This is a genomic window from Ottowia cancrivicina (assembly GCF_029813755.1).
In the GTDB taxonomy this organism is placed as follows: domain Bacteria; phylum Pseudomonadota; class Gammaproteobacteria; order Burkholderiales; family Burkholderiaceae_C; genus Ottowia; species Ottowia massiliensis.
Genome location: NZ_JARVII010000005.1, coordinates 56704 through 114374 on the forward strand (window position 1 = coordinate 56704; position 57671 = coordinate 114374).

45 protein-coding genes, 2 tRNA genes, 1 pseudogene and 1 riboswitch (2 of these 49 only partly in view) are annotated in these 57671 nt (G+C 62.3%); of the genes and pseudogenes, 19 read left to right on the forward strand and 29 right to left on the reverse strand.

The window, feature by feature from the left end:
- Both QB898_RS04010 and QB898_RS04015 read left to right on the forward strand, forming a co-directional pair.
- Positions 1-2107: the 3' portion of an efflux RND transporter permease subunit gene (locus QB898_RS04010; protein WP_279523889.1), read on the forward strand. The gene continues 1133 nt to the left of window position 1, outside the view; only the last 2107 of its 3240 coding nucleotides appear in the window; its start codon lies off the left edge, out of view; the stop codon is at positions 2105-2107.
- 64 nt (positions 2108-2171) lie between these two features.
- Positions 2172-2258: transfer RNA gene (locus QB898_RS04015), tRNA-Leu, on the forward strand.
- 170 nt (positions 2259-2428) lie between these two features.
- Here the strand turns inward: QB898_RS04015 and QB898_RS04020 are convergent.
- The gene (locus QB898_RS04020; RefSeq protein WP_279523890.1) at positions 2429-4915 is read right to left on the reverse strand and encodes an adenosylcobalamin-dependent ribonucleoside-diphosphate reductase; all 2487 of its coding nucleotides are present in this window, start codon (positions 4913-4915) and stop codon (positions 2429-2431) included.
- A 258-nt stretch (positions 4916-5173) separates the two neighbouring features.
- On the opposite strand from QB898_RS04020, the gene QB898_RS04025 reads away from it, so the two are divergent.
- Positions 5174-5605 carry a hypothetical protein gene (locus QB898_RS04025; protein ID WP_279523891.1) on the forward strand — a complete coding sequence of 144 codons (432 nt, stop codon included), beginning with the start codon at positions 5174-5176 and terminating at the stop codon, positions 5603-5605.
- 147 nt (positions 5606-5752) lie between these two features.
- Here QB898_RS04025 and QB898_RS04030 read toward each other — a convergent pair whose 3' ends face one another.
- Positions 5753-6526, reverse strand: a complete 774-nt coding sequence (locus QB898_RS04030) for a ferredoxin--NADP reductase (RefSeq protein WP_279523892.1) — start codon at positions 6524-6526, stop codon at positions 5753-5755.
- Positions 6527-6773: 247 nt separating this feature from the next.
- Between QB898_RS04030 and QB898_RS04035 the strand changes: the two genes are divergently transcribed.
- Positions 6774-7205, forward strand: a complete 432-nt coding sequence (locus QB898_RS04035; protein WP_279523893.1) for a hypothetical protein — start codon at positions 6774-6776, stop codon at positions 7203-7205.
- Positions 7206-7291: 86 nt separating this feature from the next.
- On the opposite strand, the gene QB898_RS04040 is transcribed toward QB898_RS04035, so the two are convergent.
- The 4 genes from QB898_RS04040 to QB898_RS04055 all read right to left on the reverse strand — a co-directional run bounded on the left by QB898_RS04040 (position 7292) and on the right by QB898_RS04055 (position 9713).
- A tRNA-Lys gene (locus QB898_RS04040) sits at positions 7292-7367 on the reverse strand.
- An 87-nt stretch (positions 7368-7454) separates the two neighbouring features.
- The gene (locus QB898_RS04045) at positions 7455-8255 is read right to left on the reverse strand and encodes a DUF4198 domain-containing protein (protein WP_279523895.1); all 801 of its coding nucleotides are present in this window, start codon (positions 8253-8255) and stop codon (positions 7455-7457) included.
- Between the two features lie 150 nt (positions 8256-8405).
- The gene (locus tag QB898_RS04050) at positions 8406-8942 is read right to left on the reverse strand and encodes a DUF2271 domain-containing protein (RefSeq protein ID WP_428982723.1); all 537 of its coding nucleotides are present in this window, start codon (positions 8940-8942) and stop codon (positions 8406-8408) included.
- A gap of 114 nt (positions 8943-9056) precedes the next feature.
- Entirely contained in the window at positions 9057-9713 is a 657-nt protein-coding gene (locus tag QB898_RS04055; RefSeq protein WP_279523897.1) for a PepSY-associated TM helix domain-containing protein, read from the reverse strand.
- Between the two features lie 423 nt (positions 9714-10136).
- Between QB898_RS04055 and ppsR the strand changes: the two genes are divergently transcribed.
- Positions 10137-10958, forward strand: coding sequence for a posphoenolpyruvate synthetase regulatory kinase/phosphorylase PpsR (gene ppsR / locus QB898_RS04060; protein ID WP_279523898.1), 822 nt, complete (start codon positions 10137-10139; stop codon positions 10956-10958).
- 230 nt (positions 10959-11188) lie between these two features.
- Here ppsR and QB898_RS04065 read toward each other — a convergent pair whose 3' ends face one another.
- The 10 genes from QB898_RS04065 to QB898_RS04110 all read right to left on the reverse strand — a co-directional run bounded on the left by QB898_RS04065 (position 11189) and on the right by QB898_RS04110 (position 23379).
- Entirely contained in the window at positions 11189-12304 is a 1116-nt protein-coding gene (locus tag QB898_RS04065; RefSeq protein WP_279523899.1) for a ribonucleotide-diphosphate reductase subunit beta, read from the reverse strand.
- A 136-nt stretch (positions 12305-12440) separates the two neighbouring features.
- Positions 12441-14798, reverse strand: coding sequence for a ribonucleoside-diphosphate reductase subunit alpha (locus QB898_RS04070; protein ID WP_279523900.1), 2358 nt, complete (start codon positions 14796-14798; stop codon positions 12441-12443).
- 418 nt (positions 14799-15216) lie between these two features.
- Positions 15217-15410: riboswitch (cobalamin riboswitch) on the reverse strand.
- A gap of 65 nt (positions 15411-15475) precedes the next feature.
- Entirely contained in the window at positions 15476-16267 is a 792-nt protein-coding gene (gene lpxA / locus QB898_RS04075; protein WP_279523901.1) for an acyl-ACP--UDP-N-acetylglucosamine O-acyltransferase, read from the reverse strand.
- Between the two features lie 44 nt (positions 16268-16311).
- Positions 16312-16755 (reverse strand): 3-hydroxyacyl-ACP dehydratase FabZ, encoded by a 444-nt coding sequence (gene fabZ / locus QB898_RS04080; protein ID WP_050714481.1) that lies wholly within the window; start codon positions 16753-16755, stop codon positions 16312-16314.
- Positions 16756-16814: 59 nt separating this feature from the next.
- Positions 16815-17819 carry a UDP-3-O-(3-hydroxymyristoyl)glucosamine N-acyltransferase gene (lpxD, locus tag QB898_RS04085; protein WP_279523902.1) on the reverse strand — a complete coding sequence of 335 codons (1005 nt, stop codon included), beginning with the start codon at positions 17817-17819 and terminating at the stop codon, positions 16815-16817.
- A 35-nt stretch (positions 17820-17854) separates the two neighbouring features.
- A complete protein-coding gene (locus QB898_RS04090) occupies positions 17855-18382 on the reverse strand; it encodes an OmpH/Skp family outer membrane protein (protein WP_279523903.1) in 528 nt (175 codons plus the stop codon).
- 32 nt (positions 18383-18414) lie between these two features.
- Positions 18415-20712 carry an outer membrane protein assembly factor BamA gene (bamA, locus tag QB898_RS04095; protein WP_279523904.1) on the reverse strand — a complete coding sequence of 766 codons (2298 nt, stop codon included), beginning with the start codon at positions 20710-20712 and terminating at the stop codon, positions 18415-18417.
- A gap of 16 nt (positions 20713-20728) precedes the next feature.
- A complete protein-coding gene (rseP, locus tag QB898_RS04100) occupies positions 20729-22114 on the reverse strand; it encodes an RIP metalloprotease RseP (RefSeq protein ID WP_279523905.1) in 1386 nt (461 codons plus the stop codon).
- 33 nt (positions 22115-22147) lie between these two features.
- Complete coding sequence (locus QB898_RS04105; protein WP_279523906.1) at positions 22148-22432, reverse strand: hypothetical protein; 285 nt, start codon at positions 22430-22432, stop codon at positions 22148-22150.
- Between the two features lie 647 nt (positions 22433-23079).
- The gene (locus QB898_RS04110; RefSeq protein WP_279523907.1) at positions 23080-23379 is read right to left on the reverse strand and encodes a helix-turn-helix domain-containing protein; all 300 of its coding nucleotides are present in this window, start codon (positions 23377-23379) and stop codon (positions 23080-23082) included.
- A gap of 133 nt (positions 23380-23512) precedes the next feature.
- Here QB898_RS04110 and QB898_RS04115 point away from each other — a divergent pair, with 133 nt between their 5' ends.
- Genes QB898_RS04115 through QB898_RS04130 form a run of 4 tightly spaced genes read left to right on the forward strand, consistent with a single transcriptional unit; the run spans position 23513 to position 25699 of the window.
- Positions 23513-24631 (forward strand): helix-turn-helix transcriptional regulator, encoded by a 1119-nt coding sequence (locus tag QB898_RS04115; protein ID WP_279523908.1) that lies wholly within the window; start codon positions 23513-23515, stop codon positions 24629-24631.
- Positions 24628-24786, forward strand: coding sequence for a hypothetical protein (locus QB898_RS04120; protein WP_279523909.1), 159 nt, complete (start codon positions 24628-24630; stop codon positions 24784-24786). Before QB898_RS04115 ends, QB898_RS04120 begins: the two co-directional genes overlap by 4 nt.
- 16 nt (positions 24787-24802) lie before the next feature.
- Positions 24803-24994 (forward strand): hypothetical protein, encoded by a 192-nt coding sequence (locus tag QB898_RS04125; protein ID WP_050714474.1) that lies wholly within the window; start codon positions 24803-24805, stop codon positions 24992-24994.
- Between the two features lie 60 nt (positions 24995-25054).
- Positions 25055-25699, forward strand: coding sequence for a hypothetical protein (locus QB898_RS04130; protein ID WP_279523910.1), 645 nt, complete (start codon positions 25055-25057; stop codon positions 25697-25699).
- 165 nt (positions 25700-25864) lie between these two features.
- Here the strand turns inward: QB898_RS04130 and QB898_RS04135 are convergent, their stop codons facing one another.
- The 4 genes from QB898_RS04135 to QB898_RS04150 form a co-directional block, all read right to left on the reverse strand.
- Positions 25865-26581: a TIGR02117 family protein gene (locus QB898_RS04135; protein WP_279523911.1), complete on the reverse strand. Its 717-nt coding sequence runs from the start codon at positions 26579-26581 to the stop codon at positions 25865-25867.
- 187 nt (positions 26582-26768) lie between these two features.
- Entirely contained in the window at positions 26769-27950 is a 1182-nt protein-coding gene (dapE, locus tag QB898_RS04140; protein WP_279523912.1) for a succinyl-diaminopimelate desuccinylase, read from the reverse strand.
- A 362-nt stretch (positions 27951-28312) separates the two neighbouring features.
- Positions 28313-30949, reverse strand: a complete 2637-nt coding sequence (locus QB898_RS04145; protein ID WP_279523913.1) for a DNA translocase FtsK — start codon at positions 30947-30949, stop codon at positions 28313-28315.
- Between the two features lie 172 nt (positions 30950-31121).
- The gene (locus tag QB898_RS04150; RefSeq protein ID WP_050714470.1) at positions 31122-31586 is read right to left on the reverse strand and encodes a lysozyme inhibitor LprI family protein; all 465 of its coding nucleotides are present in this window, start codon (positions 31584-31586) and stop codon (positions 31122-31124) included.
- Between QB898_RS04150 and QB898_RS04155 the strand changes: the two genes are divergently transcribed.
- The 3 genes from QB898_RS04155 to QB898_RS04165 all read left to right on the forward strand — a co-directional run bounded on the left by QB898_RS04155 (position 31578) and on the right by QB898_RS04165 (position 37671).
- The gene (locus tag QB898_RS04155; RefSeq protein ID WP_279523914.1) at positions 31578-31958 is read left to right on the forward strand and encodes a hypothetical protein; all 381 of its coding nucleotides are present in this window, start codon (positions 31578-31580) and stop codon (positions 31956-31958) included. The two genes, QB898_RS04150 and QB898_RS04155, sit on opposite strands and share 9 nt — an antisense overlap.
- A gap of 233 nt (positions 31959-32191) precedes the next feature.
- Positions 32192-36247, forward strand: a complete 4056-nt coding sequence (gene purL, locus QB898_RS04160) for a phosphoribosylformylglycinamidine synthase (RefSeq protein ID WP_279523915.1) — start codon at positions 32192-32194, stop codon at positions 36245-36247.
- A 59-nt stretch (positions 36248-36306) separates the two neighbouring features.
- Complete coding sequence (locus tag QB898_RS04165; protein WP_279523916.1) at positions 36307-37671, forward strand: sodium-dependent transporter; 1365 nt, start codon at positions 36307-36309, stop codon at positions 37669-37671.
- Positions 37672-37873: 202 nt separating this feature from the next.
- On the opposite strand, the gene QB898_RS04170 is transcribed toward QB898_RS04165, so the two are convergent.
- Complete coding sequence (locus tag QB898_RS04170) at positions 37874-38149, reverse strand: hypothetical protein (protein ID WP_279523917.1); 276 nt, start codon at positions 38147-38149, stop codon at positions 37874-37876.
- 432 nt (positions 38150-38581) lie between these two features.
- On the opposite strand from QB898_RS04170, the gene poxB reads away from it, so the two are divergent.
- Positions 38582-40303: a ubiquinone-dependent pyruvate dehydrogenase gene (poxB, locus tag QB898_RS04175; RefSeq protein WP_279523918.1), complete on the forward strand. Its 1722-nt coding sequence runs from the start codon at positions 38582-38584 to the stop codon at positions 40301-40303.
- Between the two features lie 391 nt (positions 40304-40694).
- Here poxB and QB898_RS04180 read toward each other — a convergent pair whose 3' ends face one another.
- Genes QB898_RS04180 through QB898_RS04190 form a run of 3 tightly spaced genes read right to left on the reverse strand, consistent with a single transcriptional unit; the run spans position 40695 to position 42743 of the window.
- Complete coding sequence (locus QB898_RS04180; RefSeq protein ID WP_279523919.1) at positions 40695-41384, reverse strand: hypothetical protein; 690 nt, start codon at positions 41382-41384, stop codon at positions 40695-40697.
- Positions 41381-42598, reverse strand: a complete 1218-nt coding sequence (locus QB898_RS04185) for a pesticin C-terminus-like muramidase (protein WP_279523920.1) — start codon at positions 42596-42598, stop codon at positions 41381-41383. The genes QB898_RS04180 and QB898_RS04185 overlap by 4 nt, the downstream gene beginning before the upstream one ends.
- A gap of 1 nt (position 42599) precedes the next feature.
- A complete protein-coding gene (locus tag QB898_RS04190) occupies positions 42600-42743 on the reverse strand; it encodes a hypothetical protein (RefSeq protein ID WP_279523921.1) in 144 nt (47 codons plus the stop codon).
- Positions 42744-42970: 227 nt separating this feature from the next.
- Here QB898_RS04190 and ubiD point away from each other — a divergent pair, with 227 nt between their 5' ends.
- From ubiD to QB898_RS04205, 3 genes are all read left to right on the forward strand, one after another.
- Positions 42971-44467: a 4-hydroxy-3-polyprenylbenzoate decarboxylase gene (gene ubiD, locus QB898_RS04195; RefSeq protein ID WP_279523922.1), complete on the forward strand. Its 1497-nt coding sequence runs from the start codon at positions 42971-42973 to the stop codon at positions 44465-44467.
- 270 nt (positions 44468-44737) lie between these two features.
- Complete coding sequence (locus QB898_RS04200) at positions 44738-47848, forward strand: DUF2339 domain-containing protein (protein ID WP_279523923.1); 3111 nt, start codon at positions 44738-44740, stop codon at positions 47846-47848.
- 104 nt (positions 47849-47952) lie between these two features.
- Positions 47953-48828, forward strand: coding sequence for a helix-turn-helix transcriptional regulator (locus QB898_RS04205; protein ID WP_279523924.1), 876 nt, complete (start codon positions 47953-47955; stop codon positions 48826-48828).
- A 105-nt stretch (positions 48829-48933) separates the two neighbouring features.
- On the opposite strand, the pseudogene tnpA reads toward QB898_RS04205, so the two are convergent.
- From tnpA to QB898_RS04220, 3 genes and pseudogenes are all read right to left on the reverse strand, one after another.
- Positions 48934-49370 (reverse strand): annotated as a pseudogene (tnpA, locus tag QB898_RS13405) (IS200/IS605 family transposase).
- Between the two features lie 9 nt (positions 49371-49379).
- A complete protein-coding gene (locus QB898_RS04215) occupies positions 49380-50801 on the reverse strand; it encodes a hypothetical protein (RefSeq protein ID WP_279523925.1) in 1422 nt (473 codons plus the stop codon).
- The gene (locus tag QB898_RS04220; protein ID WP_279523926.1) at positions 50780-52327 is read right to left on the reverse strand and encodes a VPA1262 family N-terminal domain-containing protein; all 1548 of its coding nucleotides are present in this window, start codon (positions 52325-52327) and stop codon (positions 50780-50782) included. The genes QB898_RS04215 and QB898_RS04220 overlap by 22 nt, the downstream gene beginning before the upstream one ends.
- 336 nt (positions 52328-52663) lie before the next feature.
- On the opposite strand from QB898_RS04220, the gene QB898_RS04225 reads away from it, so the two are divergent.
- From QB898_RS04225 to QB898_RS04235, 3 genes are read left to right on the forward strand one after another with little or no spacing between them, the layout of a single operon-like run.
- Positions 52664-53263 carry a hypothetical protein gene (locus QB898_RS04225; RefSeq protein ID WP_279523927.1) on the forward strand — a complete coding sequence of 200 codons (600 nt, stop codon included), beginning with the start codon at positions 52664-52666 and terminating at the stop codon, positions 53261-53263.
- Positions 53148-55382 (forward strand): TonB-dependent siderophore receptor, encoded by a 2235-nt coding sequence (locus QB898_RS04230; RefSeq protein WP_279523928.1) that lies wholly within the window; start codon positions 53148-53150, stop codon positions 55380-55382. The genes QB898_RS04225 and QB898_RS04230 overlap by 116 nt, the downstream gene beginning before the upstream one ends.
- Positions 55383-55387: 5 nt before the next feature.
- On the forward strand, positions 55388-55864 hold the full coding sequence (locus tag QB898_RS04235) for a hypothetical protein (RefSeq protein WP_279523929.1): 477 nt from the start codon (positions 55388-55390) through the stop codon (positions 55862-55864).
- A 453-nt stretch (positions 55865-56317) separates the two neighbouring features.
- On the opposite strand, the gene QB898_RS04240 is transcribed toward QB898_RS04235, so the two are convergent.
- A complete protein-coding gene (locus QB898_RS04240) occupies positions 56318-57061 on the reverse strand; it encodes an ankyrin repeat domain-containing protein (protein WP_279523930.1) in 744 nt (247 codons plus the stop codon).
- 235 nt (positions 57062-57296) lie between these two features.
- Positions 57297-57671, reverse strand: partial view of a Tle-like phospholipase domain-containing protein gene (locus QB898_RS04245; protein ID WP_279523931.1) — the 3' portion only. Its footprint extends 1218 nt past the window's final position; the window shows 375 of its 1593 coding nt (coding positions 1219-1593); its start codon lies beyond the right edge, outside the window; its stop codon occupies positions 57297-57299.

The window sequence follows — 57671 nt, forward strand, 5'->3', positions numbered from 1 at the left end:
CTTGCGGCGGCGCTGGGTGCTGGATTCGCGCCCCGGCCTGGTGGTGGGCATCACCATTCCGGCGGTGCTGGCCATCACTTTTCTGCTCATGTATTACTGGGGCATCGGGCTGCACAAGGTGTCGCTGGGCTCGCTCATCATCGCGCTGGGGCTGCTGGTGGACGACGCCATCATTGCCGTTGAAATGATGGTGCGCAAAATGGAAGAAGGTTATGACCGCCTGCGCGCTGCCACATTTGCCTACGAATTGACAGCCATGCCCATGCTCACGGGCACGCTGATTACCGCCACGGGTTTTCTGCCCATCGGCATTGCCAAATCAACCGTGGGCGAATACACCTTTGCCATATTTGCCGTGACGGTGATTGCGCTATTGGCCAGCTGGGTGGCTTCGGTGATTTTCGTTCCGCTTTTGGGCACGTGGCTTTTGAAAATACCGCCGCACGTGGCGCATGCGCGGGAAAATGCCATTGAAAACCGCCGCGAAAACACTCTTGAACATAGCCATGAAAATGCGGCCGAAAATACCGGCGAGCTGCATGACAATTTCAACACGCCTTTTTACATGACCTTTCGCCGCCTGGTGGCCTGGTGCGTGCGGCGGCGCTGGCTGACCATTGGCGCCACGGCGCTGGTGTTTGCGCTGGGCATGGCGGGCATGGGGCGGGTGCAGCAGCAGTTTTTCCCCGACTCCACGCGCCCCGAAATCCTGGTGTCGCTCTGGCTGCCCGAAGGCGCCAGCTTCGCGGCCACTGAAGACGTGGCCACGCGCGTGGAAAAGCGCATCCGGCAAGCGCCGGGCGCTGCCAGCGTGAGCGTGTGGATTGGCTCGGGCGTGCCGCGCTTTTACCTGCCGCTGAACCAAATCATGCCGCAGAGCAACGTGGCGCAGCTCATCGTGCTGTCGCAGGACATGGCCGCGCGCAATCACCTGCTCGGCAGCCTGCCCGCCCTGCTGGCGCAGGAATTTCCGGAAGCGCGCGCGCGCGTCAAGCTCCTGTCCAGCGGGCCGCCCGTGGATTACCCGGTGCAGTTCCGCGTGATCGGGCCTGATCCGCAGCAGCTGCGCGCCTACGCCAACGAAGTCAAGGCCGCCCTGCGCGCCAACGTGTACATGCGCGACGTGAACGACAACTGGAACGAGTCCATCAAAACGCTGCGCCTGCAAATTGACCAGGCCAAGGCGCGCGCGCTGGGCGTATCCAGCCAGTCCATCGCGCAAGCGCTGCACGTCATGCAAAACGGCGCGGCCGTGGGCCAGTACCGCGAGGGCGACAAGCTCATCGACATCACCTTGCGCCAGCCCGCCAGCGAACGCGGCGCGCTCGACAGCCTGGCCGGCGCTTACGTGGCCACCGCCAGCGGCAAAGCCATTCCGCTGGCGCAAATCGCCACGCCCGTGCTGGCCTGGGAGCCGGGCGTGATGTGGCGCGACAAGCGCGAATACGCCATCACCGTGCAAGGCGACGTGGCCCAAGGCATGGAAGGCGCCACCGTCACGGCGCAACTGCTGCCCGCCTTGCGCAAGCTGGAAGCGCAGTGGGCCGAGCAGACACCCGGCTACCGCCTGGAAGTGGCCGGCGCCACCGAAGAAAGCAGCAAAGGCTCCGCCTCCATCGCCGCCGGCGTGCCTGTCATGCTGTTCATCACCTTCACGCTGCTCATGCTCCAGCTGCAATCGTTCAGCCGCGCCATGCTGGTCTTTCTGACCGGCCCGCTGGGCATCGCGGGCGTGGCCGCCGCCTTGCTGGCGCTGAACCGGCCATTCGGCTTCGTGGCCCTGCTGGGCGTCATCGCCCTCATGGGCATGATTCAGCGCAACTCGGTCATCCTCATCGACCAGATCGAACTCAACCGCCGCCACGGCATGAGCGCCAGCCACGCCATCGTGGAAGCCGCCGTGGGCCGCCTGCGCCCCATCGCGCTGACGGCCGCCGCTGCCGTGCTGGCCATGATTCCCCTCTCGCGCAGCGTGTTCTGGGGGCCGATGGCCGTGGCCATCATGGGCGGTCTCATCGTCGCCACGGCGCTGACCCTGCTGGCCCTGCCCGCCATGTACGCGGCGTGGTTCCGCGTGAAGGCTGAACCAGAAGGCGCAAGCCCGTAGAATCCGCCTCTTTCGCAGCGGGCTTCACGGCAATTCACGGCAAGCTTCGCGGCGGCCCCAAACCGCGCGGGTGGCGAAATTGGTAGACGCACCAGGTTTAGGTCCTGACGCCCGCAAGGGCGTGCCGGTTCGAGTCCGGCTCCGCGCACCACGGCAAAAAGCCCTTGGGCCAGTTTTGGCCCAAGGGCTTTTTCTTGCCCGCTCGCTTCAAAAAAGATAGCTGCCGATCCAGTCTGCGCCAGGACTTGCGGGCGATGGGAGCCATGCACAAAAAAGTCCGGCGCGGGCCGGACTTGGCTGCGGGAGCGGCGGGAGCGGGAGTCAGCCGCAGCTGCCGACGAAGCCGCACTGGGTGCAGTAGTCGCAGCCGTCTTTGCGGATCATGGCGCGGGCGCCGCATTCGGTGCATTTCTTGCCGGCCATCATGCCGGGGGTGATGGCGTGGGCGCCGTCGCTTTGCGGCGCGTCCTTGGCGGCCTGCAAGGTTTCTGCGGCGGGCAAATCGCCTTCGGCAAAGAGCGAGCCTTGGGCGCGGCGGGCGATGAGGTCTTCAATGGCGTAGCCGATGGCGGCCACTTCGCTGTCGTGCCAGCGGGGCACGCGGGTGCCGTCGGCCTTCTGGTAGGTGCCCAGGCGCACGGGGCCACGGTCCCACGTGACTTTGCGCAAATCTTCCAGCGCGCGGTCCAGAAAGCCGCCGCGCGCGGCCAGGCTGAGCGAGCGCATGGTGGCGGTGATCCATTGCTGCGATTCGCCGTTCTGGCCCACGGGCATGAAAAATTCGATGGCGCGCTCCACGGTGCCTTTGCCGTCGGCCGTGGGCATGGGCAGGAAGGTGACGATGAGGTAGAGGCGCTGCGGGCCTTCGCTGGTCCAGTAGTCGATTTTTTCGGCCACGGCGGGCAGCCCGCCGGTGGGGCGTTTTTCAATGACGGTGCGCATGGGATCGTCCGCATGGCCGTGGCGCGGGCTGGCGGGCGCGGCGTTTTCCTGTTTGGGCGCTTCGGCGGGGGCAGCCTCGAGCACGGAGCCGACAATGGCGTTGGGCCGGTAGGTGGCCAGGCCCTTCAGGCGGGCCTTCCAGGCTTTGGCGTAGAGGTCCTTGAAGTCGTCATACGGGTAGTCGGCCGGAACATTGACGGTTTTGGAGATGGAGGTGTCTATGAAAGGCTGCACGGCCTGCATCATGGCGATGTGCTCTTCGGCGGTCATGGCCAGGGCATTGACGAAGTAGTCGGGCAGGTGGCTGACGTCGCCGCCTTGCGCCTTGTAGAGGCGCCAGGCGTGGTCTTCCACCTGGTATTCGCTGCGGGAGCCGTCGGCTTCGCGTTTTTTGCGGGTGTAGGTCCAGGAAAAGGGCGGCTCGATGCCGTTGGAGGCGTTGTCGGCAAAGGCCAGGCTGACGGTGCCGGTGGGGGCGATGGACAGCAGGTGGCTGTTGCGGATGCCGTGCTTGCGGATGGCGTCCTGAATGTCCTGCGGCAGGCGGCTGGCGAAGGTGCCCTGGCCCAGGTACTGGGTGGCGTCAAAGCGGGGGAAAGCGCCTTTTTCCCTGGCCAATTCGATGGAGGCGCGGTAGGCGGCGTTTCGCATGGCTTCGGCGATGCGGGCGGCCATTTGGCGGCCTTCGTCGCGGTCATAGCGCAGGCGCAGCATGGCCAGCGTGTTGCCCAGGCCCGTGAAGCCCACGCCAATGCGGCGCTTGGCGGCGGCTTCGGCGCGCTGCTGCTCCAGCGGCCAGAAGGTGACATCCAGCACGTTGTCCAGCGCGCGCACCTGGATGGCGACGACTTTTTCAAAAGCGTCGAAGTCAAACATCGGCTCGCCGCCTTCGCCAAAGGCGTGGCGCACGAAGCGGGTGAGGATGATGGGGCCGAGATCGCAGCAGCCGTAGGGCGGCAGGGGCTGCTCGCCGCAGGGGTTGGTGGCCTCGATGGTTTCGCAGTAGTTGAGGTTGTTGTCGCGGCGGATGGCGTCAATGAACAAGATGCCCGGCTCGGCGAAGTCGTAGGCGGACTTCATGATGGTGTCCCACAGCTGGCGGGCGGGCAGGCGCTTGTAAACCCACAGGCCGTCTTGCCGCTGGTAGCTGCCGGATTCGCGCAGGGCGGCTCCGGGGCGCGCCTTGTGCACCAGCTCCCAGTCGGCGTTTTTCTCCAGCGCCTGCATGAAGGCGTCGGTCACGCCGACGGAAACGTTGAAATTGTTCCAGCGGCCGGGCGTGCGCTTGGCGGTGATGAAGTCGAGCACGTCCGGGTGGTCGATGCGCAGCACGCCCATTTGTGCGCCACGGCGGCTGCCCGCGCTCTCCACGGTGGCGCAGCTTTGGTCGAACACGTTGATGTAGCTGCACGGGCCGGAAGCGATGGAAGCGGTGCCCTTGACCTCGGCCCCGCTGGGGCGGATGCGCGAGAAGTCATAGCCCACGCCGCCGCCGCGCCGCATGGTTTCGGCCGCTTCGCGCAGGGCTTCGTAAATGCCGGGGTAGCCATCGTCGGCCACGCCCTGGATGGCGTCGCCCACGGGCTGCACGAAGCAGTTGATGAGCGTGGCCTGAATGTCGGTGCCCGCCGCACTCATGATGCGCCCCGCGCCAATGGCGCCCGCCTTGAGGTTGGCCAGGAATTTGGCTTCCCATTCGGCGCGCAGAGCGGGTTTTTCGGCGGAAGCCAAGGCGCGCGCCACGCGAGCGAAGAGCTGGTCTTCGGTTTTTTCCTCTTTCTTGAGGTATTTCTCGGCCAGCACGTCCTGGCTGATGGGCTGCACGGGCAATTCCAGCCGGCTGGCGGCGATGTCTTCATGTTTCATGGGCGGGCAAGGAGCGAAAGAAAAAAACAATCCTCTGCGCATGTGCCGCAGAGGGGAAAACCGGGGAGACGGCTGCACAGGCGTGAGACGCCGGAGGCTGGCGGAAATGGCGGAAAACAAGCCGGAAAACAGATGGCCAGCGCTGGAAAAAACGGGGCGGATTGTGGCATTCCCGGATGCGTTTCGGGGCGCATGAAAGCGGGCTAAATATTCCCCATCCACAGGTTTGCTGCGGTTTCTGTAGCAGCTTTTCCAGCATTGAAAAGGCCCGTGCGGCGGGCGATTTCAAAGATGGCAATGTGTATCCAACGGAAAGGCGGATACGGGCATCCGGCAGCGCTTCGCCAGCCGGGCGAGGGCGTGCGGACAGCGGGCGGCACTGAAGAAAAGAAGCTTGTATTCGCTCTTGCTTCAATAGCAAACCATCGCCGCCGAATAAGCGGGAAACCGCTTTTTGATGGGCTGGATTTGCTTCTGTTTCTGATATGGCTCCACGGCATCAGCCAAACAGGAATCCTGAAATTCGTGCCGGAGCATGGCCGCTCGATACCGTCCTTTGGTTTTCGCAGGCCAAGCCAGCTTACGGAAAGCCGATTTGGCCGCGAAAGGTTTCGGAACGGGGGCAAGATGCAGGCGGAGAAGCTGCACGGGCGGCGCCATCGCGCGGCAAGGCGCTATTTCGCTCCTTAATCCATAGCATCATGTCCTAGAGGGGATTGCGCGAAACGGTATTTTCAGCCGCTTGAATTCGCTCTCTTTTTCGATGCCGTCTGCCCGCGCGGTGCGGCGCACGGGCACAGACGCGCGGGCCATGAGCCGCAGTCTTTGGGTGGGCTTTTACTGCTCCACGAAAGCGCGCTCGACCACGTAGTCGCCCGGCTGGGTGGTGTTGCCCTCTTTGAAGCCGCGCTTTTCAAGCACGGCCTTGAGGGATTTGAGCATTTCCGGGCTGCCGCAAAGCATCACGCGGTCTTCGGCGGGGTTGAGTTCGGGCAGGCACAAGTCGCGCGCCATCTGGCCGCTTTCAATCAGATCGGGAATGCGCCCTTGCGTCTGGAACGGCTCGCGCGTGACGGTGGGGTAGTACTTGAGCTGGCCGCGCACCATCTCGCCCAGGATTTCATGCTGCGGCAGCTCGTGCGTGATGTAGTCGCGGTAGGCCAGCTCGGCCACCAGGCGGCAGCCGTGCACCAGCACGATTTGCTCGTAGCGCTCGTAGGCATCAGGGTCGCGGATGATGCTCATGAACGGCGCCAGCCCCGTGCCCGTGCCAAACAGATACAGGCGCTTGCCCGGCAGCAAATAGTCCGTCAGCAGCGTGCCGGTGGGCTTGTGGCCGACGATCACCGTATCGCCCGGCTGAATGTGCTGCAAGCGGCTGGTCAGCGGGCCATCGGGCACCTTGATGCTCAGAAACTCCAGCGTTTCCTCATAGTTGGGGCTGACGATGGAGTAGGCGCGCAAAAGCGGCTTGCCATCCACGCGCAGGCCAATCATCGTGAAATGGCCGTTGGAAAAGCGCAGGCCCGGGCTGCGCGTGGTGGTGAAGGAAAAGAGGCGGTCGGTCCAGTGGTGGACGGTGAGGACTTTTTCGTCGTTGAAAGCAGCCATTTCGTTGAGTCAGTCAGAAGGCGGACAAACAAAAAAGGCGGGCCAGAGAGGCTGGCCCGCTGCCGTCTGCTGCATCTCACAATCCATCCGCAGCAGTGGCGGGCATTTTCGCATGCGCCTCACAGCCGCCGCGCAGACCGGCGCGCCTGCCAGCCGCCAAACCGTCAATTGCTGACGCACCGCAAAAACCGCGCGGGCGGGCTGCGCACAATGGCGCGCTTTTCAATGGCCGAGAAAGGAATCGCGCATGCGCCGCCGCTCTTTTTGCCGCCTGCTGGCGGTCGCCCCGATCGCCTGCCTGCCCGCGCTAGCGGCCGCCCGGCAAGCGCAAGGTGAACTCATCGACATCGTCCTGGAAATCTCCGATGGCGGCCGGCTGCTTTTCGCGCCCCAGCTGCAAGCCCGCTCCGGCCGCAAGCTCAGCTTCAAGAAAGGAGCGGACGATCGCGTGGAACGCCTGGACCTGGTGGCCGAATGCGACGCCGCCCGCCCCGGCCGCGTCAGGCTGCAAGGCGAGCTGTCCTTCAGGGAGATCGACTCGCTGGACTGGCGCGCCAGGGGCCGCTTCGAGATGGACTTGCAGATGAACCAGCCCGCCACAACGGCCGTGCGCGATGCTCAAGCCGGGCGCGCCTTGCAAATCAAGGCCACGGTCCGCCCCGGCAAGCCGCCGGCCTGATGGCGGCTTTCATGCCGCGAAAGCGCGGGCAATAAAAAAACCCGCTGTTCAAACGAATCAGCGGGCTGCTTCAAAAACGGGCCAGATGGTGGGTCGTGTAGGGTTCGAACCTACGACCGACGGATTAAGAGTCCGCTGCTCTACCAGCTGAGCTAACGACCCTGGCCGTTTTTCCTTGCCGGGGCAAGAAAGCTGTGGATTGTAGCACAGCCTATTTCATAGGCTCACCGGCTGGCGCCGCCCGTGCGCTCAAGGCAGCACTTCCACCGTGGCCACGTAGGCCAGGCGTCGCTTTTTGGCTTTGGGGAAGGTGGTTTTGGCGTCGTCGGCGTCCACGTCGATCCAGTACATGCCCGCTTGCGGGAAGGTGAGGGTGAACTGGCCCTTGGCGTCGGTGGCGGTTTTGATTTCTTCCAGCTTGTCGCGGTAGCGGGTGCCGCCGCGCACGGCCTTGATTTCAAGCCCGGCGGCGGGCTGGCCGTCCAGGTGCATGGCAAAGGTGGCCGGCTCGCCCGGGGCCAGGTCGTTGGGGTGGGTCACGGGCGCCAGCTCCAGGCCCTTGCCGCTGGGCGTGATGGCGCTGGGCTTGCCGACGGTGACGAAGGTTTCCACGCGCAGGCTGGATTCAAAGACTTCCAGGTCTTTGGCGTCGGCGGGCACTTCGGCGGCAAATTTTTCGGGCGTGCCGCGCCAGCGCTTGGGCTTGCCTTCGCCGTCTTTGTAGATGGCCGTGAGGCCGCCTGCATTGACGATGGCCACGCGATACGTGCCGCGCTGGGCGGGCTTGAAGTCGAAAACGCTGCGCAAATTGCCGGTGAAGGGCTTGTCCGGCTCCACGCGGCTGCCATCGGGGGCGGTGATGGCAAGGTGGTCGAGCTTGAGCGGGAAGTGGTTGAAATAAAACAGGTCGTTGGCCACGGCGGCATCCACCGTGACCCATTCGGGCTTGGAAAGGCTGGTGGCAGAAGGCAGCAGCCAGACGTTGTGCGCCTGCGCGGCGGTCAGGCCCAGGGCGAGCAGGGCGGCGGCAATGCGGGGAGCGAGTTTCATGACGCAAGTCCTTTGCGGAGGTTGAGAGAAGATGAATGGGTTCAAAAAGAGAAGCAAATCCAGAAGCCTGAAAACGGCCTTCGCGCAGATTCCACTAGGACATCATGCTATGGATTCAGGAGCGAATTCAGGCTTTTCGCAAGCCTGCGGTCAGGGCTTGAGCGTGACGCGCACCGCGCCCAGCTCGCTGCTGCCTTGCGCCTGCGCCTGGGCGGCGGCTTTCGGGGGCCAGTCAAACGGCACGCTGAGCACTTCGCGGCCGCCGACTTCGCGGGCCGCTTCCACCATCAGCTTGTAGCTGCCGGTGGGCAGATTGGGCAGGGGGCCGCTGCCGGCGGTGAAGGAAAGCGTTTGCACGCCAGAGGGGCGCGTGGCGCCGCTGACGCCATCGACGGGCATGTCCAGATTGCGGCCCGCGCGGCGCCACCACTGGCGCATGTCCTTGAGCCATTTCGTGCCCTTGCTGTCGCCGTCGGCCACGCGCACGTCGTACCAGACGGCCAGCGTGGCGGGCGTGCCGGGCACATCGGCCTTGGCGTCGGCAGGCTCCACCCAGATGGCCACGTAAGGGCGGTGGTATTCGGCCACGTTCAGGCGCGGAATTTCCACGCTCACGTCCAGCCCGGCGGCCAGCGCGGGCGCGGCCAGCGCGCTGCCCAGGGCCAGGGCGCAGAGGGGTTTTTTCATGTGCATTGCTCCTTTTCTTCAGGTTCAGGGGGGAGTGGATGAAAAGCGGAGGGCGGCGGCCTTCAGGGGCCATCGGGCCAAAGCGGTCAATCCAAGGCGCTCCATCAAAAACGCTCAATGCGCCATCCAGATGGCCAGCAGCGCGGGAATGAGCACACCCAGCGCGGTGATGGGCCAGGTCATGGGCCGGCTGGCCGCGTGCATCTTCATGATGAGCAGGCCCGTGGCTGAAAACACCAGCGCCGCAATGGCGAACAAGTCGATGAACCAGCGCCAGGCCGCGCCCGTGTGGCGGCCCTTGTGCAGATCGTTCAGCCAGGCAATCCAGCCCCGGTCGGTCTGCTCGTATTCCAGATCGCCCGTTTCCAGGTCGATGCGCAGCCAGGCGTCGCCGCCGGGGCGCGGCAGGGAAACGTAGGCCTCGCCCGCGTCCCACTCCGCTTTGCGGCCTTGCACGCTCACGCCCAGCTCGCGGCGTATCCAGGCCTGCACATCGGCGGGCAGGGGCGCGGGCGTTTTGGCGTCTTGCGGATCGGCGGCCCGCGCGGCTTGCAGCAAGGCGGCAGGCACGCTGGCGTGGCGCGTGCTCACCTTGGGCGCCGATTCAATCTGCCCTGCGTGGTTGAGCGTGATGCCCGTCACGGAAAACAGCGCCATGCCCAGCAGGCACAGCGCCGCGCTCACCCAGTGCCACACCGTAAAAAGCCGCAGCCAGCGGGCGCGGCGGCGCGCGGCTTGCAAATCAGGCGGAGCGGATGAGGACGGCGGCATGAACGCGATGAAGACAAAGGCGCCAGGGCGAAGAAGCGCCAGAACAAAGAAAAGCCGGAAGAAAGCAAAGCCGGAAAAAATAGCCGGAAGCAGCCAGGCCGGCGGGCCGCGCATTCTAGGGATGAAAGCCATTTGCATTGATGAAACCCCGCCGCCCTTGTGCCCATCAAGCGCCGGGCTTCTGCCAGCCGCGCCCCTCGGCCCTTTGCGGCGGCGCGGGCAGGCAAAAGGGCCATCCGGGCTACATTCCCAACGCTGAGGCAGTCCGTATTTCGCTTCTCTATTGATAGCGATACGTCCTAGTGAAAACAGCGCAAAAGCCTTTTTTCACCCTTTTGATTTGCTCCTGTTTTTCAGCACATCCAGCCGCCTGCCGCCCGATACACTGCCCGGCGTCTGCCCTCCTCTTGCAAAAAAACCGCCATGACCGCCCGCACCGTGTTCTTTCTTTCAGACGGCACCGGCATCACCGCCGAAGCCTTTGGCAACGCCATCCTCGCGCAGTTCGACATCGCCGTGCGCCGCGTGCGCCTGCCCTTCGTCGATACGCCCGACAAGGCCCACCAGGCCCTGCGCCAGATCAACCACGTCTGCGAAACCGAAGGCCAGCGCCCGCTCGTCTTTTCCACGCTGGTGGATCGCGAAGTGCTCGAAGTCATCCGCACCGGTTGCCACGGCATGCTGATGGACACCTTCGCCACCTTCGTGCAGCCGCTGGAGCAGGAGCTGGGCGTCAAAAGCCTGCACCGCGTGGGCCGCTTTGCCGACGTGAGCCAATCGCGCGAGTACCACGACCGCATCGAAGCCATCAACTTCAGCCTCGCGCATGACGACGGCCAAAGCGACCGCGACTTGCAAAGCGCCGATGTCATCCTGGTCGGCGTCAGCCGCAGCGGCAAAACGCCCACCAGCCTGTACCTGGCCATGCAGCACGGCCTGAAAGCCGCCAACTACCCGCTCATTCCCGAAGACTTCGAGCGCCGCCAGCTTCCCCCCGCCTTGCTGGCCTGGCGGCACAAACTCTTTGGCCTGAGCATCAACCCGCAGCGCCTGGCCGAAATCCGCAGCGAACGCCGCCCCGGCTCGCGCTACGCCTCGCTGGAAAACTGCCGCATGGAAGTCAGCGAAGCCGAAGCCATGATGCGCCGCAGCGGCATCCGCTGGCTGTCCACCACCACCAAAAGCATTGAAGAAATCGCCACCACCATCTTGCAGGAGCTGCACCCGCAGCGGCTGGGATACTGAGCGCCCGCCCTGCCCCGCGCCCGGCCTGAAAAGCCGGATGCGCGGCCTTTGATCCGCCCCTGAACCTGCCCGGAGTCTGCTCATGAAGGGCTGCGGATCGGGAGGGGCAGGGGCCTTGAAGCCTTGCGGCCCGCCAAGGCTTTGCAAAGCAGCAGAGCGCCCGGATCCGCGCTTTTCGCGCCCGCAGACCGCGCTCGCGGACGGACCTTGGACAGGCTCCTGGCCTTTTTTCACAGCCCGTCCGTGTCATACACCCGCCCCGTGTGGCGCGGGATGATGCTGCCAATGAGGTAGGCGCTGTTGCGGCCCGCCTCTTCCTGCGGGGCGGCCTGGATGGCGTTCACGTTCATCCATTCCTCCACGAAGGGCAGCGGGTTGGCCGCCACGCGGGGAAAGGGGTTGCCCAGGCCCAGGGTTTCATAGACGGGCTGGGCGTTGAAGATGACCGAATCCTGAAGCTTCTTGACGGTGATGCCGGGCAGCTCGCGGTCCTGGCTGCCGAGAAACTGCGACCAGTCCAGCTCGGCCTGCGTGATTTCGGTGACGATGGCCTGCGCTTTCTCGCGGTTTTGCGCCAGCCAGGCCTGGCCGCGCGCGGTATTCAGCTCGATGCGAATCACCATCTGGTCCAGCCGCTGGTGCACTTCAAACTCGTCCTGGCAGATTTTCTGGATGGCTTTGGCAATGGGCACGAACATGCCGATTTCACCAAAGGCAAAGGTCACGATGAATGAGGATATGAACTGAATGCGCTCCAGGCAATACAGCGCCACATAAAAAGCCATGACGGCGGCGTATGCCTCTTCGCCGCTGGCATGGCCCAGCGCATAGCGGTGCGATACCGTGTAAACCTCGCCAAAAACCTGCGCCATTTTCTCCAGCCGGTGAAAGCTTTCGGTAATGGAAAGAATTTCGCTGAATACTTCGTCGGGGTTGTCGAAGCTGTTGCGCACGATTTCGGAATAAGTGAGGCCGTGCAGGTATTCATTGGCGCCAATGGCCAGCGTCACGCCCCAGAGTTCCGAATTGGTGATGAAAGGCGCCAGTATGGGCACGATGCTTTTGCTGGCCACCGTGTCGGCTTCCCACTGGTAGGCCAGGTTGTAAATCATGGCGTCATACATGCCGCGCGAGCAGGTTTTGAATTCGCTATTGCACGAGGCGTAGTCGAATTCATTTTCGTCCCAGCGCAGCGAAAGCATTTTCTTGTACATGGCGAAAAGCTCCGGATAAGGGCGGTTGATGGAATCGAGCAGGCCGCCGGGCTGGCCGAGAAAAAGATCGGTGCTTTTGTAGTCGCTCTTGTGAATGTTGAAAATGGATTCGGGAATGCTGGGCTGGGTCATGGCAATGCCTGTGAAATGGAAGGATGAAGGCGGCAGCGAATTGAAAAGAGGAGCAGATTCAGGCCCGCTGAAAATGCGTGCGCCGCAGTGTTTGTGAGGAGATGCTGCTATGAAACAAGGAGCAAAATCAAGCCCTTTACAGACTGCATGCTCCGCTGGCGCAGCCGCGCTCGTCAGGGGCCATTTCAAAATCGCCATCCGGGTTTTCTGGCGCTGGCGCCAATACGGGCGCCAAACCGGAAAGGCGGCTTTTTTCGGCCATGCGGCTTTCCACCGTGGCGCTTTTGCCTTGGTCGCTGGTGAGCGAATTTTGGTAATAGCGGCCTTTCATGCCGTAGCGGCACATGGCCAGGTGCTCTTCCATGATTTCGTCGGTGTAAACCACGGGGTCGCTGGCGCGGTCGCGCCAGAAATCGGCGCTGATGCCCTGGTCGGTGAATTTCTGGAAAATGGCGTAGATTTTGATCATGTCCAGCGTGGGGATATTCCACGCCAGCTCGTAGCGGTCTTTCAGCAAATCGGAATCGGTGGCGACCCAGTCAATCACGTTGCTGTTGTCCGATTTTTTCAGCGTGATTTCGCGTATGGGATAAATGCTGTTGGGCACGCCAGCGGCCTTGGAGCTGGATTCGGTGGGCATGTGCGCCACGAGAACCGAATGGCGGATGCCGCCCTGCGCCACGATTTGCCGGCGCAGCGCCTCCCAGTCGTAGCTGTAGCGGGGGGCTGCGATTTCATCCACGGTTTTCTTGTAGGTATCAATCGGCAGCCAGCCTTCGGGCCAGCGGGTTTTGTGCATCCAGGGCGCATTGCCTTTTTCGCGGGCCAGTTGCAGGCTGGCCTTGAGCGCAAAGTAATAGTGCCGCTCGGCCAGCCAGTGGCAGTGATCGCGCCCCGCTTGCGTGGTGTATTTCAGGTTTTTGCGCGCCAGCTCGGTGGCCACGCCCATCATGCCCACGCCGGCGCTGCGGCGCGCCTTGGCCGTCATTGCCACATGCGCAAAGGGGTAGTCGGACATGTCAATGCATTTGTCGATCATTTTCAGCGCGTAATAGGCGGCGGAGGCGTATTGCTCGTCGCTGTGAATATTGCAGACGACCAGTGCGGAGAGCGCGCAGATGGCGATTTCGCCGGATTCGGGTTTGTCTTCGTCCGAATAAAGGTCGGTCATGCGCCAGTATTCTTTGGTGGGCAGCGCGATTTCGTTGCAGAGGTTGCTGCTGTGAATGGGGTCTTTGAAAGGCGTGTGGCGGTTGGCTTCGTCGATCCACAATTCATAATGCGTGCCGCATTCATAAGCCTGCTGGCGGGCGAGCACGACGAAATCACGGGCGCTGATGGTTTTTTGGGGGAAATCGGGATTTTTCTCGTAGGCTTCATAAAGCGCTTCGAAATGGTCCTGGTCGCCCGAAAACATGGCGTGCCACAAATCAGGCGCCGAATATTCGGTAAAGAGAAAAACCTCTTCATTGCGCGCCGCTTTTTTGGTGAAAAGGCGGTTGTACATGACGCCGAAATGCAGCTCCCGGATTTTCTTGTCTTCGGTGGACATGGGGTTTTGCAGCAGGGCGATGGTGGTGTTTTCAGGGTCAAACGCCGAGTAGTAGCTGGTGCAGGCGCCGCCGCGCCCAGCCTGCTGGTTGGCTTTGGTGGCAAAGGCCAGCGCGCGGTAATACGGCAGTTTGCCCTGATGCGAAATGACGCCGCCGCGCACCGGATCGCCCAGCGTGCGCGTGGAAATCATGCCGCCGATGCCGGCGCTCATGCCCGTCATTTCATACGCAATATGGTCGCCAATGGCCAGCGAATGCAGGCTGTCGCCCGCCTTGTAAACGCAGCAGGAAGCGTAGCCATTGAGCCGCGTGCCCAGGTTGATGTAATTGGGGCTGGGGGCGTTGATGCGGTTGTATGAAAAATGGTTGTACCAATTGACGATGTGCTTGAGGCGCTCTTCGCGCGGCTCGTCTTCAGCCAGCGCCATGGCCATGCGCATGTAGATGAACTGGGGCGATTCATATTCCTGCCGCGTGACGCGGTTCATGAGCGCGTATTTCTTGCGCAATTGCAGGATTTGTGAATAGGCATATTCAAAATCGCGCGCGTGATCGATGAATTTTTCGATTTGCGCGTATTCGTCTTCGCTGTAGTCCAGCTCGCGCATCAGGCCCGCTGCGGCCAGTTTTTGCTGCACGGCGCGAATGGTGGGCATGTGCGTGCTGCTGCCGTAGATTTCCTTGCGCGTGACAGCAGCGTAAAGCCGCCCTGCCATGAGGCTGTAGGGCCAGCTTTTTTTCTGCACGCAGATTTTGATGAGTTGCCTTTGCAGGTCCTGGCTGGTGGTTTTGTCGCCAAAGTGGCTCATCGCCTCCATGACGACGGAGGACCAGTCCACCCGCTCGCCCAGCTGCTCGCTGGCCCAGATGGACCAGCTGTTGACTTTGGCGGGTATGAAGGGTTCTTCGCGCCCGTCGCGCTTGATGATGGTTTTGAGCAAAGCGCTCTCCCCGTGAATGGATTTGCACAAAGCCGGGGCGAGGCAGAGCTGGCGCGGACAGGGTTGGGGCCAAAGCAGGCGCATTGGGCCAGGAGCGAAACCCGTCCGGCCCGCCGCACACCCGCAGCCGCCGACAGCCATGCCAGGCAGGCCGGTATCCGGGCTTGCGGATTGCCAGATGCCCCTTCATGAGGGCGCTGGCGCAAGGCCGCCGGGCCTTCCCGCCCCATGAAGGGGGCAGTGACCGCCTTTGCGCATGGCGCGCGCGGGCTTCAGAACCTGTTCACCACCTGTCCGTGAGCGCGAAGGCGCAAGCCGGGCGCGGCCCGGAGCTGGCGCGTTTTACTTCGCTTTTGAGAGCAAATTCAGGGCCATGAAAACGCCTTTATCGCACATTCTTACGGGACCTCATACTATTGAATCAATAGCAAAAAGGGCCGGTGGCTTTCAGGGCGGTTCGACGGCCGGGTTCTCTCACGGACAGGCATTGAACGGGTTCTTGGCAGCGTTGCTGATCCGCTGACCGTTGCGGGGGCAGCGCAGGCTTGGTTTACCTGCTTCCCGTTTAACTCCGTGGCATGGCCGTGGAGCACCTGTCAGGCAGAACGCCAGCCGTCTGGAAGATGGCTGGCGAGCGGCGCGGATTGTGGCACGGGCGAAAGCGCCGCGCGGCGGCTTCAGCGCACAATGCCACGGCTGGCGCTGGCGAGGAAGCCGAGCATGAGGCGGGCGTCTGCGGCCATATCGGCATCACCGCTGGCGGACTGCGCCTGGATGGCCTGCCGGGCGGCATCCAGCGGCAGACCCTGGCGGTAGATCAGGCGGTACATGTGCTTGATGGCAGCGATGCGCTCTGGCGAGAAGCCCCGGCGGCGCAGGCCCTCGACGTTGATGCCCTGGGCGGCGGCGGGATTGCCGGATGCGGTGATGAAGGGCGGCAGGTCTTGCGAGAGACGGGTTTGAAAACCCGCCATGGCGTGCGCGCCCACACGCACGTACTGATGCACGCCGGTGATGCCGCCGATAACGGCCCAATCGCCAATATGCACGTGGCCCGCGAGCTGAACGGCGTTGGCCAGGATGGTGTGGCTGCCAAGCTGGCAGTCGTGGGCGATGTGGACGTAGGCCATGATCCAGTTGTCATCGCCCAGGCGGGTGACGCCGACGTCTTGCACGGTGCCGGTGTTGATGGTGACGAATTCGCGGATGGTGTTGCCCGCGCCGATTTCCAGACGGGTGGGTTCGCCTGCGTATTTCTTGTCTTGCGGCGCTGCGCCAATGCTGGCGAACTGGAAGATGCGGTTGCCAGGGCCGATGCTGGTGCGGCCTTCAATGACGCAGTGCGCGCCAATGCGGCTGCCCGCGCCAATGCGCACATGGGGGCCAATGACGGCATAGGGGCCGACGGCGACATCTGCCGCCAGCTCAGCCGCAGGGTCAATGAGGGCGGTGGGATGAATGGCTGCCACGGCGCGCGCTTGGCAAAGGCGTGAAAAGGCCGGAAAAGAGAGGTTCAGCGCACGCGGCGCATGGTGCACATGATGGAGGCTTCCACAACCAGCTCGTCGCCCACGGTGGCTTTGCAATGGAATTTGTAGATGCCGCCGCGCACGCGGTCAAATGTGGTGTGCAAGGTGAGCTGGTCGCCCGGTTCAACGGGACGCTTGAAGCGCACGCCATCCGCACCAACAAAGTAGAAAAGCGTGTCGTCATCCAGCGAAATGCCTTCGACCATGAAGCCCAGCAGCGCCGAGGCCTGCGCCAGGGCTTCGACCATGAGCACGCCTGGCATCACGGGACGCGAAGGAAAGTGGCCGGTGAAAAAGGGTTCGTTGATGGTGACGTTCTTGAGCGCGCGCAGGGACTTGTTTTCAAGATCGACATCAAGAATGCGGTCAACCAGCAGGAACGGATAGCGGTGCGGCAGCTTTTCAAGGATGTAGTGGATGTCCATGATGTCGTTGAATCTTTTTGGTGATGGGGCAAAAAGCCCGGCCGCCGCGCTGCGGCGGCCCTTCAGCCGGAAAGCCGGGCATTGTCGCCGTTTTCCGCCAACTTTTTCTCAAGTTGTCTGACACGTTCGCGCAGAGCATGAAGATGCTTGAGCGAGGCGGCATTCTTTTCCCATGCCGCGTTGTCGTCGATGGGGAAAAAGCCGGTGTATTGGCCCGGCTTGGTAATGGAGCGCGCCACCATGGAGGCAGCGGAAATGTGGACGTGATCGGCGATATCGAGATGCCCCAGGATCATGCCCGCCCCCCCCACCGTGCAATGCGCGCCGATGCGGGCGCTGCCCGCCACGCCCACGCAGCCGGCCATGGCCGTATGAGCGCCAATGTGCGTGTTGTGGCCAATCTGAATGAGGTTGTCGAGCTTGACGCCGTCTTCAATGACGGTGTCGTCCAGCGCGCCACGGTCAATACAGGTGTTGGCGCCAATTTCGACGTCATTGCCAATGCGGACGCCGCCCAGCTGTTCAATCTTGACCCATTGGCCTTGATGCGGCGCGAAGCCAAAACCATCGCCGCCAATCACCGCTCCGCTTTCAATCAGACAGCGCTCGCCAATCGTGCAGCCCGATGCCACCGTGACGCGCTCGCGCAAGACAGTGTGCGCGCCAATCCGTGCGCCGCTGCCCACAAAGCATAGAGCGCCCACACGGGCGGCCGGATGAACTTGCGCACCTTCCTCCACCACAGCGCTGGGGTGAATGCCTGCCGGCTCTGGCGGCAAGTGCGTACGCTTCCAGAGCTGGGTCAGGCGGGCGAAATAGAGATAAGGGTCTGAGGCAACAATGCAGTCGCCTCGCGCGCCTGCCGCCTCTTGCATGGCAGGCGCGACGATGATGCACCCGGCCTGCGTTTGTGCCAGCAAGCCTGCCAGCTTCGGGTTCGGCACCAAAAAGCTGATGTCGGCAGGCGTGGCTGTTTCCAATGAAGCCAAACGCGCCACTTCGCGCTCTGGACTTCCTCGCAACTCGCCACCAAGGGCCTCAACAATGGCGGCGAGAGAAAGGCTCACAGCGCTCGAAGTGTGCGATCGTTCAGCAAAAGCACTTATTTGGATGCATTAAGGGCCTTGATGACCTTGTCAGTAATATCCAGTTGGGGATTCAGATAGACGGCTTCTTGCAGAATCACGTCATATTTTTCAGCTTCGGCCACTTGCTTGACCACGCGATTGGCGCGATCGAGCACGGCTTGCAGCTCTTCATTGCGGCGGGCATTGAGGTCTTCCTGGAATTCACGCGATTTGCGCTGGAATTCGCGGTCTTGCTCCAGCAACTGGCGCTGGCGCTGGCTGCGCTGGCTTTCGGACAGGGTGGGCGCGTCACGCTCAAATTTTTCAGAAGCAGCGCGCAGCGCATTGCCTGCGTCGTTCAGCTCTTTCTCGCGGCGTGAGAACTCCTGCTCCAGTTTGGCCTGAGCGGCCTTGGCTGGCTCGGCTTCGCGCAGCATGCGGTCAGAATTGACGAAGCCAATGCGCGCGCCTTGCGCAAAGGCTGGCGCAGCCAGAGCGATGCTGACGGACAGAAGAGAAGCGCGCAGAAGATGGCGGGCGAGAGTGGTGGTCTTGGTGGTCATATCTTGAGAAGGTGACAAAACGATTTCGGATTTCAGAAGGAAGTGCCAATCTGGAACTGGAATTTTTCAATTCTATCGCCCGCTTTTTTGCGGACAGGCACAGCAAAGGCAAAGCGCAGCGGCCCCATGGGCGATATCCAGCTGACGCCCACGCCTGCGGAGGCCCGGAAGGCATCGCGCTCGATTTTTTCGTGCTCTCCCAGCAGCGCGCCTACGTCCACAAAGCCGAACAGGCGCAAAGTGCGGTCATTGCCCGCGCCCGGAAACGGGGTGATGAATTCGGTGTTGAGCGTGATTTTGCGCGCGCCGCCAATGAAGGAACCGGTGACGTCACGCGGACCGAGGGTGGCCTGCTCGAAGCCCCGCACGGAACCCAGGCCGCCTGAATAGAAATTCTTGAACACCGGAAACGGCTGCCCGGAAAGGCCCTTGCCCCAGCCCAGCTCGCCATTGAAGGCCAGCGTGTATTGCTTGGAAAGCGGCACGTATTGCTGGTACTGGTAGTTGGTTTTGACGTAGCGCGCATCGCCCAGCAGGCCCAGTTCGCCGAACAGGCGCTGGTAGCGGCCCTCATTGGGCGCCAAGGCGCTGTCGCGCGTGTCGCGCGACCAGCCCACCGTGAACGGAAAGGAAGTGCTCTTGTAGCCAAAGCGTTCGGCATACGCCAAGTAGGCCGCCGGGATGTTGGTGCCCGTGCGGATTTCAGTGCGCTCCGCATTGACGCCCAGGTAAACCGTGTCCTGCTCCGTGACCGGCACGCCGAACTTGAGGCCCGCGCCCATCGTGATCAAACGATAGTTGCCGCCCTGATCCTGATAAGGCTTGGCGCTGCGGTAGTACGCCTCAACGGTGCGCGAAACGCCATCAGACGTGAAGTACGGATCGGTCGTGCTCACCACCACCGTGCGGTTGTACTTGCCCGTGTTCAGTTGCAGATCCAGTTGATTGCCGGAGCCGAAAGCGTTGTCTTGCGACAGGCCGAAAGTAAAAGACAGCTTTTCAGCCGATGAATAGCCCGCGCCAATCTGCACGCTGCCCGTGGGTTTTTCCTTTACGGTCACGACCAGATCCACCTGATCCGGCGCGTCAGGCACTTCGGCGGTGCTCACGCCCACGTCAGTGAAAAAGCCCAGGCGATCCACGCGGTCGCGCGAGAGGCGGATTTTTTCGCCGTCGTACCAGGAAGACTCGAACTGGCGGAACTCGCGGCGAATCACTTCGTCGCGCGTCTTGGTGTTGCCTTCGATATTGATGCGGCGCACGTAGGCGCGGCGGCCCGGCGCAGCCTTGATGACGAAAGCCACGCGGTGATTGCCGGAATCGACTTCGGTATCCGCATTCACCGTGGCGAAGGCATAGCCGTAGTTGCCGAACTGTTCGGTAAATGCCTTGGTCGTGGCTGTCACTTCGTCTGCGTTGTACGGCTCGCCTGGCTTGATGGTGACGAGCGACTTGAATTCGTCTTCGCGGTCCAGATAGTTGCCCTCCAGCCGCACGCCGGAGACAACGAAGCGCTCGCCCTCGGTGATGTTGATGGTGATGGACATGGACTCCTTGTCAGGCGACATGGCCACTTGCGTGCTGTCGATCTTGAAGTCCAGGTAGCCGCGCGTCAGGTAGTAAGTGCGCAGCGCCTCCAGGTCGGCATTGAGCTTGGCGCGCGAATACTGGTTGCTCTTGGTGTACCAGCTCAGCCAGCCGCCTGTGTCCAGGTCGAACAGATCCTTGAGCTTGCTTTCGCTGAAAACACGGTTGCCGACGATATGGATGTCCTTGATGCGCGCGGGTTGCCCTTCGGTAATGTTGAAGGCCAGGTTCACCTGATTGCGCGCCACGGGCGTGACGGTGGTCTGCACTTCAGCGCCATACAGGCTGCGGTTGATGTACTGGCGCTTGATTTCCTGCTCGGCGCGGTCAATCAGCGCCTTGTCATAGGGGCGGCCTGCGGTCATGCCCGCGTCGCGCAGCGCGTTTTGCAGAACCTCCTTGGTGAACTCGCGGTTGCCCGCGAAATCGATTTGTGCCACCGTCGGGCGCTCCTGCACGATGACCACCAGCACATCGCCTTGCACATCCAGCCGCACGTCGTTGAACAGGCCCAGCGCATACAGGGCGCGGATGGCCGCCGATCCGGTTTCATCCGTGTAGGTGTCGCCCACGCGCAGGGGCAAAGAGCCAAACACCGTGCCCGGCTCCACACGCTGCAAGCCTTCTACGCGGATGTCGCGCACGGTAAAAGGGTTGATGGCCCACGCCATTTGCGATGCCAGAGCGGCCGCCACCAGCGTAGAGAGAGTGCGCAAACGCGCGCGATGCAACAGGGTTGTCATGCAAGAAACTGGTAATTCAGAGAGAAGGCAGTCCCAGCCAGCCTTGGCTGGCAATATCGTTGTACAGGGCCAGCAGCATCATGGCGAAAAGCAAAGCAGCGCCTCCTTTTTGCAGGCGCTGCATCCATGCATCTGTAACCGGCCGCCCTGTTACAGCCTCCCAAAGATAATACATGAGGTGCCCTCCATCCAGAACGGGCAGCGGCAGCAGGTTGAGCACGCCCAGGCTCACGCTGACAAAGGCCAGCAGCCCCAGAAAGTAAACAGGCCCCAGCCGCGCGGCCTGCCCCGCGTATCCGGCAATCGCCACAGGCCCGCTGATGTTGCGCAGTGAAATCTGCCCCATCACCATGCGGCCCATCAGCCGCAGCGTGAGCGCGGAGGTTTCCCACACTTTGGCCACGCCCTTGACCGCCGCCTGCACCGGCCCATACCGCACCAGCGTCATTTCAGGCGCGGCCCCCACCATTGCGCCGATGCGTCCAATGGGCTGCCCTTGTTCCTGCGCCGGCTCAGGCTGCACGCTCAGGCTCAGGCGCTGGCCGTGGCGGTCAATCAGCCACTCCTTTGCAGGCGGCGCGCCACGGGCGCCGCTTTCGCGAATCAGCTCGCGCAGCTGCTGCCCATCCGTGACCGGCACATGGCCCATTCGCAAAACCCGGTCGCCTTCCTTCAGGCCGGCTTTTTCCGCTGCGCCGCCTGGCAGCACGCTGCCTATCAGAGGCTGGCGCAAGGGCGAGGCGATGCCGATTTCGCGAAACATCTGCGCGTCAGGCTCGCGGCGCGCCAGTTGCGACAGGGGCAGCTGCACTTGCCTTTCAGCGCCATCGCGGCTGATTTGCAGCGTCACGTCCACGCCATCCACCGCGCCCTGCGTCAGCAGCCAGCGCACGGTTTCAAACGAGGCCACCTCTTGCGCGCCGCCGCCAGCCAAGGTGATGCGCCGCACCTCATCGCCCGCCTGCAAGCCGGCCTTTTGCGCCAATGAACCGGCGGCAGGCGGCGCCAGCAGCGCGCGCGGCTCGTCAATGCCAACCCAGCCAATCAGCGTGTAAAGCGCCGCTGCCAGCGCCAGATTGGCCACCGGCCCGGCCGCGACGATGAGCGCCCGCGCACGCAGCGGCTGCGTGTTGAAAGCGCGATGGCGCTCCTGCGGCGCCACTTCGCCTTCGCGCTCGTCGAGCATCTTCACGTAGCCGCCAAAGGGAATGGCGGCAATCACAAATTCGGTGTCCTGCCCGGGGCGCGGCTTTTTCGGCTTCCAGCTCCAGAGCGTTTTGCCAAAGCCTATGGAAAAGCGCAGCACCTTCACCCCGCAAGCCACGGCCATGCGGTAGTGCCCCCATTCATGCACGGCAATGAGAACGCAGATGACAACGAGAAAAGACAGAAGAGTCAGCATGGAGGGAGCAAGTAGGGAACGCGCGAAACAATTTCAAGGCGGCACCGCTGCCAGACTGGCCGCGAAGAAAACGAATTGGAACAGCAAGGCATGAACAAGAAGCAGGTGGTGCAATTTAGCTACTGTTTCAATAGCATTAAGTCCTAGTACAAATTGCGCCAGGCGGCATTTGAACGCATTCAAATCCGCTCCTCTTTTTAAGGCTTGATACCGGCCAGCTTGTGCCGGGGAGCGTAGCCGTGAGCAGGCGCGTTGGCTGGGCCGCTGCTGGGCGGCGGCTTCGTTTGCGCAGGCCGCTGAGCGCCAGGTGGCTTTCAAACTCGCGCGGCGGTCCGGTGAAAGGGTCGGCAAAGGCCAGGCGGCGCGCCAGCAGTTGCAGGGGGCGCAAGGCGGGCCATGCGCGTTTCGCTGCTGGGAGTGCCTTCAGCCTCCGTGCATGGTGAAAAAGTGCTCATGGCGCAGCAGACGGCTGCGGCGCGCGGACGGCGGAGCAGGGCGGCTAGGCAGGCCGGGAGCGTCTGCGCGATGGACTCGTATGTTTGGCTGACTTGCCGCTGGCTGAGAACCTGTTCAGAAAAGCTGCTGGCAGGCGGCGCGGGAAGCTGCACGGCGAAGGCCACTAGCCCGGTGGTATTGCAGTCAATGCAGTGAATGGGGCTTGACACGGGCAGGCCCAGCTTGCGGCGAAGGCGGGCCAGCAGGCTCTGCCGGACGAAGGGGGCCGCTGGGCGTGACGGGCATGAAATGAGGCTTGCCGGCCACGATGAGCCATTCGTCCTGGCAAATGACAGCTTCTTCGGCAGGCAGGGCGGCTTGCCTGCTGGCGCGCGCCGCCAGTAGTGCAGCTGCTGGCTGGGGCGGCGGGCGGCTCAGGGCGCGGATGACAGGCGCGGGGTTTGGGCGCGGCGCAGACCGCCGGCTTGCCGCCCGGCCCCTGCCGCGCCAGCGCCGCGCGGCTTTCACCTTCAGTCCCGCGCCTTCAGCAGCGCCATGCGGCGCTCCACGTCATCCAGCACATCGGCCGCGCGCACATCCAGCGCCAGGCACAGGCGCAGCAGCATGCGCACGCTGGGGCTGTTGCGGCCCAGCTCGATCAGCGAAAGGTAGTTGCGGTCCATGTCAGCGCGCAAAGCCAGATCGGACTGGCTCCAGCCCCGCTCTGTCCGCAGCTTGCGCAGCGCCTGCCCCAGCGCCTGATCGACCCCATCCGCCATGCGCATGAGCGTGCAGCCAGGCATGCCGCCGGAGCCGCACGTATCCGGCACAATTAAAAAGATACATGTGCTAACATATTCACGAAATTCAAGCTGTTTCCCTTCTGCATATGCGACACAACTTGTCGCAATCTCTTCCTAAACTGCCCGGCATCGCAACTTCAATCCCTCTCGCAACACCGCCATGCCCCGCGCCAAACCCAAGCCTGCCGCCGCACCCGCTGCGTCAGCGGTATCGCCCGCCGCGCCCGCACCCGCCGCTGCCCGCCCCAAGGGCGAAAAACTGGCCCAGCGTCTCTCGCACATCATTGCCCTGCTGCACCAGGGCGACATCCTTGACAAACAGCAACTCGCCCAGCAATTCGGCGTGGATGTGCGCACCATCGAGCGCGATTTGTTCGAGCGCCTCAAAGGCATCGCCGAGCGCACGCCCGAAGGTGAATGGCGTATTGCCTCTGCCCGGCGCAGCACCATCCCCGCGCGCTACCTGAGCGAATACAGCCAGCTGGCAGGCGCTGCCGCCCTGTTCCCCGACGCCAGCCTGCCCTGGCTGATCGGGCAAATCGAAACCCGCCCCGCCGAGCGGGGCCTGCACGTGCAGCCCGTGCCGGAAGAAGACTTGCGCGGGCAAAGCCGCACCTTTGAGCAGCTGCAAACAGCCGTGCAACAGCACCGCCCCTGCCAGTTCATCTACAAGGGCAAGCCGCGCCAGACGCACCCTTACCGCCTGATTCATAAAAACGGCATCTGGTACCTGGCCGCCGCCGAGCTGAACGCGCAAACAGACACGCAAAAGGGCACAAAAACGGGCGCGCAGCAGCTCAAAAACTTCAGCGTCGCCCGCATCGAAGCGCTGCGCGTGGACGAGCACGCGCACTTTGCCCCGCAGCCCGAGCACCTTGCCTACCTGGAGCAGCAGCCCGACATCTGGTTTACCCGGCAGCCTGTGGAAGCCACCTTGCGCGTGGCCGCCGCCGTCGCGCACTACTTCACCCGGCGCGATTTGCTGCCCGGCCAAATCACCCGCGCCGACGCCGACGGCAGCCTGCTGGTCACCGCCACCATCCACCACCCGCAGCAACTGCTGCCCATCGTGCGCTACTGGATACCCCACGTGCGCATCCTCGAACCCCAAGAATGGGAAGAGCAACTCATCCACAGCGTGCAGGAAACCCTGCGGCAATGGCTGCCCGAAACCCGCGCTAAAACCCGTTCTGAAAAGCCGTCAAAAACACGGGCCGGGAAAAAAGCCGGGAAAACCGCTGAAAAACAAACCGCAAAGCAAGCCAAGGAGCAGCCATGAATTTTCTGACCGCCCTGATTCTTGCCGTGGCCCTGTTGCTGCTTTGGCGCTTTGTCATTCTGGGTATTTTCATCTTCATACTGGCCTGCACCATCTGGGGCATTTTCATGGCGCTCAAAACCGCGCTGCGGATATTGAATCATTCCCGACAGTAAATGCAAGGAGAAAACCATGCCCATCAAACCCCCGCCCACCACCTGGCATTGCCCGAAATGCCAATGGCGCAAAACCGTCAGCCCCAAAAGCGACGCCCTGCAAGCCGGCGTGGAATGGTTCGACCATTGCCCCCAATGCGGCTGCCGCGAGCTTGAATCGCGCGAGGCCACGGCGCTGGAAAGAATCGCCGCCAGCCTGAAACTGTAAGCCACAGGCGTTCAGGCATTTTCATTTTCATCAACCAGCTTTTCAAAGGAGAAACAAGCCATGAGCAATGAAGCCCCTCGCTCCGAAGAATTAGGCGATAGCGGCGCCCTGCATTCTGCCCTCAATTCCGCTTTTGATTACGTCATTGAAAACCGGTCTGACTATTACAGGAAAAGCCCCAGTAACCTTCCACAGCTCGACAGTGTCTCCGGCCTGATATCAAGTTACACCCGGAATAATGCGGCCATTTCGGGCGGCGCGAGTCTGATTCCCGGCCCCTGGGGCATGGCTGCCGTTATTCCCGAGCTGACGCTGGTGATTCGCAACCAGATTCAGATGGTTTATGACATTGGCGTGGCCAATGGCAAACAGGCGCAATTGACCAAGGAGTTGCTGATGGGTATTTTTCTCACCGCCATGGGCAGCAGCGCCGGAAGTCTTTTGACCATTCATGGCGGAAAGATATTGGTCAGGCGCGCATCCTTGCAGGTTATTCAAAAGATTATCGCCATGCTGGGCGGCAGGGTGACGCAGCAGGTGATTAAATCAAGCGTCAGCAAATGGCTTCCTGTTGTGGGGGCGGGCGCCATGGCGGCCTGGACGGGTTACATGACCAAAAATATTGGCGAGAAGGCCAATGAACTTTTCAAGCTTGAAATCGAGGATGACCCGCAAACCCTTGATATCGAACTGAAGCCTGAATAAGGAAACAGGCATGGATAGGCCCGCGGGCCGCCGGGCAATGCGGCCTGGAAATTCCATCATCAGCCTGATGGCATATCTGATGGCGGGTTTTTCGGGTTTTCTGTAACGGATGCAGCTTTGGGGAGCCTGAATGGCTCTTTTTTTCTGCTGTCCGCCTTGCGGCATTCATCGGTTTACCGTGGCGGCATCTGCCCGCGCCGCCCGCCACGCTTGCAGCAGCGGCTGGGCGAAGGGGGTCCAGGCCACGGCGGGCAGGCCGGCCTGGCGCAGGCGGGCGTTGGTCCAGGTGTTGCAGGTGCTCAAGAGGCTGTAGCGGCCGTGGGCTTCGTAAAAAGCGTCGGTTTCGCCATAGGCGCTGGCGGGGATGGGGCGGGCCAGGCCATTGGGGGCGGTCTGGAAGTAGGGGCGGATGCCTTGCGCCAGTTTCAGATATTCGGCGGGGGTGATTGGCAGGGCCGGGCTGTGCGCGGTGGCGGGCGGGGCGTGCGGCAGGTAGGTGATGTGCAAGGTGGCGCGGCCCAGGCCGCTGATGGCCTTGAGCGCGGTGCTGGCGCGCGCTTGCGCCCAGGTGGGGGTTTCCAGATAGAAGGCGCGTTCGCCCCAGCCGATGGCGATGTGGGTGGCGGCCAAAGAGGCGCTTTGCGGGCCGAGCAGGCTGCGCCAGTCAAACCATTCGTTGCTCAAAGGCATGACGATGTCAGTGTGCAGGCCGTTGCTGAGAAGGTAGATAGTGATACGGCTTTCAGCCACAGGCGGGCGGGCGGTGTTCAGGCGCACGCAGCCCAGCGCGGCGGCGGCCAGCAGGTACAGCAGCGCCAGCGCGAGAAGAGTGCAGGCGGCGCGAAGGAGCAGGCGGGCGGGGCGCGGCAGGCGGCGGTTCATGGGCGGCAGGCGGGCGCGCTGGCGAGGGCGGCGCGGCTCGTGGCGCTGGGCCGGGGTTTGTCAGAAAGAGGAGCAAATTCAAGGGTTCCAAACGCCGTCTTGCGCAGGTTTGACTGGGACATCTTGCTATCAATCAAGGAGCAAAAAATAGCAAAGATGGCAAGGCGGCGGCAGGCCCTGTCTGGGGCTAACTCTGCGCCGGGGCGGGCTGGCAGGCCAGGCGCTCCAGCATGCGGCGGTAGATGTTTTTGAGCGGCTCCAGATCGGCCAGGGCGATGTGTTCGTCGATTTGGTGGATGGTGGCGTTGGGCGGGCCGAGTTCGATGACCTGGGGGCAGATGCGGGCGATGAAGCGGCCGTCGCTGGTGCCGCCGCTGGTGGATAGCTCGGTTTGCAGGCCGGTTTCGGCGTGGATGGCGGCGCGGGCGGCATCGAGCAGCGGGCCGGGGCGGGTGAGGAAAGGCTGGCCGTTAAGCGTCCATTCAATGGAGAAGTTCAGCCCGTGCTTGTGCAGCACGGCTTGCAGGCGCTGCTGAAGGCTCTCGGGCGTGGATTCGGTGCAGAAGCGGAAGTTGAAGTCCATGACGGCTTCGCCGGGAATGACGTTGGTGGCGCCCGTGCCGGCGTGCAGGTTGCTCACTTGCCAGGTGGTGGGGGGAAAGCTGTCGTTGCCTGCGTCCCACTGCGTGGCGGCCAGCTCGGCCAGGGCGGGGGCCAGCTCGTGCAGGGGGTTGCGGGCCAGGTGGGGGTAGGCAACGTGGCCTTGCACGCCGCGCACGGTCAGGCGCCCGGAAAGAGAACCCCGGCGGCCGTTTTTGATCATGTCGCCCGTGCGTTGCACGGCGGTGGGTTCGCCCACGATGCACCAGTCAAGCCGCTCGCCGCGCGCCTGAAGCTGGCGGCAGGCGGCCACGGTGCCGTCGGTGGCGGGGCCTTCTTCGTCGCTCGTGAGCAGCAGGGCCACGTTCAGCGGCGCTTGCGGCTGTGCCCGGAAAAATTCTTCGGCAGCGACGATGAAGGCGGCGATGGCGCTTTTCATGTCGCTCGCGCCCCGGGCGTAGAGCTTGCCGCCGCGCACTTGCGGCTCGAAAGGCGGGCTGCTCCAGCGCTCGGGCGGGCCGGGGGGCACCACGTCGGTGTGGCCCGCAAAGACCAGCGTGCCTGCGGGCTGGGCAGCGGCGCGTCTGGCCCAGAGGTTGCGCACGCGCGCGCTGGCGGGGCCGCTGCTCATGTCTTCGCAGACAAAGCCCAGCGGTTCGATGCGCTGGCGGATGAGGTCCATGCAGCCCGCGTCATCGGGCGTGACGGAGGGGCGCGCGAGCAGGGCCTGGGCCAGCAGCAGGGTGGGTGAGGAGGGCAGGGCGGTCATGGCGGGGTTGTGGCGCGAGTGGCTTGGCAAGGGGTGGAGGAAAGAGCGGGGAAAGGGCGGAGGAAAGAGCGGGGAAAAGGGCAGGGAGCGCTGGCGGCGGCCCGGCGCTGAAGACCCGCCTGCAAGCCGCCCGCAGGTGTTGGAGCGCGCGGCGGGGTTATCAACAAGAGGAGCAAATTGAAAGGGGTTGAAAAGGCATTCCGCGCTTTTTTCACTAGGACATCATGCTATGAATAGAGGAGCGAAATGAAGTGGCGTATTGGGCTTTTTCGCCCGCTGCTTGAGCTTTGCCGGGGCTGTTTTGCCTTTTGGGCTGCCCGCAGCCGGGCCATGAGCAGGGGGCTGGCGCGGCGCGGGCGGCTTCAGTCGCGCGGGGGCACGAGGATGGTGCGGTTGTTGCGCTCGTCCATGGGGCTGACCAGGCCTGCCGCTTCCATGGAGTCAAGCAGGCGGGCGGAGCGGCCATAGCCGATGCGCAGGGCGCGTTGCAGGGCGGAGATGGTGGCCTTGCGCTGGGTGAGAACGAATTCGACGGCGCGGTCGTACATGGCGTCTTGCTCGTCGCCGCCGCCAAAGCCTTCGCCGCTGTAGGAGGCGCTGCCGCTGTCTTCGCCATCGGCCACGCCGCCTTCGAGCACGCCTTCGATGTAGTTCGGCTCGCCCTGGGATTTGAGGTATTCGACGACGCGGTGCACTTCGTCGTCGCTGACGAAGGCGCCGTGCACGCGCTGGGGCAGGCCCACGCCGGCGGGCAGGTAGAGCATGTCGCCCATGCCGAGCAGGGTTTCGGCGCCCATCTGGTCCAGGATGGTGCGGCTGTCGATCTTGCTGCTGACCTGAAAGGCGATGCGCGTGGGGATGTTGGCCTTGATGAGGCCGGTGATGACGTCCACGCTGGGGCGCTGGGTGGCCAGGATGAGGTGAATGCCGGCGGCGCGCGCCTTTTGAGCCAGGCGGGCGATGAGTTCTTCAATTTTCTTGCCCACGACCATCATGAGGTCGGCCAGCTCGTCAATGACGACGACGATGTGGGGCAGGCGCTCCAGCGGCTCCGGGTCGTCGGGGGTGAGGCTGAAGGGGTTGTGGATGAACTGGCCCTGCGCGCGGGCTTCGTCGATTTTTTTGTTGAAGCCGGCCAGATGGCGCACGCCGGTCTTGCTCATGAGCTTGTAGCGGCGCTCCATTTCAGCCACGCACCAGTTCAGGCCGTGGGCGGCCTGCTTCATGTCGGTGACCACGGGGCAGAGCAGATGCGGAATGCCTTCGTAGACGCTCATTTCCAGCATCTTGGGATCGACCATGAGCAGGCGCACGTCTTTGGGTTCGGCCTTGTAGAGCAGGCTGAGGATCATGGCATTGATGCCGACGGACTTGCCCGAGCCGGTGGTGCCGGCGACCAGCACGTGGGGCATCTTTGCCAGATCGGCCACGACGGGGTTGCCGATGATGTCTTTGCCCAGGCCGACGGTCAGCAGGCTTTTGGCTTCGTGATAGACCTGCGAGCCGAGGATTTCGGAGAGGTGGATGGTCTGGCGCTTGGCGTTGGGCAGCTCCAGGGCCATGTAGTTCTTGCCGGGAATGGTTTCAACGACGCGGATGGAAACGAGGCTGAGGCTGCGGGCCAGGTCTTTGGCGAGATTGACGACTTGCGCGCCCTTGACGCCGGTGGCCGGTTCAATCTCGTAGCGGGTGATGACGGGGCCGGGCGAGGCGTGCACCACGTGCACCTGCACGCCAAAGTCCTTGAGCTTTTTCTCGATCAGGCGGCTGGTCATCTCCAGCGCGTCGGCGCCCATGTTCTCGCTTTGCACGGGGGCGACGTCAAGCAGGCTCACCTGCGGCAGGGGGCTGTCGGGAATGTCGGCGAACAGGGGTTTCTGGCGCTCTTTGGCCACGCGCTCGCTGGGCTGCAAGGGAGCGGGCGCCGTGATGGCAGGCCCCGCCGGGCGGACGGCGAAGGCATCGGCCAGGGCCGGGCCTGGCGGCTCGTCGGGATCGAAGGGCGGAAGATCGTCCAGCGTGGGTTCGTGCCGGGCGGCAAAGGCGGCAAAAGTGTCGCGCTCAGGCGTGGCTTCGCGGGACTCGCGCGCAGGGCGCGGCTCCACGGTTTCAACCGGCCCGGCGGCGTCGCGCAAGATGGCGCTTTCAGCGGGCGCGGCGGCAGAGGCCGGAGCGGGCGTGGCGGCGGGCAGTTCAATGACCTGCGGCTCCACGCGCCGCGCGGCGGGCGCTTGCGCGGCCGGGGGCGGCGCGTCGGTGGCGGGGGGAACGCCGGCGGTCTTGTGCAAATCGTGCCGCTGGCGGGCGGCGCGGTAGCCCACGTAGCCGTCTTGCAGCCGGGCAAGGTGGGAGCCAAAGGCGCGGCCCAGGGCGCAGACCAGCGCGCCCACCCGCTCGGCCATGCGGCCCCATGAGAAATCCAGCGCCAAGGCCGCGCCCACCATGACACCCGCCACGCCCAGCAAAGTGGAGCCGACAGGCCCCAGCCATTGCGTGGCCAGCGGCCCGCCCAGCGCGCCCAGCGCGCCGCCCGCCTTGCCGGGCAGCAGGCCATCCCACTGATAAAGACGCATCCACTCCAGGCACGAGCTGGCCAGCAGCAGCAGCCCCAGCCCCAGCCAAAAGCCCACGCGGCGCGGCAGCAAGCGCCGCCAAAAGCCGCGCGCCGGCGCGGGCTGGGGCGCGCCGCGCATCCACGCCGCCACGCCGCTCAGCCAGGCGCGCAAGCCAGCAGCCACGCACCACCAGGCGGAAAAGCCCAACAGCACGTAAGACAGATCAGCCAGCCACGCGCCCAGCTTGCCGCCCGCGTTGCGCACCGGGCCGCCCGCGCCGGAAGTGGACCAGGCGGCATCTTGCGGCGAGTAGGTTGTGAGCGCGAGAACGGCAAACGCCAGCGCCACCGCGGCCGCCAGCAGCAGCAGCTCTTGCGAGACGCGCGCCAGCGTGGCCGGCGGCCTGCCCGCAGGGGAATCCAGGGTTTTGAGGGAATAAGCCATGTTCAAAAAAACAGTATCGGGCAAGCTTACCGCAGCCTGCCAGGGCCGCATGGCAAACCGCCTTCAGCAGCGCTGCCGACACTTGCCGGGCCTCTGGCCAGGCGGAAATAAACGCAAAGCGGACAAGCGCAAAACCTGGCCGCGCCTGTGGTTCCAGGCAATAAGCAAGTCTTCAGGGCTTGTTCGCGTTTTCCAGAAACTCCGTGCGCAGCCAGCGCGCGCGGTCTTCGGTCATGCGCGCTTTGGCATAGGCGTATTCCATGAAATAGACCGATCCATATTTCGCCTGCGGGTTTTCATTGAGCGCCAGCGAAAAAAGCGCCTTCAAATCCGCATCGCGCTGCTTGAGCCACAGCTGTTGCGCTGCCTGAAGCTGCCGCAGCCGCACTTTGTCGTCACGGTTCGCTTCCCGGATGCGCCCGTAAATCTCATTGAGTTCCGCATCCGCCCGCTCCAGTGTCTGCACGGCACAGGCATTGAGTTCGGCTTGCGTGCCTTCCGGGTTGCACGAGCCGCCCGCCGCCCACAGGGGCGTAGCCAGCAGGGCGGATGCGGCCAGGCCCAGGCAGGCCAGCAGGCGGCCTGCTCTGGCCCCTGCTTTTGATATTGCGCGGGTTGCACAGGCGAAATGGGGCATGGCTTGATTCCTTTCAGAAGATCGAAAAAGCATGGTTATAAGGCAACGGCGCAGAGCGGCCTGAAATCAGAAGCCGTCATGTTCAGCGATTGCGCCAGGCAAAGGATTTCAGACACTTCTTTTTTAATTCGGCCGCATATTGCTCCATTCGCGCCGGTATTTTCTGTATTCATTCAGGTAATCTGCTTGAATGCTGAATGGATTCAGCGTTTTCAGCCTTTGCTGGCGTGCGCCGCAATCAAAAATCCGGCGGCTGTTTTCAGGGGCAGGGCGGCGCAAGGGGCGCTTGCCCGTGCTGCAAGGGGCATCAGAATTATCAAAACAGGAGCGAATACAGAGGGTGAAAAAGCCGTTTTGCGCACATTCTTCTAGGACATCATGCTATGGATAGAGGAGCGAATGAAGTCTGCTGGGCCTGCCTGCTGGCGGCCTTTGCTTTGTCCGCTTTTCTCCGCTCGCTTGCTTCGCTCTTGCGTGCCGTTTGCAGCCAGGACGTGGGCGGGTTTTCGCTTGCGGGCATGGGGCGGGGCGCGCCAGGCAGGCCGTGGCCAGCAAGCCCGCTGCCTAGAATTCCCGCTTTTTTTCATCTCTGCGCCCTTCTTCCCATGACCGAGCACATTCATTTTTTCGAGGGCGGCAATGCCCTGAGCGAGTTCCGCGCGCGGCAGTTGCTGCCGCGCTTGCAGGCGGTGGCAAAAGGGGTGGCGGGCGTGCAGGCGCGGTTTGTTCATGTGGCGGCGTTTGACGCAGCGCCCGGCGAGCCTGTGCTGGAGCGGCTGCGGGCGCTGCTGACGTATGGCGAGCCGGCAGCGGATGGGGCGGATGCTGCGGGCGCGGAAATCGTTGTCTCGCCCCGGCTGGGCACGGTGTCGCCGTGGGCGAGCAAGGCCACGGACATTGCGCGCAACTGCGGCTTGCCGGTGCGGCGCATCGAGCGGGTGACGCAGTGGCGCTTGCGCGGCGCGCTGGCCGGCAGCGAGCGCGAGGCAGCGGCGGCGCTGCTGCATGACCGCATGACCGAGAGCGTGCTGCCCGGCGTGCAGGCGGCGCGCGCACTGTTCGAGAGCCTGCCGCCGGAGCCGATGGCGCATGTGGACGTGCTGGCGGGCGGGCGCGCGGCGCTGGAGCGGGCCAATGACCAATGGGGACTGGCGCTGAGTGGCGATGAAATGGATTACCTGGCCGAAGCTTTCGTCAAGCTGGGGCGCAATCCCACGGATGTGGAGCTGATGATGTTCGCGCAGGCCAACAGCGAGCATTGCCGCCACAAGATTTTCAATGCCGAGTTCGTGATTGACGGCGTGGCGCAGCCGCAGAGCCTGTTCGCCATGATTCGCCACACGCACCAGCAGCAGCCCGCGCATACGGTGGTGGCCTACAGCGACAACGCGGCGGTGATGGCCGGGCACGAAGTGCAGGCGTTCGGGCCGGTGGTTGCGGCTCTGGATGCCTGCTCGGGCGCGAATTCAGGCATGAAACCGGCCCCAAGTCCTGGTGGAATGGGCGCGGGCAGCTATCAAAAGAGAAGCGAGCTGCGGCATGTGCTGATGAAGGTGGAAACGCACAACCACCCCACGGCCATCAGCCCTTTCGCGGGCGCGGCCACGGGCGCGGGCGGCGAAATTCGCGATGAAGGGGCCACGGGCCGGGGCGCAACGCCGAAGGCGGGCCTGACGGGCTTTTCCGTCAGCAAGCTCTGGGGCGGCCTGGCCGATGCGCCGGGCGGCAAGCCGGAGCACATGGCCAGCCCCTTGCAGGTGATGACGGAAGGGCCGCTGGGCGGCGCGGCGTTCAACAACGAGTTTGGCCGCCCCAATCTGGCGGGCTACTTTCGCGAATACGAGCAGTGGATAGGCGGCGTGCAGCGCGGCTATCACAAGCCCATCATGCTGGCTGGCGGCGTGGGCAGCATTGACGCGCGGCTGACGCGCAAGACCGAATTTGCCCCCGGCGCGCTGCTGGTGCAGCTGGGCGGGCCGGGCATGCGCATCGGCATGGGCGGCGGCGCGGCCAGTTCGCTGGCGGGCGGGGCCAACGCGGCGCATCTGGACTTTGACTCGGTGCAGCGCGGCAACCCCGAAATGCAGCGCCGCGCGCAGGAAGTGATCAGCGCCTGCCAGTCGCTGGGCGAGGCCAATCCCATTCTGGCCATTCACGACGTGGGCGCAGGCGGCCTCTCCAACGCTTTCCCCGAGCTGGTGAACGATGCAGGCCGTGGCGCGCGCTTTGACTTGCGCGCCGTGCCGCTGGAAGAAAGCGGCCTGGCACCCAAAGAGATTTGGTGCAACGAGAGCCAGGAGCGCTACGTGCTGGCCATTGCGCCCGAGTCGCTGCCGCTTTTTGAGCAAATCTGCCAGCGCGAGCGCGCGCCCTTTGCCGTGGTGGGCCAGGCCACGCAGGAGCGCCAGCTGCAGGTGACGGATGCCGGCGCGCAAAGCCCTGTGGACATGCCGCTCGATGTGCTGCTGGGCAAGCCCCCGCGCATGAAGCGCGATGTGCGCAGCGTGCCGCGCACGAGCGCCGCGCTGGACGTAACGGGCGTGACGCTGCAAAACGCCGTCATCCAGGTGCTGGCGCACCCCACGGTGGCGAGCAAGCGCTTTCTCATCACCATTGGCGACCGCACGGTAGGCGGCCTCACGCACCGCGACCAGATGGTGGGGCCGTGGCAAGTGCCCGTGGCCGACTGCGCCGTGACGCTGGCCGACTTGGACGGCTTTGCGGGCGAGGCCATGAGTGTGGGCGAGCGCACGCCGCTGGCTGCGCTCAACGCCCCCGCCTCAGGCCGCATGGCCGTGGCCGAGGCCCTCACCAACTTGCTGGCCGCGCCCATTGAGCTGCCGCGTGTGAAGCTGAGCGCCAACTGGATGGCCGCCTGCGGCGAGCCGGGCGAAGACGCGGCGCTGTACGCCACCGTCAAAGCCGTGGGGCTGGAGCTGTGCCCGGCGCTGGGCGTTTCCATTCCCGTGGGCAAAGACAGCCTGTCCATGCGCGCGCAGTGGACGGATGCCGGCGGCGCGGCGCACAAGGTGGTCTCGCCCGTCAGCCTGGTCATCAGCGCCTTTGCCAGCGTGGATGACGTGCGCGGCACGCTCACCCCGCAGCTGAACCGCGACGAGGCCGACACAACGCTTGTTCTCATCGACCTGGGCCGGGGCCAATGCCGCATGGGCGGCTCCATCCTGGCGCAAACGCTGGCGCAAGGCGGCGGCGACGTGCCCGACCTGGACGACGCGCAAGACCTGGTGCGCCTGGCCGCCGCCATCAACGAACTGCGCGCCAGCGGCCAGATACTGGCCTACCACGACCGCAGCGACGGCGGGCTGCTGGCCGCCGTGTGCGAAATGGCCTTTGCCGGCCAGGTGGGCGTGGCCCTGAACGTGGACATGCTCGTGACCGAAGGCGACGGCATTGCCGACAGCCGCATGGACGCGGGCGACGCCAAAAACTGGGCGCAGCAAATCAGCGCCCGCCGCGAAGAACTCACCTTGCGCGCCCTTTTCAATGAAGAGCTGGGCGTGGTGCTGCAAGTGCGCACCGCCGGGCGCGACGCCGTCATGCAAACCTTGCGCGCGCACGGCCTGAGCCGCCACAGCCATTTCATCGGCAAAACCCGCCCCGACAGCGCCCCGCTGGACGTGGGCAAAGGCCGCATCAGCATCTGGCGCGACACGAAAGAAGTCTTCTCCGCCAGCCTGCGCGACTTGCAGCAGGTATGGGACAGCGTGAGCTGGAAGATCGCCCGCGAGCGCGACAACCCCGAATGCGCCGACGCCGAGCACGCCGCCGCTGGCGCGCCTGGCGACGACGGCCTGCACGTGCACTTGAGCGAAGGTTTGGACAAAGCCTTGGCGCAAGCGATGCAGCCAGCGCCTGCCGCCCCCGCCCTGGCGCTGGCCCGCCCCAAGGTCGCCATCTTGCGCGAGCAGGGCGTGAACAGCCACCGCGAAATGGCCTGGGTGTTTGACGCCGCCGGCTTTGAAGCCGTGGACGTGCACATGAGCGATTTGCACGCGGGCCGCGCGCGGCTGGACGATTTCAGGGGCCTGGTCGCCTGCGGCGGCTTCAGCTATGGCGACACCCTGGGCGCGGGCATCGGCTGGGCGCGCTCCATCACCTTCAGCCCCGCGCTGGCCGGGCAGTTCCGCGCCTTCTTTGGCCGCAGCGACACCTTCGGCCTGGGCGTGTGCAACGGCTGCCAGATGTTCGCCGAGCTGGCCGGCATCATCCCCGGCGCTGAAAACTGGCCGCGCTTTACCACCAACCGCAGCGAGCGCTTTGAAGCGCGCCTGAGCCTGGTGGAAGTGCTGGCCTCGCCCAGCCTGTTTTTCGCGGGCATGGCGGGCAGCCGCCTGCCCATCGCCGTCTCCCACGGCGAGGGCTTTGCCAACTTCAGCGCGCGCGGCAATGCCGCCCAGGCCATCGCCGCCATGCGCTACGTGGACCACGCAGGCCAGCCCACCGAAACCTACCCCTGCAACCCCAACGGCAGCCCCGGCGGGCTGACCGCCGTGACCACGCCCGACGGGCGCTTCACGGCCATGATGCCGCACCCCGAACGCGTGAGCCGCAACATCCAGATGAGCTGGACGCCCCTGGACCCATCCGCCCCCAGCCCCTGGATGCAGATGTGGCGCAACGCCCGCAAATGGGTGGGCTGACCCCGCCTTTGGCCTGCCGCATCCGCACCAATTCAAAAACCTTTTTCCGCTGAAACCCCATGAGCACCGAAAAAAAAGAACGCCAAACCTGGTCCAACCGCCTCACCTACGTGCTGACCGTGGCGGGCGCCACCGTCGGCTTTGGCGCCACCTGGCGCTTTCCCTACCTTGTGGGGCAAAACGGCGGCGGCGCTTATGTGCTGGTGTTTTGCCTGGCCATGTTTCTCATCGGCATTCCCATGATCCTGGTGGAAAACGTCATTGGCCGCCGCCTGCACGTCAATTCGGTGGATTCATTTGGCGGCCAGGCGCAAGGCAAAAACATACCTGCCGGCTGGAAAATCATTGGCTACCTGGGCCTGCTGGGCGCATTCGGCATCATGGCCTATTACATGGTGCTGGGCGGCTGGGTAATTTCCTACATCGTCCATCTCGCCAGCGGCGCGCTGGACATTTCAGCGCCCATTACCCGGGAAACCGCGAAACATTTCTTTGAAAGCAGCGTGACGAGCAGCCCGTGGGAAATCATGGCCTACACCTTCGCCTTCGTCATGGTGAATTACTACATACTCGCCAGGGGCATTATCGAAGGCATTGAAAAATCAGTGAAATACCTGATGCCGCTGCTGTTTCTGTTTCTCATCGGCATGGTGATTCGCAACATCACCCTGCCGGGCGCGATGGAAGGCATTGTTTTTTATCTCAAGCCTGATTTCAGCAAAATCACGCCCCAATTGTTCATTTACGTGCTGGGGCAGGTCTTTTTCGCGCTGAGCCTGGGCTTTGGCGTGCTGATCACGCTCTCCAGCTACCTGAACAAGGAAGAAAACCTCATTCACACGGCAGTGCTCACCGGCATCGTCAATACCGCCATCGCCGTGCTGGCCGGGTTCATGATTTTCCCTTCGCTGTTTTCCTTTGGCATTGCGCCCGATTCCGGCCCCACGCTGGTGTTTCAGAGCCTGCCCATCGTTTTTTCCCATTTGTGGGCGGGCAAATTTTTCGCCATCATCTTCTTTGGTCTGCTGCTGATTGCGGCGCTGACCACTTCCATCACCATTTATGAAGTGCTCGTGACCGTGCTGCATGAAAAATTCGGAATGAGCCGCATCGGGGCCATTACCCTGACGATGGGCGGCATTTTCATTTTCGGCAACGTTCCCACCATACTGGGCGACAACCTCTGGAAAGACGTCTCCATTTTCGGCAAAAGCATTTTCGATGCCTTTGATTTTGTCAGCGGCAACATCCTGTTCATGCTCACCGCGCTGGGCTGCGCCATTTTCGTGGGTTTCGTGCTCAAGGACGAAGCCAAAAAAGAGCTGTCGCCCACGCCCGATTCCCTGTTCACGAAAATCTGGTTCAACTACGTCAAATACGTGGTGCCCGTCATCATCGTGGTCATCTTTGCCAGCTTGCTCTGAGCCTGTCTGCGAACGGTTTTGCAGCCGCCACACCCCGAGAATCATGGTCTATTTCGCTGCTTTTTTGATAGCATAGAGTCCCGTAAAACTGTGCGACAGAGGCATTTTTATGGGGCTTGAATTTGCTCTTGAAAAAAGAGCAACACACACCAGGTTGAAGCTGCGGCTGGCTTGCGCATCAGCATGACCAAGCAGGGCACTTTCAACCGCCCCCCTTTTTTATAAGCCATAAAATAATGTTTCTCATGATTGCCAGTGGCCAACAGATAAATGTGATATCAAATAGCAGAATCGCCATCTTGTAATTCAGGTTTTTATTCAGCAAGAGGCAAACTCCTGTCATCAGCAGCACTCCGCCAATAAATGGCACCATCGAGCCTTCGATGCCATAAACATAGTAACGGAATAGCACCTTGATGTTATCCAGGCAAATGATGGCGCCAATTATAAAAATCATGATAGGGCCAATGGTATTCATATTGATCATCAGATTTCCAAAAAAATATATATACCCCGTTTGTCCTGAATATAGATGCTCATTTTCAGGCTGAAATCCCTGCTCTCGTGCTGATGCCGCCCCATTTCTACATCAAAGTATTGGCAGGACAGGGTTTGAACAGGCCCGGAGTCTGGCCGCAAACCGGTTTTGCAGCCACCCCACCCCACGAGTCATGGTTTATTTTGCTACGTTTCTAATAGCTTCAGGTCCCGCAAAACCGTGTGGTAGAGGTATTTTTTTGGGCCTCAAATTTGCTCCCGAAAACAGAGCGCAATACGCCTAATCCGGGCTGCGCCTGGACGGAAGCGGGCATACCGCCACTGCCAGTGCAGCAACTGGGCTGATGGATTGACACGGCGCAGGGCGCTTTCTACCCTGCTGGATCTATTTTCTTGACTGGAGAACTTTCCCATGAGCCTCACCATTGCCGATTTGCTGGTTCAGACCCTTGCCAACGCGGGCATCAAGCGCGTGTGGGGGGTGACGGGCGACAGCCTCAACGGCATCAACGACAGCCTGCGCCGGGACGGGCGCATTGAGTGGATGCACGTGCGCCACGAAGAAGCGGCGGCTTTTGCCGCTGGCGCCGAAGCGGCCCTGACGGGGCAGCTGGCCGTGTGCGCGGGCAGCTGCGGGCCGGGCAACCTGCATTTGATCAACGGGCTGTTTGACTGCCAGCGCAACCATGTGCCGGTGCTGGCGATTGCCTCGCACATTCCGTCATCCGAAATCGGGCTGGGCTACTTTCAGGAAACGCATCCGCAAGAGCTGTTTCGTGAATGCAGCGTGTTTGCGGAGCTGGTGACCAACCCCGCGCAAATGCCCGAAGTGCTGCACCGCGCGCTGAATGCCGCCGTGGGCCAGCAGGGCGTGGCCGTGCTGGTGCTGCCGGGCGACGTGAGCCTGCTGCCCGCGCCTGCGCCGCACACGCACTGGGCGCCGCCGCGCCTGCCGCGCCTGGCGCCCGCCGAGGCGGACGTGGACGAGCTGGCCCGCCGCCTGCAAGACGCCAAGGCGCTCACCATCCTGGCCGGCAGCGGCTGCGCAGGCGCGCATGACGAGCTAGTGGCGCTGGCAAGCAAACTGAAAGCGCCCATCGTCCACACCTTGCGCGGCAAGGAATTCGTGGAGTGGGACAACCCTTGCGACGTGGGCATGACGGGGCTGATCGGCTTTTCATCCGGCTACCACGCACTGCTCAACAGCAGCGCGGTGCTGATGCTGGGCGCCGACTTTCCCTACCGCGCCTTCTACCCGAAGGACGCCGCCATCTTTCAAGTGGACCGCAACCCGCAGGCGCTGGGCCGCCGCGCTCCGCTGGCGCTGGGGCTGGCCGCCGACGTGGGCGAAACCCTGCGTGCGCTGCTGCCGCGCATCTCTGAAAAAAGCGACCGCCGCTTTCTGGACAACGCTCTGCGCCACTATGCCAAGGCGCGCGAGGCGCTGGACGATCTGGCCCAGCCATCGGCCGCTGGCCGCCCCGTGCACCCGCAATACCTGGCCCGCCTGATCAGCGAAACGGCGGCCGACGACGCCGTATTCACCGCCGACGTGGGCACGCCCGTCGTCTGGGCCGCGCGCTACCTGAAGATGAATGGCCGCCGCCGCCTGCTCGGCTCTTTCAACCACGGCTCCATGGCCAACGCCCTGCTGCAAGCCATGGGCGCGCAAGCCGCCAGCTTGCAACGGCAGGTGATCTCGCTGTCTGGCGACGGCGGCTTCACCATGATGATGGGCGAGCTGCTCTCGCTGGCGCAACTGCGCCTGCCCGTGAAAGTGGTGGTGCTCAACAACGGCACGCTCGGCTTCGTGGCCATGGAAATGAAGGCCGCCGGCTACCTGGACTACGCCACCGACCTGCAAAACCCCGACTTCGCCGCCATGGCGCAAGCCATCGGCATCAAAAGCTGGCGCGTGCAAGACTCGGCCGCGCTGCCCGAAACGCTGCGCGAAGCCTTCGCCCACCCCGGCCCCGTGCTGGTGGACGTGCACACGGCCAAGCAAGAACTGGCCATGCCCCCCGCCATCAAGGCCGAACAGGCCAAGGGCTTCAGCCTGTTCATGCTGCGCGCCATCCTCAGCGGACGAGGCGACGAAATCAAGGAACTCGTCAAAACCAACCTGCTGCGCTGACACCGCCTGACACCGCCCAAAAGGCAGGCGCCCAACGGCGGCCTGCCTTTGCACCGCGTTGCCGTCACAAGAACGGCACGTAAAGCGGATACAGGATTTCCTCTTCGCGCCGTATGCGGTCTTGCAGCACCTTGGCCCACCTGTTCCAGGTCGGTCAGAAACGAGCTGGCCAGCGCGGGATCTTCACCCAGGCGGGCGTAAGTGCGTCAGTTCATGATCTGGCCGTGAGGGGCAGAAGTGCGGATTGAGGTGGATTGCAAGACCCATCATCCGCCTAAGTCTGCGTTTTTCGCAACCACAGACAGATTGCAAACAGGTTCTGGGGCCGATGGCGAACATTTATGGCAAGACCTGCATGCTTGGCCGTCGCGCTGCCGCGCGAGCCATTCAATTATTCGTCCTTTGACGGGACAGGCGATTTGCTTTGGGACGGCTTTGGATCATCCGGAATGCGCTTGAATATCTGGAGCGTGGTGATCATCCGCTCGGAGGCGTCTGCGTCGTCTGGCACATTGGGATCGTACTGGAAAGTCTGATTGACCAGAGTGTCTTTATCGATGGCGAACATGAGATAGCTGCCAGACTTGTCGAAAAATGTCATGACATATCTTGATATATCCTTTTTCTGTGCTTTGATTCCCATTGACTTGAGCAAAGGAGCCAAAAGATTCATTTCATCATCGAACAAGGCCTCTGCTTCTGCGCCCATTTCTTGCTTTATTGGCTCAAAGGGAATATAGGTGTTGTTGTTCTGACATCTGGCTCCCCAACGTTCCTGACGGCACATGGCGATTGGAAATGGAGGATAGAAGGTCAGCGTGAATTCCTCTTGTCCCTGAAAGACATCGTATCCTTCTTCTTCCATGACACCGTGATAACCAAGATGAATTTTTTGGTTCGGGAAAAATAGGTCCTTTGCGAATTCTTTTGCCTCCATATTGACTTCCGGAATGCTTTGAACCAGCACATAATTACCAGCAAGCGGCGGGGGAGAGAATTCTTCGCATTGGGCAGGTGCAGCCATGATCAGGGCGCTGGCGAGAGCCAGCGCCCATGAGGCTGGATGTTTCCAGCGCATCATTTACGATGCCTCTGGCCTGGATGCGCGGAAGGAGCGGGGGTTTGCGGCTGCGCGGGCGTTTGATCTGCGGAAGCTGGCGCAGCCTTTTCATCGTCCTGCTTGACCTTGTACTCCTCGGCATTAATGGTGTTGAACCACGCCTGCAAATCGGCATGCTCCAAAGGGATGCGATTCTTATGGGAATCGTCCCTGTAGTGCTTCGTGTTCAATTTATCAAGGGCGTTTTGCACCAGACCCTGTGCCAGAGATTCAGCAATTTCTCTGGAGGCACCTTTCTTGATGTTGCCATCCTGATAATGCCTTGAGAACAAAATGGTTTGTTCCGCCGAAGAAAGCTCCTTGAATGCGCGGTGCTTTTTGATTCCTTTTACAATGCCATTGTATTCTGCGATGGTATTTTTCAAATGATCGTCTTTCATCTCGGCATCCAGCAAGTCCGCCTCCTTTTTGGTCAAGGTAAGTGGGTGCGCCAGCAGGTATTCCGCCGCTTCCGCCCGCTTGAGGTGCATATAGGGTTCCAGTTTGTCAATCAGTTCCTGTGATACTTCAAAGTCTTTCAGGCGCTTTTTGTAAGCAGTTGGCTCTTGCTGCCCCAAATCCACGCCCGTGCCGATTGTCACGCCCGACTGGCTGGAACCATCCAGTATCTTGTAGCCGTCTTTCGTGGTGGCCAGGCTGCCATCATTATTTTTGTGGAAATTCAGCAAAACCGTGATGGCCCCATTCTTGCTGATGCTCTTGATAATGGGCCACCAGGGCACATAACCGCGCAGGGCCTGGCCGCCTTCGTAGTTGGATATTTGCTCGAAGTTGATGCTGGCGCCGTGTTTCTTGTTGATTTTCTGGGCCATTTCATCGCTCATGGTGGATTGGCTGTTCGGATTGGGGCCGACGTTGTGGGTGGAAAGCCTGAGGTAATTTTTTGGCGTTTCCTTGGGTTTTTCCTTGAGCGCCTTGTCATAGGCGGCGCCAGCCAGGGCCTCCTTGTCGCCTTTGAGCGTGACGATGCCTTTGCTGAAGGTGGCGCCTTCCAGTTTCTTGGTGTTTTTGCCTATCTGGTAGAGCACTTGTGACCAGTCCTGCGGGTTCAGTTGTTGCCGGAGGTTTTCGTTGTGCTTGCAGGCCTGTTGCTGGGCAGGCGTGAGGTCTGCGCCTGCGGCCTGGCCTGCCGCGTGGGGGCTGGCGCTGTGCTGGCCGCAGGGGGTGAGCGCCATTTCAGTCAGGGAGCTGCCGCCGGATGCGGGCCTGCGGCACGGGGCTGCTGGCCGCAGGCTGCGCGGGGGCAGGCGGAGCGGCTGGCGCGTCTGCTGCGGGCGGAAGGACAGGCGCGGCAGGAAGGCGCGGTATGGCGTTGGACATGGTGCGGACTCCTTGGGAGTGGTTGAGATGGGCGGCATCGTGCGCCTTTGCATACGTAAAAACAATCTAGGGTGATTACTGTGTGATGCCGCCCGGCATGGTTGAAATAGGGGTTTTCACTGCCGTGAGCTTTCAGGCAGCGCCAGCGAGAGCCGAACGGGCGCCCGGCGCTCCATGCCGGGCGTATCCAGGCGCACAATTCCCGCCCGTTTTTCTCTGCCTGTTTCATGCACTACCAAGACCTGCGCTCCTTCATGGCCCTGCTGGAAGCCGATGGCGATTTGCGCCGCATTGCCCAGCCGGTTTCGCCGCATCTGGAAATGACGGCGCTGTGCGACCGCGTGCTGCGCGCGGGCGGCCCGGCGCTGTTATTTGAAAAGCCAGGCAGCGTGCAGCGCGAATACGCCATGCCCGTGCTGGGCAACCTGTTTGGCACGCCGCAGCGCGTGGCGCGGGCGATGGGGCTGGCGGATGTGAGCGAAGTGCGCGCGCTGGGCGAGGCGCTGGCCGCGCTGAAGGAGCCGGAGCCGCCGCGCGGCATGAAAGAGCTGTGGGGCAAGCGCGCGCTGATCAAAACGCTGTGGCACATGGCCCCGGCCACCGTGCGGCAGCCGCCGTGCCAGCAAGTGGTGTGGGAGGGCGATGAAGTCGATCTGGCCCGCCTGCCCGTGCAGCACTGCTGGCCGGGCGATGTGGCGCCGCTCATCACCTGGGGCCTGACCATCACGCGCGGGCCGGCCAAGGCGCGGCAGAACCTGGGCATCTACCGCCAGCAGGTCATTGGCCGCAATGAAGTCATCATGCGCTGGCTGGCGCACCGTGGCGGCGCGCTGGACTTTGCCGAGCACCGCGCGCAGCGGCCCGGCCAGCCTTTTGCGGTGGCCGTGGCCATTGGGGCCGATCCGGCCACGCTGCTGGGCGCTGTCACGCCCGTGCCGGACGCCATGTCGGAATACCAGTTCGCGGGCCTGCTGCGCGGCGCGCGCACCGAAGTGGCCCCCGCGCTGGGCGTGCCGCTGCAAGTGCCCGCGCACGCCGAAATCGTGCTGGAAGGCCACATCCAGCCTGACGCCAGCCACCCCAGCGGCTGGCGCCACGCCACCGAGGGGCCGTATGGCGACCACACCGGCTACTACAACGAAACGGCCGAATTTCCCGTGCTCACCATCGACCGCGTCACCTTGCGGCAGGGCGCCATCTACCACTCCACCTACACCGGCAAGCCGATGGACGAGCCGGCCGTGCTGGGCCTGGTGCTCAATGAGCTGTTTGTGCCCCTGCTGCAAAAGGCGTTTCCCGAAATCCTGGACTTTTACCTGCCGCCCGAAGGGTGCAGCTACCGCCTGGCCGTGGTGCGCATCCGCAAGGCTTACGCGGGCCACGCGCGGCGCGTGATGATGGGCGTGTGGAGCCACCTGCGGCAGTTTCTCTACACCAAATTCATCGTGGTGGTCGATGAAGACGTGAACGCGCGCGACTGGAAAGACGTGATCTGGGCCATCACCACCCGCATGGACCCCGCGCGCGACACCCTGCTGATGGAAAACACGCCCATCGACTACCTGGACTTCGCTTCTCCCGTGGCGGGCCTGGGCAGCAAGATGGGGCTGGACGCCACCAGCAAATGGCCCGGCGAAACGCAGCGCGAATGGGGCCGCGTGATCCGCATGGACGAAGACGTGACGCAGCGCATGAACGCGCTGGCCGACACGCTGGGGCTTTGAGCGCCCGCCGCCTTGTGTATCAAAAAGAGGAGCAAATTCAAGGGGGTCAAAAAGCCGCCTTGCGCAGTTTCTACTAGGACATCATGCTATGAATAGATGAGTTGATTCATGGCCTTTTCACTCATTCAGTGAGACTGCGCACGATTCGCCGTGCTGCAAACCTTTTGCGGGTGCGAAAAGCGTGCAACGCTGGCCGGGGGAGGCTGGAAGCGGCGGAGGCGGGCGGTAAAGTCTGCGCCCGCAGGCGGCGGGCCTGGCAAGGAGCAACGAATGGTGATTTGGGGACTACTGTGGGGGATGTTTTTGGGGGCGCTGCTGGCGCGTGGCGGCGGCGATAGCAGAACCTTCATTCTGGGGGGGCTGATGCTGGGCGCGCTGATGGGCTGGACGTTGCAGCTTGTGGTGCGCGCCCTGGTGCGCAAGGAATGGGCGGCGCTGCATGAGCGCGATCGCCGGGTGCGGCGGGCCGCGAAGGGATCGGAAGGCGAAATGGCCGCGCCTGCCGTGCCTTCCGTGCCCGCCGCGCCCGCTGCATCTTCAGCGGCGCCTGCCGTGTTTGGCGCCACGGCCATGCCGCCGGGGGGGGCCGAGCCGCTTGCGCCAGCGGCTGCGGCGGACTGGCCCGCGCATATGCCGCCGCTGCCGCCAGCGCCGCCGGATTTCCGAGATTCCTTCTTTGACACACCGCCCGTGCTGGCCGCGCCGCTTTCGGAACCCGTTGCGCCCGCGCCGGAATCCGCCCAGCCCGCCCCATCCGCCCTTACCCAGGCCGTTCATGCACAGCGCCCCGCCGTGGCGCAGCGCGTGCGGGCGCCGCACGGCGTTCTTCAAGAGGGCGATGGCGACGATTGGATCGCCCGCGCCGCTGGCTGGCTGCTGGGCGGCAATGCCATCGTGCGCATCGGGCTGGTGATTTTGTTCATCGGCCTGTCGTTTCTGGTGCGCTACGCGGCGCAGGCGGGGCTGCTGCCGCTGCCGCTGCGGCTGCTGGCGGTGGCGGCCACGGGGGCGGCGCTGCTGGCGGTGGGCTGGCGGCAGCGCTTGCGCAAACCGGGGTTTGGCCTGTCGCTTCAGGGCGCGGGCGTGGCGGTGCTGTATCTGACGGTGTTTGCCGCCTTCCGGCTGGGGGTGATGGCCTCGCAGATGGGCGCTTTCGCGCTCATGGTGCTGGTGTGCGCGGGCGGCTGCGCGCTGGCGCTGGGGCAAAACGCGCGGGCGCTGGCGTTTTTGGCGTTTGCGGGCGGCTTTGCCACGCCGCTGCTGCTTTCAACAGGGCAGGGCAGCCACGTGGCGCTGTTTGGCTACTACACGCTGCTGGGGCTGGGCATTGCGGCCATTGCGGCGCGGCGCGCCTGGCGCGAGCTGAACTGGCTGGGGGCGGTATCGACTTTCGGCATTGCCACGGTTTGGGGCGTGCTGCGCTACACGCCGCCAGAGTGGGGCACGGCGCAGCCCTTTTTGCTGGCGTTCATGGCAATTTACGTGGCCGTGGCGCTGCTGTATGCCCGCCTGCGCGCCGCGCAAGAGACGCCGCCGGGCCGGGCTGTGGTGGATGCCGCGCTGGTTTTTGGCGTGCCGCTGGCCGGCTTTGCCTTGCAGGCGGGCATGGTGCGGCATCTGGAATACGGCGCGGCCTGGTCGGCGCTGGGCTTTGGCGCGGCGTATCTGGCGCTGTGGGGCTGGCTGGATCGCCTGGAGGCAGCGGCGCGCTGGCGCTGGCATTTGATGGCCACATGCTTCATGGCGCTGGGCGTGGGCTTTGTCACGCTGGCCGCGCCGCTGGCGCTGGATGCGCGGGCTACGGGCCTGGCCTGGGCGCTGGAGGGCGCGGCCGCTTTCTGGGTGGGTGTGCGCCAGTCGCGCTGGCTCTCGCGCGCCTTCGGGCTGGCTTTGCAGGCGGTGGCGGCGCTGGCGCTGCTGTCCGGGCTGGATGGGCCGCCTGAAGGCGCATGGCCGCTGGCGCATCCGGCCTTCATGCACGTGGCCACGCTGGCGCTGGCGGCGCTGCTGTGCGCCTGGCTGCTGCGCGCGCCGCTGGATGAAGGCGAGCCGCCGCACGGCAGCCGCTGGGAGCGCGCGTGGAAGGAGCTGGAGGCGCAGCTGGGCCTGCCGCTGCTGCTTTACGGCTTTGCGCTGTGGTGCCTGGCCTGGCATCAGGAATGGAGCCGCGTGCCCGCAGCGGGCCTGCCGCCCGTGTTTTCAGACGGCGTGGCCTTGCAGCTGACGGTGCTGTCGGGCCTGCTTTCGGCCGCGCTGGCGCTGTGGGCCGCCGCGCGCTGGCGCTGGGCGGATGCCGTCTGGCCCAGCCGCCTGGCGCTGCCCGCGCTGTGGCTGGCCTTGCTGGTGCTGTGGGGCATGGACGAGCGCGCGCTGGACGGCCTTGGCCCCGTACTCTGGCCGCTGGCGCTGGCGCTGCAATGGCTGTTCATGTGGATGGGCGAAAAGCTGGCGGGCGAATTTGCGCGGCGCGATGAGCGGCCGGGGCGCGAAGGGCATGCGGGGCGCGGGGCGGCGCCCATCCGCGTGCCTGCCTTGCGCCACCCGGCCAGCGTGTGGCTGGCGCTGCTGGTGCTGGGCGATGCCATGCGGGACGCACTGCACCGCCTGAACCCGCCCGGCGACTGGCGCATCGCGCTTGCGCTGGCCGCCTGCGCCGCTGTGCTGTGGGCGCTGACGGCCTGGGCCAGCCGCCCGCCGCGCCAGTGGCCGCTGCGCCCGCATGCCGGGGCTTACTTGTGGACGGCCGCGCGCCCCCTGGCCGTGCTGGCCGTGCTGCAAGCGCTGTTCGTGGCCTGCACCGCAGCGGGCAACGCGCCGCCGCTGCCCTATGCGCCCCTGCTCAATCCGGTGGATGCCAGCGTGCTGGCCGCGCTGGGCAGCGTGCTGCTGTGGCGGCGCGCCGTGCTGGCCGCGCGCCCGCGCATTGAAGGCGCGCGCCAGTGGCTGACCGCGCCGCTTTTCTGGGCCGCGCTGGGCGGCAGCGCCTTCATTGCCGCCAACACGCTGTGGCTGCGCGTGGCGCACCACTGGTTTGGCGTGCGCTGGTCGTCGCAGGCGCTGGGCGGCAGCTTTGTCGTGCAGACGGGCTACTCGCTGTGGTGGACGCTGCTGGCGCTGGCCCTGATGGTGGCCGCGCACCGCCGCCGCCAGCGCGTGCTGTGGATGAGCGGCGCGGGCCTGCTGGGCCTGGTGGTGCTCAAGCTCTTTGCGGTGGACCTGGCCAACAGCGGCGGCGGCGAGCGCATCTTTGCCTTCATCGGCGTGGGCGCGCTCATGCTCGTGGTGGGCTACCTGGCCCCGCTGCCGCCGCGCAAAGAAGGCAAAGCGCCAGCCAGCCAGGCGGCGGAAGAAGGCGCAGAAGAAGGCGCGAAAGAAGGCTGAAACGGCAGTCTGATTTCGCTATTTGATTCGTAGCATGAGGTCCTAGTCGAAAGTGCGCGAAAGCCCTTTTCTGGCGCCCTGAATTCGCTCCTCTTTTTAAAGCCATGCCCCCTGCCGCCACGCCCGCCCGCTTTGTGGAACACCGCAGCGAGCGGCTGCACTTGCTGGTACGCGGCGCCGACCATCCGCCGCTGGCGCTGGGCGCGCACCCGGCGGCGCGCCAGGTGCAGGCGGGCCTTTACGTCACCGTGCTGGCGCGCGGCGGTCTGCGGCTGCACTGCGGCGACTGCGTGAGCGAGCCGCGCGCGCTGGGCATGCAAGTGCTGGCCGTGCGCGAGCCGCTGCCCTGGAGCGCGCAAGCCAGCGCCTGCGCCATACGCGTGGTCGGCGTGAGCATGCTGCGCCCCGACTTGCGCGCGCGGCAACTGGAAAGCTGGTTTGACAGCCTGTTCGCCCGCCACGAGCCGCTGCGCCAGGTGCAAGTGGCCGCCGACGCGGGCAGCTTGCAATTGGCTGGCGACATCCTGGACAGCGACCCGCGCCAGCCGCTGCAACTGCTGCGGCTGGAAGCGGCCGCGCAAGCCATCTTCGTGCAAGGCATCGCGGCGCTCACCGGCACGCGCGCCCCCTCGCGCCGCGAACGCCTGCTGCGCCTGGCCGCAGCGCTGCAAGCCGACCTGGCCCGCGCCTGGACGCTGGCCGACATGGCCGCCGAGGCCGGCATGAGCGCGCGCGCCCTGAGCGAAAGCTTCGGCCGCGAATTCGGCGCATCGCCCTTTGTCTGGCTGCGCCAGCAGCGCCTGCTGCAAGGGCGGCACCTGGTATTGGACGAGGGCCTGCCCGTGGCGCTGGCCGCCGAGCGGCTGGGCTTCAGCAGCGCGGCGCACTTTTGCACGGCTTTCAGGGCGCAATTCGGCGAAACGCCAAGCCGCCTGCGCCAGCGCTTGGCGCAGCAGGGCGGGGCAGGGCAGAGCGCCTGAAAGCGCGCCCCCAAGCCTGATCACGGGCGCAAAAACCCCGGTTTCACTGCAAAAACAGGAGCGAATGAACTACTCCTCAGCAAGCTGCGGAGTATCAGAATAATCTCAGTTGATGGCCTGAATACAGCTTCTTGAATTACCAATTTGATTCTTCACATCTTGGCCAATCATCGCTTCGTCTCCATATCTGCCCACCATCGAAACAAAATACTTGGCTGACCAAAACTCACCGCCCCAAAGCTGCTTTTTGACTTGCGGACACGTCTGAATATCTCCCTGGTCAAACTCTTGACCATTCGCACCAACTTCGTGACGTTCGCTGTACGCCGCTACTGCTGCTGACTGCGCAAAAGAATGCACGCGATCCTTGTCTGTGCCGATTTCTAAAATTTCAATTTATAGCGGCGCTTAATTTCCAAACACACGTCTTTGAGTGTCTCATCTAATTCACTATCAGATACCGCCCTCCTGTACTTGGTCGGAAATATCAAGTGATACAACAGTGCCATGACGTTGTGACTCTTGTGGAGGTATTCACTCATCACAAAAACTTACGCCGCAAGTGGCGGAAAATTTTTCCTCCAGAGATCCAAATGAATCCAATTTCTCCACCTTAAATCATTTTCGAATTGAGTTGGCAGACAATATCGCTTATTAATATCGTCAAAAGATAGTGATAAATCTCCCTGCAATACATTAGCAAGACAGGCTGGTTGCATTCTGGATAAATGCAGACAAATGAATTTATCTAGTTCTATTTTTGAAGCAAACCATTGCTGCTGAAAATTCAAAATTTGATTAATTTCATTTTGAATGAAATCTGCTCTATCTTGTTTGGAGAGCATCGTTTGGAAATATCTTACCAAGGCCCTATCCAGTATGCTCCGCCCAATTGAGCAGGTATTTCCAAAACCCCAATTTTTCCATTTTTCATAAGATAGTCTACATAAATGCTGAATTTTATCCTTAGTAGCATGAGCAAAGAAGTATTCCAAGCACTCTTTGATGGACGCTTCATTTTCACTCAAGTGTAAACTGTCGATATAAAGGCATATCTTCTCATTGCTGGCATTTGCCAAGAATGCGCCAAGCCCTAACTGAAGGTAAGGATACCTGGCTGCATATTGATTAAAAATGAGAAACCATTCATCGGGGCAATCCTGCCAAATATCTAGTAATTGAATTTGCTCTTTATTCATTCCATCGCCACATAGATGCCGCAGTGCAAACAGTAAAAGAAATTTTGCTAAATTGTTGGTTGTTTGTAAAGCAAAAGGTTGACGATGTTTTTCTGGCAGAAGGGCGAGCCAATACAGAAGATTATAAATCTTGGTTTCCTGATTAATCAATGTCAAGATCTCATGGCTATGATGTTCAGATATAAATGAATATGATTGATGAGGATCTAGGTGTAGATTTTCGTATAGCGTATTTAACAGCCACTGATTTTCTGCAATCTCTTTCCATTTTTGTTTTTTTAAATTCTCTATAAAGCAATCTATCATTTCCTTATCATTAATCGATGCGCCTGAGCGGATAGATAATCCAACTTCCACGTGATATAAATATTCCATTGCTAATCTTTTGCTGGAGCAAGAAAAATCTATTTTTTCTTCATGGCTGATTGCCCAGAATTCAGGAAGAATGCAGGTCAATTCGAAAGCTATTTTTTGATTTTTTTCACTGGATTGCTCATCTTGTAAAATTTTGATCAGCCATGAAGCGCTTTCTAATAGCCTACTTTTCTTGCCTGGATCATCAATATAAATAACTGTATCTTGATAATTGATGCTTGATGGGTAAAGATTATTAATATATTGATGAAAAAGATACTTGTTATCCCAACTCCAGCTGGAGAAATTAAAGTGTTCATCAAAGAAAGAGAGTATTTCATCAGGAATGGTGGATTGATAATCAAAAGATTGGACTTGCCGTAGCACCTGAATGGTAGTTAATTCTTCTTGGATTTCCATAGGATATTACCTTCGTCACTGATTGATTGCTCCCACATTTCTTCAAAAATATCAGCGATAATCTGCCCGTCCTCAACCTCTTGAATAATGTGGTGGCTCTTTCCCAGGCTATTAACTGATGTTCCCAGTGACCAGGCTCTCACAGGCTCATCTTTTGCTTGTGGAAAAATAATAAAACGGTCATGAAAATTTCTAACCCTAGCCTTGACAAAAGTCAAATTTAGCCAGCCAGCTTGAAGGATTGCCTGGTTAATTTTTGCTCTGCAAGGTGATTCCTTATTTATCTTTAGAGCTTCGTTGCTAGTTAGCGCTTTGATTGGCACATTGGCATATGGACTGAAAAATACTGTTTCAAGTAAATCTTGTACCCACAAATAGGGATCCCAAAGATAAATGCCATTTTGACTATATGCCTTAATTAATTTTCTGATGAAATCCAAGGCTTCTTGGCGCATATCCTGTTTAAATTGTCTCAGTTTTAAAGAGTCATGCAGCTCTTGTCTTTCTATTTTGAGTAGTCTATTTCTAACCCAATCTCTATGATCCTTGATATTTTTGCCAATTTGACTTTGTGATGCCCGGGTGGAAATATTAATTTTTTGTTCTGTTCCGTCAGGTAATCTGAATATTCGTTGGTCATGCTCCTGCATATATATAAAAAGATTAATGGACTCCATTATGGGTGGTATTTCTCCTCCGGCACAAATTATCTGGTTGTCTTCATCCCAAATTGCATAATACCCTCTCCCGTTAATTTGCTGAAAGGGGATGATATTTCTTCCTTTGGCTAATGGAATTTTCTGAAAATCAATCATGCTTCCATGTTGTTCCCTCCAGAAAATTCCTGATAATTTCACCTCTTCCGAGATATGTGGGCTAACTGCCAAATTCGATAACAGTTGATGACTGTTTGGGTCCCTTCTTTCTGTTACAAATGCCACGGCAGAGCAAGGAATTTGTAAGATTATATTACCTAACCTGTCGGAGTGACTGCCAATCTTAATAGGCAAATATTCTTGCAGCTTTTTAGAAAGTTCATCTAAGGATTTGAGATTTTCTATCAGTGAAGCAACATGCTCTTTGCTTTCATCAAACCATTCAAAAAGATGCGATCCTCCAAAAAAGTTATTCTTGAGCAAGCCCAGAAATTCATTTTTACCTTGCTCTAAAGCTGGTGCATGAACTGCGGGAATGCATTTTAGCCGGCCGTAAACAAGATTATTTTTGTTGTCTTTGTCCGTAATCTTGGTATTTAGATTGGAAATTCTATTGAAAAAATCTTCTATGGAAATGATTCTTTTAAAAACGCCAAACTTCAGAGACTTGTCGGTTTTTAATTGAACAAGCTTTGGTGTAATTTTTTCTTCGTTTATTAAACGCAAATCTGTTTCATGGGCAATTGCTAGTGTGAAAATATTGAAAGCCGGATTCTTGCTCCTTGTGCCAATCACTTCAAAAAGTTCGACGCATCTAAAATTGCCAATGGATGGTGTTGCTAATATTTTCTTTATTGATTCAACAGTCATCTAATTTCTCCGTGTAATATATCCACAATGAGTCTCTCTTAATCGTCTTTCCCACTATTCAAATCTTAATTCCATATAGGCTGAATAGGTTGTAAATTTGATCGTTACTGCTTTTGTGCCATTCCATTGCATCTGAAAGCTCCCTGGAAATAACCCCGACTTTAGCGCACACTTTTCTGTCATTATCGATATTTTGATTGTCGCCTCGGAGGCATAAAATTATCCTATACATTTAACAAGCCTTAAGGTGCCACGCACCACGGCGCTTGCTGATGCACCAGCCCATGCTCCAGACTCCACAGGGCCGTCAGCATCAACGCCAGTCTTGCCAGCTGCATGCTCCAGGGGCCGCGTCCATTCACGCTCAAGCGCAGCAAAAACCACAGCCCCTTGCTACGTGTCGTCCGTCAGCGCCTGCCCAATGACCGCGCAGGCGGCTCAGCCCACGGCTATGCGCAGCTCGCCCGTCAGGCCCAGCAGCAAGGCGTTGATCAGCATGGCGGTTTGCATGCGGCTTTCGGAATCGCTTCACGGTTTTTCAGTGGGTGCAAGAACGCGGTCTCGGGCGGTTTGTGGCACAGCAACTCCTTGATGAACAGTAAGAAAGTCATGAGGGTCTCTATCTGCGCCGTCTTCAGTTTGTGTGTGGTTTGTTTGCTCCTTGCGGCCAAGCTTGCGACAGGCTTTGAAAGCCCTGCCGCGAACCACCGCCAAACCCGCCGCCAAATGAAAATGATTCGCCGTTTTCTGCAAGCGCCGGGCCGTGCGCGTGCGCAGACTTTTCCTTTGTTGCAGCTGGATTCAATGGAGGAGAAACACCATGCACGCACCTGCCATTCAGGGTCGGTTTTTGCTTTTGTCTTGCGCGGCGGCGCTGGCCTGGCCTGCTGCGTCTGCTGCGGATGCGGCGGCGCCAGCGGGCGGGGCCGCGTCTGACAGGCATGCCACGCTGGATGCCGTCATCGTGCGCGAGCGCCCGGGCGGCGCTGAATACGACGACGGCCCCAATGGCCGCCTGCCCCGGCAGGCCGCCAGCGCCACCAAAACGCGCACGCCTTTGCTGGAGACGCCCCAGTCCGTGTCCGTGCTCACGCAGGCCGATTTGCAGGCCAGCGGCGCGGTCACGCTGGGGCAGGCGCTGGCCTACAGCCCGGGCCTGCACGCCATGCCTGGCGGCGGCAACGATTCCAGCCGCTATGACTTTTTCAGCTTGCGCGGGCAAACCTACAACGGCGCGCTGTTTCTGGATGGCATGCGCGCTTCGTTCGGCGTGGGCAATTTGAGCCTGCCGCAGTTCGATCCCTGGCTGCTGGAGCGCGTGGAGGTGCTGCGCGGCCCTGGCTCCATGCTCTACGGGCAAAGCCTGCCGGGCGGGCTGGTCAATGCCTTGTCCAAACGCCCGCAGGCGAAGGCGCACCGGCAGGCCAGCGTGACGCTGGGCAACTGGCAGCGGCGCGAGCTGCGGCTGGATGCGGGCGGCGCGGCAGGAGACGGCAGCGGGCGCTTTACCTGGCGGCTGGCCGCGCTGGGGCGGGCGCAGAACAACCAGATTGATCACGTGTCATCGCGCCGCCTGGCGCTGGCGCCTTCGCTGCGCTGGCAGATCGGGCCGCAAACGGCGCTGACGCTGCTGGCCAGCTACCAGAGAGACCCGCGCGGCGGCTACTACGGCGGCCTGCCCGCGCAAGGCGTGCTGTCACCCTTGCCGAATGGCGGTTACGTGCCGCGCCGCTTTTTTGTGGGCGATCCGGCTTTCAGCCACTTCAGCCGCACGCAAACCACGCTGGGTTACGACTTCGAGCACGCACTGGGCGCGGGCTGGACGCTGCGGCACGCGCTGCGCCGCATCACCTCGCAAGCGGCCGTGCAGGGGCTGGCCGCCGCCGCTCTTGTGCCGCCCGACATGCTGGCGCGCACGGCCTTGCATGCCGGCTCGCGCACGCAGGCGCTGATGGCCGACACCGCCATCGAAGGCCAGGCGCGCACCGGCCCCGTGGCGCACCGCCTGCTGCTGGGGCTGGATCACATGCAAAGCCGCCTGACGCAGCAAATGGGCTTCAGCTTTGCGGGCGTGCCGCCCCTTCGCATCCGCAACCCTGTGTACGGGCTGGCCGTGGCCGCGCCCGCATCGCCCGCCACGGCCCATTTATGGGCCGAAACGCTGGATCACGCCCGCCAGACGGGTTTTTATGTGCAAGACCAAATGCGCCACGGCCCTTTCGCCCTCACCCTGGGCGGGCGCTACGACACGGCCCGCACCCGCAGCCAGCGCGCCAGCCAGCTCATGGGGCGGGCCGCCAGCGCCGCGATTGGCCAGCAAGACGATGCCTTCACGGGGCGCGCCGCGCTTTCGTGGCACATCACGCCGCAGTGGGTGGCCTACGCCAGCCATGCCACATCTTTTTTGCCGCAGGCGGGGCTGATGGCCGACGGCCAGGGCTACCGCCCCTTGCGCGCGCGCCAGTGGGAAGCGGGGCTGAAATACGCCTCTGAAGACGGGCGGCTGCAACTGGCCGCCGCCGCTTTCAGCATCCAGCAGAAAAACGCCCTGACGCCCGATGCCGACCCCACGCACATGTGCATGAGCGCCACCGGCCCCGGCCCGTGCATGACGCAGTCGGGCCGGCAGCGCACGCGCGGGCTGGAGCTGGAAGGGCGCGCCGCGCTGGCGCAAGCCACGCATATCCATGCCAGCCTGACCTGGCTGGCGCCCCAAATCACCGCCAGCAACGGCGCTGATCTGGGCAAGCGCCCCGTCAATATTCCGCGCGCCACGGCTGCGCTGTGGGCCGAGCGCGCCTTCACGCCCCGGCTGCGGCTGGGCCTGGGCGTGCGCCACACCGGCAGCGCCTGGGCCGATGCGGCCAACACCTTGCGCGTGCCCGGCCACACCCTGCTGGACGCCGCCGCGCACTACGCCATCAGCCCGCACCTGACGCTTTCCGTGCGCGCCGCCAACCTGGCCAACCGCCGCTTTGCCGCCTGCTCCAGCGCCAGCTACTGCAACTGGGGCCAGGCCCGCGCCATCAGCGCCGAACTCGACTATCAATGGTGAGCCGCATGAACCCGAATCCGGATGCCAGCATGAACGCGCAAGCGCCTGAACCACCCGGCTTTCCCGCGCCGGGCGTGGAAGGCTTTCAGGCCGACTTTTCCCTGTGGCCCGTGCTGCTGGCGCGTCTGCCCGGGCGCCAGCCTGGCCAGCCAGGGTTGGAGCGCGCCCGCCAGTGGCTGGACACGCTGGAAGCCGCCCTGCAACGCCAGCAGCCCTTTGCCGTGGTGTGCGACATGAACGCCTACATCAGCCACAAAGGCGAATCGCCCGAAGAAAAGAAAGCCGCCGCGCTCTGGATGAAAAGCCACCTGGCGGCCTTTCACCAGTATTGCCGGGGCAACGTTTACGTGATTGGCGACGATGCCGCCCGCGCCGCCTTGCTGGCATCAGGCCGCCAGCAGGCCGGCGCCAGCCCCGTGCGCATTGCCGCCGCCGCCACCTTGCCCGAAGCCGTGGCGCTGGCCCGCCAGATGCTGGCGTAAGGCCCGTGGGGAGCATCGGGAAAGCTTGTTTTCAGCTCTCGAATCCATAGCGTGATGTCCTAGTGGAATGGGCGCTGGCGCCGTTTTGGCGCCCTATAAATCAGCTCCTGTTTTTAATGGCCTGGCAGACGATCCAGAGGGTGACAGCTTCAAAGCGGACATGCTTCGCTGGCTTGCTTGGACATCCTTCAAAGAGCCTGCCAGGCAGCGGGCAACGTTCGGCGGGGCCTTGGGTTCGCGCTTTGCCCGTTTTTCAATGAATGTGAAAAGGAAATGGGGAAATGGCGGAAATGGCGCGCCGCATCTTCCTGCAAGCCTTGCCGCACATGCCGCACAAGGCGGGCGGATTGGATGCCCTTAATGGCCATCGCTGCGCTTGAACCGGGCTGCCCGCAAGCCGAAGCAGCCATCCAGCCCTGCGTTGGGCGGAAGCATCCGCCGTTCGCGCATTTGTTATTTGCGCCGCTCTTCCACGGCAATGCCGTGGTCGTGTAGCCAGGCGCGCACTTTTTTCTCTACTTCAGGGTCGCGCGGCCCTGTGAAGAAATAGCGCTGGAAGGTATTGCCAGCCGCGTTGACTGCGCGCGGATCCACTCCCAGCTCCAGCAGACGCGGAATATCGGCAAAGCTGCCAATCATTGCGGCATGGTGCAGTAGCGTGCGGCCATCCTTCGTGCGTGCATGTACATCGGCTTTTGCATCTAGCAGCAGTTGCACGTTGGCCTGAGTGCTCGGCCCCAAAGCCGGGAACAGGAGTGTTTCGCCCAATCGGTTTTTTACTTCAGTGGGGAATCCTCGCTCTAGTAGCGCGGCCAGCCAGCGGCTGTCAGCCAGCTTGGCGGCCAGGTGCATGGAGGTGTCGCGCGCGTCGCCCAGCCAGGCGGGGTCTGCTCCCAGCTCCAGCAGGCTGTCAAAGGCGCGGCGGTTGCCTTCCACCATGGCAACGTCCAGCGGCGTCATTTCTCTGGCATTGCGGCTGTTGAGGCTCGCACCTTCGGCCAGCAGCTGGCGCGCCTGCGCCAAATCACCTTTGGCTGCCGCCTGATATAGCGCTGCATCCTTTGGGGTCGCGAATTTTCCATTGCTCATATCTGAACCTTGCTGACCGCAGGCCGAAGCAGCCATAAAGGCCAGCGTGGACAGAAGCATCCATCGTCTGCGCATCATGTTACGTAGGAAATAAAGGGAGAAAGCCATGGTAGCGGTTAAAAGAAAAGCGCCTGCGCGGGCTGCCAGGCGTCTTCTTTCTAATCAAATCTCAGAACCTGTTCAGCGTCTGGTTGTGAGAGGCGAAAAAGCGGCTCGGGAGGAGCTGCCAGGCGCAAACCACAAACGGGCTTCGTGTTTCCACGAGGATTTACAACGCAACAGGGCGCCCGAGGCCGCTTCGCATCAACGGATAAATCGTGAACGGGTTCTCAGACCTGGCCTATCAAAACCAGCCTGCAATCGTTTTGCCGATACCGGCAAGGGCATTGCCCACCTTTTGCACGCCATGACTGATGGCGCTGCCGATCTTCTGTGCGCCTTGCGTCACCTTGTCACCCAGCCATTGCGCGCCCTGAGCCAGCTTGCCACTGGCCCATTTCACACCGTTGGCGGCCTTGCCAGCGACCCATTTGATGCCATCGCCCGCCTTGTCAATCAGTACGGCAGCCTTGCGGCTTACGCCGTCAATCAATGCATTGGCACGCTCGCCCACTGATTCAACGAATGAGGCTGCTTGGCCGAACGGCTTTTCAAGGCCGAGTGCTTTGCCTGTATTGCGCAGCACGTTGCCAAAAAACGAGGCTCCTTCGCGGACCGC

Coding starts and splice junctions, on each gene's coding strand:
- QB898_RS04190 (WP_279523921.1), bottom strand. CDS start 42,743: ATGTCCAACGCCATACCGCGCCTTCCTGCCGCGCCTGTCCTTCCGCCC.
- QB898_RS04225 (WP_279523927.1), top strand. CDS start 52,664: ATGCTCCAGGGGCCGCGTCCATTCACGCTCAAGCGCAGCAAAAACCAC.
- QB898_RS04125 (WP_050714474.1), top strand. CDS start 24,803: ATGCCCATCAAACCCCCGCCCACCACCTGGCATTGCCCGAAATGCCAA.
- QB898_RS04135 (WP_279523911.1), bottom strand. CDS start 26,581: ATGAACCGCCGCCTGCCGCGCCCCGCCCGCCTGCTCCTTCGCGCCGCC.
- ubiD (WP_279523922.1), top strand. CDS start 42,971: ATGCACTACCAAGACCTGCGCTCCTTCATGGCCCTGCTGGAAGCCGAT.
- QB898_RS04180 (WP_279523919.1), bottom strand. CDS start 41,384: ATGATGCGCTGGAAACATCCAGCCTCATGGGCGCTGGCTCTCGCCAGC.
- QB898_RS04150 (WP_050714470.1), bottom strand. CDS start 31,586: ATGCCCCATTTCGCCTGTGCAACCCGCGCAATATCAAAAGCAGGGGCC.
- QB898_RS04235 (WP_279523929.1), top strand. CDS start 55,388: ATGAACCCGAATCCGGATGCCAGCATGAACGCGCAAGCGCCTGAACCA.
- rseP (WP_279523905.1), bottom strand. CDS start 22,114: ATGCTGACTCTTCTGTCTTTTCTCGTTGTCATCTGCGTTCTCATTGCC.
- QB898_RS04055 (WP_279523897.1), bottom strand. CDS start 9,713: ATGCCGCCGTCCTCATCCGCTCCGCCTGATTTGCAAGCCGCGCGCCGC.
- QB898_RS04030 (WP_279523892.1), bottom strand. CDS start 6,526: ATGGCTGCTTTCAACGACGAAAAAGTCCTCACCGTCCACCACTGGACC.
- QB898_RS04170 (WP_279523917.1), bottom strand. CDS start 38,149: ATGAATACCATTGGCCCTATCATGATTTTTATAATTGGCGCCATCATT.
- poxB (WP_279523918.1), top strand. CDS start 38,582: ATGAGCCTCACCATTGCCGATTTGCTGGTTCAGACCCTTGCCAACGCG.
- QB898_RS04165 (WP_279523916.1), top strand. CDS start 36,307: ATGAGCACCGAAAAAAAAGAACGCCAAACCTGGTCCAACCGCCTCACC.
- QB898_RS04050 (WP_428982723.1), bottom strand. CDS start 8,942: ATGAAAAAACCCCTCTGCGCCCTGGCCCTGGGCAGCGCGCTGGCCGCG.
- QB898_RS04145 (WP_279523913.1), bottom strand. CDS start 30,949: ATGGCTTATTCCCTCAAAACCCTGGATTCCCCTGCGGGCAGGCCGCCG.
- QB898_RS04185 (WP_279523920.1), bottom strand. CDS start 42,598: ATGGCGCTCACCCCCTGCGGCCAGCACAGCGCCAGCCCCCACGCGGCA.
- QB898_RS04020 (WP_279523890.1), bottom strand. CDS start 4,915: ATGAAACATGAAGACATCGCCGCCAGCCGGCTGGAATTGCCCGTGCAG.
- bamA (WP_279523904.1), bottom strand. CDS start 20,712: ATGACAACCCTGTTGCATCGCGCGCGTTTGCGCACTCTCTCTACGCTG.
- QB898_RS04115 (WP_279523908.1), top strand. CDS start 23,513: ATGCCCCGCGCCAAACCCAAGCCTGCCGCCGCACCCGCTGCGTCAGCG.
- QB898_RS04220 (WP_279523926.1), bottom strand. CDS start 52,327: ATGACTGTTGAATCAATAAAGAAAATATTAGCAACACCATCCATTGGC.
- QB898_RS04045 (WP_279523895.1), bottom strand. CDS start 8,255: ATGAAACTCGCTCCCCGCATTGCCGCCGCCCTGCTCGCCCTGGGCCTG.
- QB898_RS04130 (WP_279523910.1), top strand. CDS start 25,055: ATGAGCAATGAAGCCCCTCGCTCCGAAGAATTAGGCGATAGCGGCGCC.
- QB898_RS04230 (WP_279523928.1), top strand. CDS start 53,148: ATGCACGCACCTGCCATTCAGGGTCGGTTTTTGCTTTTGTCTTGCGCG.
- QB898_RS04205 (WP_279523924.1), top strand. CDS start 47,953: ATGCCCCCTGCCGCCACGCCCGCCCGCTTTGTGGAACACCGCAGCGAG.
- dapE (WP_279523912.1), bottom strand. CDS start 27,950: ATGACCGCCCTGCCCTCCTCACCCACCCTGCTGCTGGCCCAGGCCCTG.
- QB898_RS04035 (WP_279523893.1), top strand. CDS start 6,774: ATGCGCCGCCGCTCTTTTTGCCGCCTGCTGGCGGTCGCCCCGATCGCC.
- purL (WP_279523915.1), top strand. CDS start 32,192: ATGACCGAGCACATTCATTTTTTCGAGGGCGGCAATGCCCTGAGCGAG.
- QB898_RS04120 (WP_279523909.1), top strand. CDS start 24,628: ATGAATTTTCTGACCGCCCTGATTCTTGCCGTGGCCCTGTTGCTGCTT.
- QB898_RS04240 (WP_279523930.1), bottom strand. CDS start 57,061: ATGGCTTTCTCCCTTTATTTCCTACGTAACATGATGCGCAGACGATGG.
- QB898_RS04065 (WP_279523899.1), bottom strand. CDS start 12,304: ATGACCCAGCCCAGCATTCCCGAATCCATTTTCAACATTCACAAGAGC.
- ppsR (WP_279523898.1), top strand. CDS start 10,137: ATGACCGCCCGCACCGTGTTCTTTCTTTCAGACGGCACCGGCATCACC.
- QB898_RS04215 (WP_279523925.1), bottom strand. CDS start 50,801: ATGGAAATCCAAGAAGAATTAACTACCATTCAGGTGCTACGGCAAGTC.
- QB898_RS04090 (WP_279523903.1), bottom strand. CDS start 18,382: ATGACCACCAAGACCACCACTCTCGCCCGCCATCTTCTGCGCGCTTCT.
- QB898_RS04155 (WP_279523914.1), top strand. CDS start 31,578: ATGGGGCATGGCTTGATTCCTTTCAGAAGATCGAAAAAGCATGGTTAT.
- QB898_RS04200 (WP_279523923.1), top strand. CDS start 44,738: ATGGTGATTTGGGGACTACTGTGGGGGATGTTTTTGGGGGCGCTGCTG.